55 protein-coding genes, 4 tRNA genes and 1 other RNA gene (1 of these 60 cut by a window edge) are annotated in these 56,395 nt (G+C 68.5%); 26 read left to right on the top strand and 34 right to left on the bottom strand.

Features of this window, described 5'->3' with window-relative positions; translation table 11 throughout:
• The 4 genes from recR to ffs all read right to left on the bottom strand — a co-directional run.
• Positions 1-506, bottom strand: the 5' portion of a protein-coding gene (gene recR, locus OXG79_10805; protein MCY3784265.1) for a recombination mediator RecR. Its footprint begins 121 nt before the window's first position; the window shows 506 of its 627 coding nt (coding positions 1-506); the start codon lies at positions 504-506; the stop codon falls past the left edge of the window.
• 3 nt (positions 507-509) lie between these two features.
• Positions 510-797 (bottom strand): YbaB/EbfC family nucleoid-associated protein, encoded by a 288-nt coding sequence (locus tag OXG79_10810; GenBank protein MCY3784266.1) that lies wholly within the window; start codon positions 795-797, stop codon positions 510-512.
• Positions 798-806: 9 nt separating this feature from the next.
• On the bottom strand, positions 807-2,384 hold the full coding sequence (dnaX, locus tag OXG79_10815; GenBank protein MCY3784267.1) for a DNA polymerase III subunit gamma/tau: 1,578 nt from the start codon (positions 2,382-2,384) through the stop codon (positions 807-809).
• A 37-nt stretch (positions 2,385-2,421) separates the two neighbouring features.
• An RNA gene (ffs, locus tag OXG79_10820) (signal recognition particle sRNA large type) lies at positions 2,422-2,682 on the bottom strand.
• A gap of 151 nt (positions 2,683-2,833) precedes the next feature.
• Here ffs and OXG79_10825 point away from each other — a divergent pair.
• Both OXG79_10825 and OXG79_10830 read left to right on the top strand, forming a co-directional pair.
• Entirely contained in the window at positions 2,834-3,901 is a 1,068-nt protein-coding gene (locus OXG79_10825) for an aminotransferase class I/II-fold pyridoxal phosphate-dependent enzyme (protein ID MCY3784268.1), read from the top strand.
• Positions 3,898-4,737 carry an alpha/beta fold hydrolase gene (locus OXG79_10830; GenBank protein MCY3784269.1) on the top strand — a complete coding sequence of 280 codons (840 nt, stop codon included), beginning with the start codon at positions 3,898-3,900 and terminating at the stop codon, positions 4,735-4,737. Before OXG79_10825 ends, OXG79_10830 begins: the two co-directional genes overlap by 4 nt.
• Here the strand turns inward: OXG79_10830 and OXG79_10835 are convergent.
• The 5 genes from OXG79_10835 to cysK all read right to left on the bottom strand — a co-directional run bounded on the left by OXG79_10835 (position 4,706) and on the right by cysK (position 10,376).
• A complete protein-coding gene (locus tag OXG79_10835; GenBank protein ID MCY3784270.1) occupies positions 4,706-6,025 on the bottom strand; it encodes a DegT/DnrJ/EryC1/StrS family aminotransferase in 1,320 nt (439 codons plus the stop codon). The two genes, OXG79_10830 and OXG79_10835, sit on opposite strands and share 32 nt — an antisense overlap.
• Before the next feature lie 44 nt (positions 6,026-6,069).
• The gene (locus OXG79_10840; protein ID MCY3784271.1) at positions 6,070-7,731 is read right to left on the bottom strand and encodes an iron ABC transporter permease; all 1,662 of its coding nucleotides are present in this window, start codon (positions 7,729-7,731) and stop codon (positions 6,070-6,072) included.
• A gap of 3 nt (positions 7,732-7,734) precedes the next feature.
• Positions 7,735-8,919: an iron ABC transporter substrate-binding protein gene (locus tag OXG79_10845; GenBank protein ID MCY3784272.1), complete on the bottom strand. Its 1,185-nt coding sequence runs from the start codon at positions 8,917-8,919 to the stop codon at positions 7,735-7,737.
• A 413-nt stretch (positions 8,920-9,332) separates the two neighbouring features.
• Positions 9,333-9,416, bottom strand: a tRNA-Ser gene (locus tag OXG79_10850).
• Between the two features lie 30 nt (positions 9,417-9,446).
• Entirely contained in the window at positions 9,447-10,376 is a 930-nt protein-coding gene (gene cysK, locus OXG79_10855; protein MCY3784273.1) for a cysteine synthase A, read from the bottom strand.
• A 145-nt stretch (positions 10,377-10,521) separates the two neighbouring features.
• Here cysK and OXG79_10860 point away from each other — a divergent pair, with 145 nt between their 5' ends.
• Together OXG79_10860 and selA are read left to right on the top strand one after the other, a co-directional pair.
• Entirely contained in the window at positions 10,522-11,700 is a 1,179-nt protein-coding gene (locus OXG79_10860) for a 2,3-bisphosphoglycerate-independent phosphoglycerate mutase (GenBank protein ID MCY3784274.1), read from the top strand.
• Positions 11,690-13,045 (top strand): L-seryl-tRNA(Sec) selenium transferase, encoded by a 1,356-nt coding sequence (gene selA, locus OXG79_10865; protein MCY3784275.1) that lies wholly within the window; start codon positions 11,690-11,692, stop codon positions 13,043-13,045. Before OXG79_10860 ends, selA begins: the two co-directional genes overlap by 11 nt.
• A 155-nt stretch (positions 13,046-13,200) precedes the next feature.
• Here selA and OXG79_10870 read toward each other — a convergent pair whose 3' ends face one another.
• A complete protein-coding gene (locus OXG79_10870) occupies positions 13,201-14,013 on the bottom strand; it encodes a sugar phosphate isomerase/epimerase (protein MCY3784276.1) in 813 nt (270 codons plus the stop codon).
• Between the two features lie 158 nt (positions 14,014-14,171).
• Here OXG79_10870 and OXG79_10875 point away from each other — a divergent pair, with 158 nt between their 5' ends.
• Both OXG79_10875 and OXG79_10880 read left to right on the top strand, forming a co-directional pair.
• Positions 14,172-14,894 (top strand): glycosyltransferase family 2 protein, encoded by a 723-nt coding sequence (locus OXG79_10875; GenBank protein ID MCY3784277.1) that lies wholly within the window; start codon positions 14,172-14,174, stop codon positions 14,892-14,894.
• A complete protein-coding gene (locus OXG79_10880; protein MCY3784278.1) occupies positions 14,891-15,553 on the top strand; it encodes a glycosyltransferase family 2 protein in 663 nt (220 codons plus the stop codon). Before OXG79_10875 ends, OXG79_10880 begins: the two co-directional genes overlap by 4 nt.
• Here OXG79_10880 and OXG79_10885 read toward each other — a convergent pair.
• The 4 genes from OXG79_10885 to OXG79_10900 form a co-directional block, all read right to left on the bottom strand.
• Positions 15,519-15,776 carry a hypothetical protein gene (locus OXG79_10885; protein MCY3784279.1) on the bottom strand — a complete coding sequence of 86 codons (258 nt, stop codon included), beginning with the start codon at positions 15,774-15,776 and terminating at the stop codon, positions 15,519-15,521. The two genes, OXG79_10880 and OXG79_10885, sit on opposite strands and share 35 nt — an antisense overlap.
• Positions 15,776-16,849, bottom strand: a complete 1,074-nt coding sequence (mnmA, locus tag OXG79_10890; GenBank protein ID MCY3784280.1) for a tRNA 2-thiouridine(34) synthase MnmA — start codon at positions 16,847-16,849, stop codon at positions 15,776-15,778. The genes OXG79_10885 and mnmA overlap by 1 nt, the downstream gene beginning before the upstream one ends.
• A gap of 69 nt (positions 16,850-16,918) precedes the next feature.
• On the bottom strand, positions 16,919-18,073 hold the full coding sequence (locus OXG79_10895; GenBank protein MCY3784281.1) for an amidohydrolase family protein: 1,155 nt from the start codon (positions 18,071-18,073) through the stop codon (positions 16,919-16,921).
• A gap of 25 nt (positions 18,074-18,098) precedes the next feature.
• Positions 18,099-18,186, bottom strand: a tRNA-Ser gene (locus OXG79_10900).
• Between the two features lie 192 nt (positions 18,187-18,378).
• Here OXG79_10900 and OXG79_10905 point away from each other — a divergent pair.
• From OXG79_10905 to secG, 11 genes are all read left to right on the top strand, one after another.
• Entirely contained in the window at positions 18,379-19,662 is a 1,284-nt protein-coding gene (locus OXG79_10905) for a DUF58 domain-containing protein (protein ID MCY3784282.1), read from the top strand.
• A gap of 4 nt (positions 19,663-19,666) precedes the next feature.
• Positions 19,667-22,081, top strand: coding sequence for a transglutaminaseTgpA domain-containing protein (locus tag OXG79_10910; protein MCY3784283.1), 2,415 nt, complete (start codon positions 19,667-19,669; stop codon positions 22,079-22,081).
• 15 nt (positions 22,082-22,096) lie between these two features.
• A complete protein-coding gene (locus OXG79_10915) occupies positions 22,097-22,384 on the top strand; it encodes a hypothetical protein (protein MCY3784284.1) in 288 nt (95 codons plus the stop codon).
• A 3-nt stretch (positions 22,385-22,387) separates the two neighbouring features.
• The gene (locus OXG79_10920) at positions 22,388-22,633 is read left to right on the top strand and encodes a YtxH domain-containing protein (protein MCY3784285.1); all 246 of its coding nucleotides are present in this window, start codon (positions 22,388-22,390) and stop codon (positions 22,631-22,633) included.
• Positions 22,633-22,959 (top strand): hypothetical protein, encoded by a 327-nt coding sequence (locus OXG79_10925; protein ID MCY3784286.1) that lies wholly within the window; start codon positions 22,633-22,635, stop codon positions 22,957-22,959. The genes OXG79_10920 and OXG79_10925 overlap by 1 nt, the downstream gene beginning before the upstream one ends.
• Positions 22,960-23,056: 97 nt before the next feature.
• Positions 23,057-23,836 carry an alpha/beta hydrolase gene (locus OXG79_10930; GenBank protein ID MCY3784287.1) on the top strand — a complete coding sequence of 260 codons (780 nt, stop codon included), beginning with the start codon at positions 23,057-23,059 and terminating at the stop codon, positions 23,834-23,836.
• A 72-nt stretch (positions 23,837-23,908) separates the two neighbouring features.
• Entirely contained in the window at positions 23,909-24,733 is an 825-nt protein-coding gene (locus tag OXG79_10935) for a fumarylacetoacetate hydrolase family protein (protein MCY3784288.1), read from the top strand.
• Positions 24,734-24,756: 23 nt separating this feature from the next.
• Positions 24,757-26,028 (top strand): nickel-dependent lactate racemase, encoded by a 1,272-nt coding sequence (gene larA, locus OXG79_10940; GenBank protein ID MCY3784289.1) that lies wholly within the window; start codon positions 24,757-24,759, stop codon positions 26,026-26,028.
• A 3-nt stretch (positions 26,029-26,031) separates the two neighbouring features.
• Positions 26,032-27,246: a hypothetical protein gene (locus tag OXG79_10945; GenBank protein MCY3784290.1), complete on the top strand. Its 1,215-nt coding sequence runs from the start codon at positions 26,032-26,034 to the stop codon at positions 27,244-27,246.
• A 142-nt stretch (positions 27,247-27,388) separates the two neighbouring features.
• Positions 27,389-28,369 carry a 4-hydroxythreonine-4-phosphate dehydrogenase PdxA gene (gene pdxA / locus OXG79_10950; protein MCY3784291.1) on the top strand — a complete coding sequence of 327 codons (981 nt, stop codon included), beginning with the start codon at positions 27,389-27,391 and terminating at the stop codon, positions 28,367-28,369.
• A 230-nt stretch (positions 28,370-28,599) separates the two neighbouring features.
• Positions 28,600-28,821 carry a preprotein translocase subunit SecG gene (secG, locus tag OXG79_10955; GenBank protein ID MCY3784292.1) on the top strand — a complete coding sequence of 74 codons (222 nt, stop codon included), beginning with the start codon at positions 28,600-28,602 and terminating at the stop codon, positions 28,819-28,821.
• Here secG and OXG79_10960 read toward each other — a convergent pair.
• Positions 28,780-29,682 carry a PD-(D/E)XK nuclease family protein gene (locus OXG79_10960; protein MCY3784293.1) on the bottom strand — a complete coding sequence of 301 codons (903 nt, stop codon included), beginning with the start codon at positions 29,680-29,682 and terminating at the stop codon, positions 28,780-28,782. The two genes, secG and OXG79_10960, sit on opposite strands and share 42 nt — an antisense overlap.
• A 33-nt stretch (positions 29,683-29,715) precedes the next feature.
• Here OXG79_10960 and OXG79_10965 point away from each other — a divergent pair, with 33 nt between their 5' ends.
• The 3 genes from OXG79_10965 to OXG79_10975 all read left to right on the top strand — a co-directional run bounded on the left by OXG79_10965 (position 29,716) and on the right by OXG79_10975 (position 32,036).
• Positions 29,716-30,726: a glycosyltransferase family 2 protein gene (locus OXG79_10965; protein MCY3784294.1), complete on the top strand. Its 1,011-nt coding sequence runs from the start codon at positions 29,716-29,718 to the stop codon at positions 30,724-30,726.
• A 56-nt stretch (positions 30,727-30,782) separates the two neighbouring features.
• Positions 30,783-30,859, top strand: a tRNA-Pro gene (locus tag OXG79_10970).
• A gap of 70 nt (positions 30,860-30,929) precedes the next feature.
• Entirely contained in the window at positions 30,930-32,036 is a 1,107-nt protein-coding gene (locus OXG79_10975) for a Gfo/Idh/MocA family oxidoreductase (protein ID MCY3784295.1), read from the top strand.
• A 180-nt stretch (positions 32,037-32,216) separates the two neighbouring features.
• On the opposite strand, the gene OXG79_10980 is transcribed toward OXG79_10975, so the two are convergent.
• From OXG79_10980 to OXG79_11005, 6 genes are all read right to left on the bottom strand, one after another.
• On the bottom strand, positions 32,217-32,594 hold the full coding sequence (locus tag OXG79_10980; protein MCY3784296.1) for a Rieske (2Fe-2S) protein: 378 nt from the start codon (positions 32,592-32,594) through the stop codon (positions 32,217-32,219).
• Positions 32,575-33,684 carry an amidohydrolase family protein gene (locus OXG79_10985; GenBank protein ID MCY3784297.1) on the bottom strand — a complete coding sequence of 370 codons (1,110 nt, stop codon included), beginning with the start codon at positions 33,682-33,684 and terminating at the stop codon, positions 32,575-32,577. The genes OXG79_10980 and OXG79_10985 overlap by 20 nt, the downstream gene beginning before the upstream one ends.
• Before the next feature lie 300 nt (positions 33,685-33,984).
• Positions 33,985-34,929, bottom strand: coding sequence for an aldo/keto reductase (locus OXG79_10990; protein MCY3784298.1), 945 nt, complete (start codon positions 34,927-34,929; stop codon positions 33,985-33,987).
• Positions 34,930-35,007: 78 nt separating this feature from the next.
• The gene (locus OXG79_10995) at positions 35,008-36,348 is read right to left on the bottom strand and encodes a nicotinate phosphoribosyltransferase (GenBank protein ID MCY3784299.1); all 1,341 of its coding nucleotides are present in this window, start codon (positions 36,346-36,348) and stop codon (positions 35,008-35,010) included.
• A 12-nt stretch (positions 36,349-36,360) separates the two neighbouring features.
• Positions 36,361-36,939, bottom strand: coding sequence for an isochorismatase family protein (locus OXG79_11000; protein MCY3784300.1), 579 nt, complete (start codon positions 36,937-36,939; stop codon positions 36,361-36,363).
• 18 nt (positions 36,940-36,957) lie between these two features.
• Positions 36,958-37,031, bottom strand: a tRNA-Gln gene (locus OXG79_11005).
• Positions 37,032-37,096: 65 nt separating this feature from the next.
• Here OXG79_11005 and OXG79_11010 point away from each other — a divergent pair.
• The 5 genes from OXG79_11010 to OXG79_11030 all read left to right on the top strand — a co-directional run bounded on the left by OXG79_11010 (position 37,097) and on the right by OXG79_11030 (position 41,525).
• Positions 37,097-37,828, top strand: a complete 732-nt coding sequence (locus OXG79_11010; protein MCY3784301.1) for an HAD-IA family hydrolase — start codon at positions 37,097-37,099, stop codon at positions 37,826-37,828.
• Entirely contained in the window at positions 37,825-38,370 is a 546-nt protein-coding gene (locus OXG79_11015) for an NUDIX hydrolase (protein ID MCY3784302.1), read from the top strand. The genes OXG79_11010 and OXG79_11015 overlap by 4 nt, the downstream gene beginning before the upstream one ends.
• Before the next feature lie 167 nt (positions 38,371-38,537).
• Positions 38,538-39,995, top strand: a complete 1,458-nt coding sequence (gene gltX, locus OXG79_11020) for a glutamate--tRNA ligase (protein ID MCY3784303.1) — start codon at positions 38,538-38,540, stop codon at positions 39,993-39,995.
• A 7-nt stretch (positions 39,996-40,002) separates the two neighbouring features.
• Positions 40,003-41,100, top strand: a complete 1,098-nt coding sequence (locus OXG79_11025) for a GNAT family N-acetyltransferase (GenBank protein MCY3784304.1) — start codon at positions 40,003-40,005, stop codon at positions 41,098-41,100.
• A gap of 110 nt (positions 41,101-41,210) precedes the next feature.
• Positions 41,211-41,525 carry a hypothetical protein gene (locus OXG79_11030; protein ID MCY3784305.1) on the top strand — a complete coding sequence of 105 codons (315 nt, stop codon included), beginning with the start codon at positions 41,211-41,213 and terminating at the stop codon, positions 41,523-41,525.
• A 167-nt stretch (positions 41,526-41,692) separates the two neighbouring features.
• On the opposite strand, the gene OXG79_11035 is transcribed toward OXG79_11030, so the two are convergent.
• From OXG79_11035 to OXG79_11090, 12 genes are all read right to left on the bottom strand, one after another.
• The gene (locus tag OXG79_11035) at positions 41,693-42,196 is read right to left on the bottom strand and encodes a hypothetical protein (protein MCY3784306.1); all 504 of its coding nucleotides are present in this window, start codon (positions 42,194-42,196) and stop codon (positions 41,693-41,695) included.
• A 247-nt stretch (positions 42,197-42,443) separates the two neighbouring features.
• Positions 42,444-43,427, bottom strand: coding sequence for a zinc-binding dehydrogenase (locus tag OXG79_11040; protein ID MCY3784307.1), 984 nt, complete (start codon positions 43,425-43,427; stop codon positions 42,444-42,446).
• Between the two features lie 68 nt (positions 43,428-43,495).
• The gene (locus tag OXG79_11045; GenBank protein ID MCY3784308.1) at positions 43,496-44,098 is read right to left on the bottom strand and encodes a hypothetical protein; all 603 of its coding nucleotides are present in this window, start codon (positions 44,096-44,098) and stop codon (positions 43,496-43,498) included.
• 108 nt (positions 44,099-44,206) lie between these two features.
• Entirely contained in the window at positions 44,207-45,007 is an 801-nt protein-coding gene (locus OXG79_11050; GenBank protein ID MCY3784309.1) for a sugar phosphate isomerase/epimerase, read from the bottom strand.
• Between the two features lie 60 nt (positions 45,008-45,067).
• Positions 45,068-46,321, bottom strand: coding sequence for a glycosyltransferase (locus OXG79_11055; GenBank protein MCY3784310.1), 1,254 nt, complete (start codon positions 46,319-46,321; stop codon positions 45,068-45,070).
• Between the two features lie 229 nt (positions 46,322-46,550).
• Positions 46,551-47,273: a phosphate signaling complex protein PhoU gene (gene phoU / locus OXG79_11060; protein ID MCY3784311.1), complete on the bottom strand. Its 723-nt coding sequence runs from the start codon at positions 47,271-47,273 to the stop codon at positions 46,551-46,553.
• A gap of 14 nt (positions 47,274-47,287) precedes the next feature.
• Positions 47,288-48,139, bottom strand: a complete 852-nt coding sequence (gene pstB, locus OXG79_11065; protein MCY3784312.1) for a phosphate ABC transporter ATP-binding protein PstB — start codon at positions 48,137-48,139, stop codon at positions 47,288-47,290.
• A complete protein-coding gene (gene pstA, locus OXG79_11070; GenBank protein ID MCY3784313.1) occupies positions 48,139-49,020 on the bottom strand; it encodes a phosphate ABC transporter permease PstA in 882 nt (293 codons plus the stop codon). Before pstA ends, pstB begins: the two co-directional genes overlap by 1 nt.
• Positions 49,017-49,883 (bottom strand): phosphate ABC transporter permease subunit PstC, encoded by an 867-nt coding sequence (pstC, locus tag OXG79_11075; protein ID MCY3784314.1) that lies wholly within the window; start codon positions 49,881-49,883, stop codon positions 49,017-49,019. Before pstC ends, pstA begins: the two co-directional genes overlap by 4 nt.
• Before the next feature lie 238 nt (positions 49,884-50,121).
• A complete protein-coding gene (locus tag OXG79_11080) occupies positions 50,122-51,213 on the bottom strand; it encodes a PstS family phosphate ABC transporter substrate-binding protein (protein MCY3784315.1) in 1,092 nt (363 codons plus the stop codon).
• Between the two features lie 124 nt (positions 51,214-51,337).
• On the bottom strand, positions 51,338-52,711 hold the full coding sequence (locus tag OXG79_11085) for an ATP-binding protein (protein ID MCY3784316.1): 1,374 nt from the start codon (positions 52,709-52,711) through the stop codon (positions 51,338-51,340).
• An 11-nt stretch (positions 52,712-52,722) separates the two neighbouring features.
• Entirely contained in the window at positions 52,723-53,412 is a 690-nt protein-coding gene (locus OXG79_11090) for a response regulator transcription factor (GenBank protein MCY3784317.1), read from the bottom strand.
• Between the two features lie 143 nt (positions 53,413-53,555).
• Between OXG79_11090 and OXG79_11095 the strand changes: the two genes are divergently transcribed.
• Positions 53,556-54,632, top strand: coding sequence for a zinc-binding dehydrogenase (locus tag OXG79_11095; GenBank protein MCY3784318.1), 1,077 nt, complete (start codon positions 53,556-53,558; stop codon positions 54,630-54,632).
• On the opposite strand, the gene OXG79_11100 is transcribed toward OXG79_11095, so the two are convergent.
• Complete coding sequence (locus OXG79_11100) at positions 54,613-56,271, bottom strand: thiamine pyrophosphate-binding protein (GenBank protein MCY3784319.1); 1,659 nt, start codon at positions 56,269-56,271, stop codon at positions 54,613-54,615. The genes OXG79_11095 and OXG79_11100 overlap by 20 nt on opposite strands.
• Positions 56,272-56,395: the final 124 nt, after the last annotated feature.

Genomic DNA, 56,395 nt, shown 5'->3' on the forward strand with positions numbered 1-56,395 from the left:
ACGACCAGCGAATCCGATTCCAGGATGCCGTTGATGTAGGCCGCGGTGGCGTCCCCTTCGATGCTGGCGTTCGTCGCCACGATCACCTCACGCAGCCCCTCGCGCCGGACGCGCTCGGCCAGGACGGAGAGGTTGAGCTCGTCAGGCCCCACGCCGTCCAGCGGCGCGATTACCCCGTGCAGCACGTGATACACGCCGTTGAACCCGCCCGAGCGCTCGATGGCGAGCAGATCCAGAGGGTCCTCCACCACGCAGAGGAGCTGCTGATCGCGCGCGGGGTCGCAGCAGATCGAGCAGGGGTCCTGGTCGGCATAGTTCCCGCAGCGCGTGCAGCTGACCACGTGCTCGCGCAGGCCGGTCACGGCGGCGCCCAGCGCCGCCACCTGCGCCGCGGGCGCGCGCAGCAGAAAGAAGGCCAGGCGCTGCGCCGTCTTCGGCCCGATGGTGGGCAGCCGGCCGAACTCTTCGATCAGGCGCGTGATCGGCCGTGGGATCGGGTCCGGCACGCGCTACAGCCCGGGAATGCCGAGCCCGCCGGTCAAGCCGCCCAGCTTTTGCTTGGCAAGGTCCTGGGACTGGTCAATAGCCTCGTTCACCGCGGCGGTCACCAGGTCCCCAAGCAGTTCGGGATCGTCCGGGTCGATGGCCGCCGGATCGATGGCGATCGACTCGATGTGCTGGTCGCCCGTGATGACGATCGTCACCGCGCCGCCGCCGGACGTGACTTCCAGCGTGGCGGCGCGCAACTCCTCTTGCGCCTTCTCCATCTGTCGCTGCAGCTGCCGCATCATCTTCATGGACACCGGCTAGGCTCCTTCGGTGCGCTCGACGTCAATCGGCTGAGCCCCATAGTCCCTTATCGCGACCCGGACGACCGGATCGCTGCTGGCCGGCGACCTGGGGGATGTCGGTCGCGGAGCGGAGGCTTCACGCTCGAGACGATTGCGCACGCGCAGCGGCGCGCCGAAGGTCCGCGTGAGCGCCTCGGACATCAGCTGCCGGGCCTGCGGCCGATCCACCTGGTCCAAGAGCAGCTGGCTCCGGTAGCCGATGGTGACCACCTCACCCGTCAGGGCCAGCACCTCGCCCTGCTCGACATATGGCGCCAGCATGCGCGAGGCCTCGCGCACGGCTCCAATCCAGTCCGACGCGCGCGCCTTGATGGTCTCGACCGTCAGCTCGTCCGAGCTAACGGCAGCCGTGGGGGTAACCGCGGCCTGGGCCTCCTTGGGCGGCGACGCAGGTCGAGCCGGCGCGGGCGGCGGCTGGGCGGTCGCCACGGCGTCGCCGTGCACCCGCAGGACGGCGCGAGCAAACGCCAGCTCGAGATCGAGGATGGGATCGCCGACCTCTCGCGAGGGCGGCTCGGGCTCCGCGAAGACCTCGAGCGCCTGGACCACCTGGCCGATGGAGATGCGGCGGGCGAGCGCCGCGATTTCCGGATCGTCGCGCACGTGGCCGGCCTCGGCCGCGCCCGCGCTGAGCAGGAGCACGTCGCGCAGCAGATCGACGACCTGCGCCCGCAGCGTGCCCGGGCTGTTGCCGTCGGCCATGGCCTGCTCGATGGCGCCGAGGCCCGCCGCCGCATCACCCGCGGCAATGGCCTCCACCAGCGCCAGCACCGCCGCCCGACCGGTGAGCCCGAGCATGCCGTTCACGTCGTCCAGCGTCACGGTCTCCTGGGCAAAGGCCAGCGCCTGGTCGAGCAGCGAGATCGCGTCGCGCAAGCTGCCGCCGGCGCTGCGGGCCAGAACCGCGAGCGCCAACTCGTCGACCGTCGTTCCCTCGGCGGCGGCCACGCTGCGGAGCTGATCGATGAGCTCCACGGAGCCGATGCGGCGAAACGTCAAGTGCTGGCAGCGCGAACGAATGGTGAGGGGAACTCGATGCGGCTCGGTGGTCGCCAGCACGAACAGCGTGCGCGTCGGCGGTTCTTCCAGCGTCTTCAGCAAGGCGTCTTTCGCCGAGGCCGACAGCTGGTGGATCTCGTCGATGATGTAGACCTTGTAGCGCCCCCCGGCGGGCGCGAACTGCGTCTGCTCGCGCAGCAACCGCACGTCGTCGACGCTGCTGTGCGACGCCGCGTCCATCTCCAGCAGATCGACGAACGTGCCGGCGGCGATGTCGCGGCAGTGGTCGCAGGCGGCGCAGGGCTCGGGCTGCACGCCTTCGCGACAATTGACCGCCTTCGCCAGCAGGCGCGCGGCCGTGGTCTTGCCGGTGCCGCGCTCGCCCGAAAACAGATAGGCGTGGCTCAGCCGGTTGTGCGCCAGCGCGTTTTGCAGGATTCGCACGACGTGCGACTGCCCCACAAGCTCGCCGAACCGCTGCGGCCGATAGCGGTTGTAGAGCGCTTGAAAGGCGGGCGTCGCCGAATCGGTCATAGGGTCTATCGTGTCACGAAATCGGCTATGAGTGAGGCCGCGCCCTGCCGTTGAGCACCGGCCGCCGCCTTACCGACGCCGCCGGCTCGAGCCAGGTGATCCCGCGGCACCCAAAGATGGCTCCGTACCGCTGCTTCCTCTCGGACCTGACGGGGTTAGGAGGTCTTCGTCGCACGAGGCCCAGCCGTCAGCACCGATCAACGGCGGCAGACACGACGGTGGCAACCCTCAGGCAGGTATTCAGCCCGCTGTAGCGGATTGCGGTTCCAGGGCACCGCTAGCTCCCCACCTAGCGCGGCCTCGCGTCGATAGTAGGCGCAGCGGTACCGAGGGTCAACGCGCGAGGCGGGTCGTCGCGGACGCGCTTCCCGAAGCGTCCGCACGCGCCGTCGGCACCGGCCAGGAAGCAACCGCCTACAATCGCAGACCCGCCGCCAGGAGTCCCGCCCGTGGCGCCTTACCGCATCGAGCTCCGCAGCGATACGCAAACCGTTCCCACGCCCGACATGCGCGAGGCTATGGCCATGGCCGAGGTGGCGGATGAACAGTGGGGCGAAGACCCCACCGTGCTGGAATTGGAGCGCACCTCCGCCGACATGTTCGGCCGCGAGGCCGCGGTCTTCGTGCCCAGCGGCACGATGGGAAATTTGACCAGCATGCTCGCGCTGACCGAGCGCGGCGACACCGTGATCGTGGACGGGCTGTCGCACATGGTGGGTGAGAACGGCAACTACGCGGTGGTTGCGGGCTGCACCCTGCTGCCGGTCGAAACCGAAGGCGTGCTCGACGCGGACATGGTGCGCGAGCGGCTGGACTCCGCGACTATTCCGCCCGCCCGGCCCGCGCTGATTTGGACCGAGAACACCCACAACGTGCGCGGCGGCGTGTCCTGGGGCCCTGAAGTCATGCAGGGCATCGTCGAGCTTGCTGCCGAACGAGGCATGCGCGTCCACCTGGACGGCGCGCGCATCTTCAACGCCGCCGTCGATCAGGGCGTCTCGGTGCGCGAGCTGACCGCCGGCGCCGACACCGTGCAGTTTTGTCTCTCCAAGGGCCTCGGGGCGCCGTTCGGCTCGATGGTGGTGGGGTCCGGCGAGACGATCGAGCGCGTGTCCCGCTACAAGAAGATGTTGGGCGGCGCCATGCGGCAGGCCGGTGTGATGGCGGCAGCCGGTCTGATCGCCCTGCGCGACGGTCCCGCGCGGCTCGCCGCCGACCACGCCAACGCGCAGCGATTGGGCGAGTTGCTGGCTGATGTCCCCGGATTGGATCTGATTTACCCGGCCGCGACCAACATGGTGTTCGTGCGGGTGGACCCGGAGACGCTCGATCAGCAGCGCTTCGTGGAGGCGGCGCGAGCGCAGGGGCTGGGCGTCGCCGACATCCGACCGGGGCATCGGCTGCGGTTCGTCACGCACCACCAGGTCGACGCCCAGGCAATCGAGGAGGCCGGCCAGATCTTGCGCGACGCGGCCGAGGCCACCTCCCTGCGCGCTCCAGCCGGCGCTATCGGTTGACGACCGGCGCGGCGGACCTCTTTCAGCCCACGCCCGGCGAGGAAGTGGTCCGCGTTGGACCGCTGCGGGCCCTGCGCTGGCTGCCGACGGACCTTCGCGCGCCCTCGCGGTTTCTGCTGGTCCACGGTCTATGGGGCGGGGCGCACATGTGGCGGCGCATGGGGCCGTACCTGGCGGCGCACGGCTACGCCACCTATGCCGTGTGGCTGCGGCATCACCACCCAGGCGCCGACCACCGGTCACTCCACGGCGTGGGCGTCCGGGACTTGGCCGACGACGTAATCGAGGCGGCGCGCGAAATTGGCGCCCCCATCCTGGTGGGGCATAGCGTCGGCGGTCTCGTCGCGCAGGTGGCCGCCGCTGGGTGGGAAGCGCCGGGGCTGATTCTTATGTCAAGCGCTGGGCCGCTCGGCATCCTCACGCTGCATCGGGGCTGGGAAACGCTGCGCGCGCTGCCCAGGTTTGCCGGGCATCCATTTCGCAGCGAGCCGCTGCGACCCGACGCCGCCTATATGCACCGGATGTTTTTCAACCGCCTGGAGGCCGGCGAAGCCGCCGCGCTGAGCGAGCACCTGGTTCCCGAGCCGCGGCGGTTCGTGCGCCAGATCGCCTTCTGGCCGCCGCACGTGCCGCGGTCGGCCATTCGTTGCCCGGTCCTCGTCACGGCCGGATCGGAGGACCTGGGCGTGATTCCGTGGGTGGCCCGGCGGCTGGGGGCGCGCTACCGCGTGCTGCCGATGATCTATCCGGGACGCGCCCACATGCTCCAGCTCGAACGCGGTTGGGAAGACGTGGCCGACGACCTTACGCGCTGGGCGGATCGCTTCGTGGCGTAGCGGCGTCGTCGGCCGCCATGAGCGCCTCCGCGTGCTCGCGGACCTTCTCGATGGCGTCGGCGATCTGCACCATGCCGACCTCGTCATCGAGCAAGACGCTCTGCGTCAGGAACAGCGTCTCGTCGGCGCAGAGACGCTCGGCGTGCGGGCATGAGACGTCGGCGTAGTCGATGTCAGGCGCGCCGTCGCCACGCGGCCAGGCCCGCGCCAGGGCGCCGTCGACGTCGCCGAAGAGCGCGGTGCGATGCAGGGGCTGCCGATAGCCCTTGGTCACCGGAATTCCCTCCGCGTTCATGGCCTCGATGAAGCGCTCGCGGCTCAAACCCTTGAAGGCTGCGGCCTGATATCGGAATACATACACGTGATGCGCCGGACGCGTGGCGAAGGCGTCGATGCGCCGCACGCCGATGCCTTCAAGATCTTCGAGCAGATCGTTGAGGTAGGCGCCGTTGGCCGCGCGCCGCTGCGCCTGGTCTTCCAGCCGTCCGAGTTGCGCCTGGAGCAGCGTGGCCTGAAACGGCGTGATGCGGCGGTCGCCCGCCGATACGGTGAAGTCCCAGCCTTCCCCGGTGGCCAGGCTGCCGCGTCCGAGCTGTCCGCCGCGCTGCTCGACGCCTCCGCCCCAGAGGTCGTGCTGGGCGATGGCACGCGAGAAGATGTCGATGTCATCGGTGAGCACCGCGCCGCCCTCGCCCGAATTGAGGTTCTTGCTGGCCTGAAAGCTGAAGCACCCCACGTCGCCAATGGTCCCCAGGCCCTGATCGCACCAGGTGCCGGCATGGGAGTGCGCCGCGTCCTCGATGACGCGCAAGTCGTTCGCCGAGGCGATGTCGAGGATGGCCTGCATGTCGCAGGCCAACCCGCCGAAGTGCACCGCCATAATGGCTGACGTGCGCGGGGTGATCGCCGCCGCGACGCAGGCAGGGTCCAGGTTGTAGGTCTCCGGGTCGATATCGGCAAATACGGGAACCAGGCCGGCGTTGAGAATGGACGTGGCGCTGGCCATGAACGTGAACGGCGCCAGGATGACTTCGGAGCCGCGCGGCAGCCGCAACGCTTCGAGGCCCATTTCGAGGGCGCTGGTCCCGCTGTTGACCGCCAGGCCGTAGGCCGCGCCCTGGAATTCCGCGAATGCGCGTTCGAACGCGATCACGCGGTGGCTGCCGAGGCGACCCCACTCGCCGGTACGGACGACGTCGGCCACGGCGTCGACCTCGGTCTCGTCGAAGACCGGCCACGCCGGATACGGGTCCGAGCGAACCGGGTTTCCGCCTAGCAGGGCAAGCATGGCCGCATGGTACGACCGTCCCCACCCCGAAACAACGGTCGGGGCTATTGCCGGGCGGGCGGTGGACCCTGCCCGGGCGCCTGCCCCAGGCGCAGCCGCAGCAGCAGCAACGGCACGCCGGAGGCGAACACGATGACGAGCGCCGTCAGCGCCGCGCGGGCAAAGAAGGCCTCCGACGCCGCCGACCAGGTGGCCGTGGCCAGCGTCTTGAAGCCGATCGGCCCGAGGATGAGGGTAGCGGGCAGCTCCTTCATCGTGAGCAGGAACACCAGGCCAGTTCCCGAGGCGATGCCCGGCCAGATCAGCGGCAGCGTCACCTGGAGGAGCGTGGCAATAGGCGACCGTCCGAGCGTTCGCGCGGCGTCTTCCAGACTGGGTCGCACCTGCGCCAGCGCCGCGCGCACGGCCGCGAGCATGGCCGGAAAGAACAGCACGACATAGGCCAAGATCAACAACAGCAGCGTCTGATACAGCGGTCGCGCAAGATTGACGGCGAAAAAGACCAGCGCGATGGCCACCACGATTCCGGGCAAGGCAAAGCCCGTATAGGTGGCACGCTCGATTGCCCAGGCGAAGCGGCTTGGATAGCGCACGACCAGCGCGGCGACCGGCAGCGACGCCGCGGCCGCGGCCAGCGCCGCCAGCGCCGCCACGAGCAGCGAGTTCAGCAGGAGATCGCCGACGCCAACCAGCGTTTCGCCGGCCGCCACGCCTCGCCCGACCCAGTACGCCAGCACGCCCATGGGCCCGACCAGGGCAAGCGCCGCAAGCGCGGCCATGAAGCCGACGGCCGGGATCATCCAACGGCCGAGGGGAATGCGCGTGGTCTCACCCGTCGTCCCCGGACCGACGCCGTGAAAGCGGGCGCGTCCACGCGCCAGCGCCTCCGCGGCGAGAATCACCGCGGCAAACCCAACCAACACCAGCGAAAGCGCGGCGGCCAGCCCGCGATTGAAGGCCGACTCGAACTGCACGAAGATCGCCCAGGTAAAGGTCTCGTAGCGAAGCAGGGAGACAGCGCCAAAGTCGGTGAGCGTGTAAAGCGCCACCAGCAGCGACCCGGCGCCCACGGCCGGCGCAAGCAAAGGCAGCGTGACGCGGCGGAAGGTCGCGCGGCGGCCATGCCCGAGGGATCTGCTCGCGTCTTCGAACGACGGATCGTGCCGCCGCAAGCTCGATTGCACGGGCAGGAGGACGTACGGATAGCTGAGCAGCGTCAGCGTGAGCGCGGCGCCGGGAAATCCGTAGATCGGCGGGAGCTCGGTCACACCGAAGATCGGCTCGAGCGCCTGCTGCAGCATTCCGCGCGGGCCGAGCGCCACTTGGACCACCAGCCCGGCGACGAAGCTGGGAATCACGAGAGGCAAGGCGGCGACGACGCTCCAGAAGCGCGGCCAGGGCAGGTTGCTGCGAACGGTGAGCCAGGCGACCGGCACCGCGATCAGGACCGACGCCGCCGTCACCGTGACCACCAGCGCGACGGTGCGCAGCAGAATCATGACCGTGCGCCAACGGAACAGCAGCGCCCACGCATCGTCGCCCGCGCCCACCGTGCGAATGACGAGATAGACGAGCGGCAGCGCCAGCACCAATGCAACCGCCAGCGCCGGGACCCAGATCACGGCAGGCGCCCGCGTCCAGCGGCCCATCCGCCCAATGGGTCCGCCGGGCGCGGAAACGCGAATCACCCGCGCGATCGACACCATGCCTTAGGGCAGTATTCCAGCCTCCCGCAGCATGGCCTGTGTCCCTTCCAAGTCCGCCAGGTCCGCCAGCGCGATCGCCGGCTTGTTGATGTCCGCCAGCGGCGTCAGGATCCGCGACGCTTTCACGCCCTCGACCAAGGGGTATTCGAACGTGCTGCTGGCGAAGTATTGCTGCCCCACCGTCGAGAGCAGAAAGTTGACAAACTGCTCCGCCGCCGGTCGGTTGGCCGCGGTGCCGAGAATCCCCGCGCCCGCCACCATCACCAGCGATCCCGGGCCGCCGCCCGGCAGATGGTAGTTGCGTGCGGCGAACGTCTCGCCCTCCGCCGCCAGGAACCGGTGCAGGTAGTAGTGGTTCACGAAGCCGCCGTCCAACTCGCCCGCGCCCGTCGCGGCGACGATCGGCGTGTTCTTGGGAAAGATCCCGATCTCGTTGGCATGCATTGCGTCCAGCCACTCGCGCGTCCGGTCGTCGCCCCACACCGTCCGCATGCCGGTGACCATCGTCTGGAACGAGGCGTTGGTCGGCGGCCAGCCCAGCCGTCCGCGCCAGCTCGGATCGGTGAAGCCCCACAGATCGTCCGGCAGGTCGGCAGGGCTGAGTCGGTCGGTGTTGTACACGACCACCCGCGCGCGGCCCGAAATGCCGGCCCACAAGCCCTCCGGCGAGCGCGCCCAGGCCGGCACGCGGTCGAGAAGCTCCTGCGGCAGCGGTGACAGCATCGACTCGACCGCGCCCAAGCCTCCGGGGTCCTGGGCGAAGAACACGTCGGCCGGCGAGGCGTCGCCTTCCTCCAGCAACGTGGCGGCCAGCGCCGGCGTGCCCGCGTACTTCACCTGCACGTCTAAGCCGGACGCGGCGCGAAATTGCTGGATGATCGGGTCGACCAAGGACTCGCTGCGCCCCGAGTAGATCACCAGCGGCTGGGACTCGCTCGGGGGCTGGGGCACGGTGACCGTGACCACGCGCTCGACCTCGACTTCCTTGATGACCTCCTGCGTCACGATCTTCTCGACCGGAACTTCCCGAATGACGTCCCGCGTCACGACCTTCTCAACCGGGACTTCCTTGACGACTTCCTTGGTCACGACCTCGGATTCGCCGCAGGCGGCGAGCACGGGCACCGCGGCAGCGGCGGCCGCGGCAGCGGCGCCGCCACGCAACAGGACACGTCGGGTCAGGGACATGAGAACCTCTCCTGAGGCTGAGGGCCGTACGCAGTAGGCAGCCCTATTGCAGGATGTTAGTATGACCTAAGGTCTGATGCAAGCACATACGAAGTAATGTTTTTGGCGATCTTCCTCGGTCCCAAGGCCACGAATGACGTGGCGTGGCGGACACGCTCGAGTACCGGCGAGATCCAGGCAAATGCGCGCGGCGGTGACAGCACGAGTTCTCGCGCACACGGCGCGTGGGTGACGCGGAGTGCAGCCGCTTCCCTCGCCGTCTCCCGCTGAGGCATGGGGCTAGGACCTCTCCCTGGCCCTATGCCTCAACGGGAGAACAAGGCGGCCCCACGCCTACAGATCCCGCGCCTGACGCATCCGAGACGAACCGCGGCGCCAAGTCCATGTGATTGGCCCGCCGGCCCGGAGATGGGCGGAGAGGGTGGGATTCGAACCCACGAGGGGAGTCCCCTACACGCTTTCCAGGCGTGCGCCCTAAGCCTCTAGGCGACCTCTCCTTGCCGGCATGCTACCAACGGGGGTTGGGGCTAAACGTCCAGTCCGGCAAACAACGGATGGGTCAGATAGCGATCCCCGCCGTCGCACAGCACCGTGACGATGAGCTTGCCCTCGTTTTCGGGCCGCGCGGCGACCTGCAGGGCGACCCACACGTTGGCTCCGGCCGAGGCGCCGACCAGCAGGCCTTCATCCGACGCGAGCCGTCGCGCCGTCTCCTCCGCCACCGCGTCGTCGACGAGCAGGATTTCGTCCACGAGGTCGCGCTCGAAGACCTGCGGCACGAAATTTGCGCCGATGCCTTCGATGCGATGCGGCCCGGCGCGACCGGTGGTGATGACCGGGTTGCCCACGGGCTCGGCACCCACGAATTGCAAGGACGGCTTGCGTTGTTTGAGCGCGCGCGCCGTGCCGGTGATCGTGCCTCCCGTGCCGACGGCGGCAACGAACACGTCCACCGCCCCGTCGGTATCGCGCCAGATCTCCTCGGCCGTGGTCCGCGCGTGGGCGTCCGGATTGCTGGCGTTGCGGAATTGCTGCGGCATCCAGGCGTCGGCGGTGCTATCGACGATCTGCTGCGCGCGGTCGATGGCGCCGACCATGCCCTGCGCCCCCGGCGTCAGGATCACCTCCGCGCCAAAGGCGCGCAGCAGATTGCGGCGCTCGATGGTCATGGTTTCGGGCAGGGTAATGATGACGCGATAGCCGCGGGCGGCGCCCACCATCGCCAGGGCGATGCCCGTGTTGCCGCTGGTCGGCTCCACGATCACCGTGCGGTCGGGGGCAATGCGACCCGCACGCTCCGCATCGTCGATCATCGCCAATCCGATGCGATCCTTGACGCTGCCGCCCGGATTCAGGAATTCGCATTTCGCGGCCACCTGGGCCGCGAGGCCCTCGGTCAGGCGGCTCAGCCGCACCAGCGGCGTATTGCCAACCAGGTCCGCCACGCTGTCCGCAATGCCCGGACCGCGCCCGGGAGCGTTTAAAGTCACCGGCGCCCCTCACAAGTTATCCACAGCTTCCAGCAAGCCGCCCGCGCCCGATGATAAGCTCTGAGACGGGAGGCCCACCGGCGGAGCAGTCACGGGCAACTTACTGTCATCGTTGGCGCAGCCAGCGACGACCAAGTTAGTGCTGATCGTCCTCGACGGCCTTGGTGGACTGCCGCTTGTTCCGGGCGGCCCGACCGAGCTCGAGGCGGCGAACACCCCGAACTTCGACCAGCTGGCGCGCGAGGGCGTCACCGGCCTGCACCAGCCGATGGAAATCGGCGTCACACCCGGCAGCGGTCCCGGGCATCTCGCCCTGTTCGGCTACGACCCGGTCGCCGACAGCATCGGACGCGGCGCGCTGTCGGCCATTGGGCTTGGGATCGAGCTCGGCGACCACGATCTCGCGGTGCGGTTGAACTTCTGCACTCTCGATGGCGACGGCAACGTGACCGATCGGAGGGCCGGTCGCATTTCAACCGAGCTGAACCAGCAGCTCATTGCCAAGCTCAACGGCATTCACGCTCACGACGTCGGCCTCGAGCTCGCCGCCGAGCGGCGGCACCGCGCCGTGCTCGTGCTGCGCGGCGAGGGACTCGACGCGCGGGTGCGCGAAACCGATCCCCAGGCGATTGGCGTGCCGCCGCTGTCGCCGGAAGCGCTGCATCCGGCGGCGGAGCACACCAGCCGGCTCCTAACCGGATTCGTGGACCAGGTCGGCGAAAGCATCGGCAATGAGCAACCGGCCAACTTCGTGCTCATGCGCGGCTACGGCCAGTATCGGGCCCTGCCGTCGCTGGAGTCGCGCCACCAGCTGCGGGCGGCGTGCCTGGCCGTCTATCCGATGTATCGCGGCGTTGCCCGCGCCGTGGGAATGAAGGTGCTCCCGGTCACCGAGGAGCCCGACAACCTGATCGCGGAGCTCGAGCAGGCCTGGGACGCGTTCGACCTCTTCTTTGTGCACATCAAGGAGACCGACACGCTGGGCGAGGATGGCGATTTCAACGGCAAGGTGCGCGCCATCGAGGCGGTCGACCGCTGGCTGCCGCGAGTGCGAGCCCTCAATCCCGACGTGCTCGTCGTCACCGGCGACCACTCGACGCCGGCCAAGCTTCGGGCCCATTCCTGGCACCCGGTGCCGATGATGCTGTGGGGGTCGCTGGCGAGGCCGGACCACGTTGACGCGTTCAACGAGTCCGCCTGCCTCGGCGGGGGCTTGGGACAGATGCCGGCGCGATCGATCCTGCCGCTCATGCTGGCGCACGGGCAGCGGCTCGCGAAGTATGGCGCCTAGCGCGGACGGCCCGTCCCTGCGGGACCTGCCGTCGGTGGACCGGATTGCGCAGACGGCAGCCGCGCACGGCGAGATGCCACCGGCCCTGCTGGTCTCGGCCGCACGCGCGGAGATCGCCACCGCCCGCGATGCCATGGGGCGGGGCGGCGCCGCCCCGAGCTTGGACGCACTGGCCGAGGCCGCCGCGCTGCGGGCGGCGTTGCTGGTGCGCGATGCCCCGCGACGCGTCATCAATGCCACCGGCGTGATCGTTCACACCAATCTGGGACGCGCGCCGCTGAGCGACCGGGCGCTTGTCGCGGTTCAAGAGGCGGCGGCGGGATACGCCGCGCTGGAAATGGACCTCGACACGGGTCGGCGAGGCGGGCGCGGCGCGGCGGTGGCCGCGAGCCTGCGCGAGATCACCGGCGCGCCGGCGGCTCTGGCGCTCAACAACAACGCCGGGGCCACATTCCTGGCGCTCGAGGCGCTGGCCGCGGGCGGCGAGGTGCTGGTGAGCCGCGGCGAGGCGATCGAGATTGGCGGCGGCTTCCGGGTGCCGGACATCCTCGCCGCCAGCGGCGCGGTGCTGCGGGACGTTGGCACGACCAATCGCACCCGGCTCGAGGATTACGCGGAGGCGCTGAGCGATCGCACCACGGCGATCCTCCACGTGCACCGCAGCAACTTTGCGCAGATCGGCTTCACCGAGTCGCCGGATCTTGCGGCGCTGGCGCATCTTGCCCACGAGCACGCCGTGCCGCTGATCGGCGATCTCGGCTCGGGGACCTTGCTGGACCCGGCGCCGTACGGACTGGTCAACGAGCCGCGCGTGCAGGACGCGCTGGCCGCGGGCTGCGACATCGTGACCTTTTCGGGCGACAAGCTGCTGGGAGGTCCGCAAGCCGGCATCGCGGCCGGCAATGCCGCCCATGTGGAGCGGATCGCCCGGCGCCCGCTGGCACGCGCGCTGCGCTGCGACGCGCTCACGCTGGCGGCACTCCAGGCCACGCTCGCCCACTACCTGCTGGGCGAAGCCGAGACTGTCATTCCCGTCTGGCAGATGATCGCCGCGCAGCCCGAAGACCTCCGCGCCCGCGCCCGCCGGCTGGCGCACGGCGTTGCCGGCGCCGGCGTCGAGGACTCGGAGTCGGCGGTCGGTGGCGGTTCGCTGCCAGGCCAGGTGCTTCCCAGCTTCGCCGTACGGCTCGGGGGCGGCGGACAGGCCCTGGCCGGGCGGCTGCGCCGCGCGGACCCGCCGGTGATTGCCCGCGTCCGGGACGATGACGTGTGGCTCGACGTGCGCACGGTGCTGCCGCGCGACGAACGCGCGCTGCGGCGCACCCTGCTCGACCTGGCCCGCTAGGCAGACGCTGGCGAATCCGTCGGTCATTCCGGCGAAGAGGCTGCCCCGTACTTGATACGGGGCCGGAATCCAGTCCGGTCGAACTTGGAAGCGCACCGGATGCTTGGGGTCGGGCGGGTCTGAGACCCGCCCCTACCGCCCCATGCCAAGGCCTCCTAGCCGGCGTCCAGGATCGCGCGCAGATAGGCGGCGTGCTGCGCCAGCGCGGCCTTGCGCCCGCCGCCCGCTCGGGCGTCGCGCGGCTCCCACTCGGTCGAAAGGTACCCGCCGTAGCCGGCGCGGCGAAGGACACCAAGCATCTCGGCAATCGGCACTTCACCCCGGCCGGCAACGACGCTTTCCCACTCGCGCTCGTCGTCGGTGCGAACGATGTCCTTGACGTGGACATGAACCACGAACGGACCGATGGCGTCCCAGGCCTCCGCGACACTCTCACCGGCGCGGTGCGGATGTCCCAGGTCCCACACCGCGGCGGCGTTGGGATGCGCCGCGGCGCGCACGATGCCGCCGACGCGCACGGCGGAGTTGAAGAGGTCGTGAGTTTCCAAAGCCACGCGAACGCCGTGCGGCGCGGCATGCGCGGCGGCCGCGCGCAGACCCTCCACCACCCAGGAGTCCGCCTCGGCGGGCGGCGCGTCGGCACTCTGCGCGCCCCCAAACACCCGGACCACCGGAGCCCCCCACTCGCGGGCCAACTCGATGAATCCAGCCGCCCGATCGACCTCAGACGCGCGCGGCGTTGCCGGCTGCGCCAAGCGGCAGTCGCTGCCGACCACGCAGATCGCGAGACCCGCGTCCGCGACCACCTCGGCGATGCGTCGTCGCTCCGCGGCGGGGAGATCGGGCGCGAGCGGCTGCCCGGCGAGCATCCGGATCTCCAGGCCGTCACAGCCGATCTCGCGGGCGACCCGCGCATGCTCGTCGATGGTCCACTGGGGCGCGGAGTAAGTCGTGACGGCCAGCCGCATGTGAGGCAACCCCGGAATCGGCACCGCGGCAATCCTAGCGAACTGGTCGGGCGCGGGGGTGTGGTAGGTTTCGGCGCCCTGGAGCGTGGCGGTAGACGGCGGGCGTCGATCACCAAGCGCCGCGCGTGCCGCGCGCCGACGCTCACACACCAACGCAAATGTCGACCGCCTCCTCAACAGCCGGGCAACCCATGCCGCAAATCTCGGTAGTTTTTCCGTGTCACAACGAGGCGGAGAATGTCGCCGCGGTCATCGCCGACGCCCAGCAGCACGTTGGCGCGCTTAGTGACGACTACGAGCTCCTCATCGTCGACGACGGCTCGAGCGACGGCACGGCCGAGCGAGCCCACGAGGCGGCCGCGGGTGACGACCGCGTACGCGTGGTGCAGCACCCGACGAATCTGGGCTATGGCCATGCGCTGCGCTCCGGCTTTGCCGCCGCGCGCGCGCCGCTGATCTGCTACGTCGACGGCGACGGCCAGTTCTCGCTCGCCGACCTGCCGGGATTGGTGAACGCGCTCGGCACACACGGCTTCGTGCTGGGCTATCGCATCCAGCGGGCCGATCCGGCACACCGGTCGCTGAATGCGCGCCTTTGGGGGCTGGTCGTGCGGCTGGTGATGGGCTTCAAGGTGCGGGACATCGACTGTGGCTTCAAGCTGTTTCGCCGCGAGGTGGTGCAGGACATCGAGTTCATCGCCGGTCGCGGCGCGGTGATCTCGGCCGAACTCGTGGCCCGCGCCACGCATGCAGGGCACACCTACACGGAAGTCGGCGTCCACCACTATCCGCGCACAGCCGGCGAGCAGTCCGGCAACAGCCCGCTGGTGGTGCTGAACTCCTTCGCCGATATCGCTCGGCTGCGGTGGCGCCTGCGGTGACCCTCAGCGTGATCGTGCCGGCGTACAACGAGGCGCCCACGATCGCCGAAGCGCTGCGCCGAGTCGCTGCCGTGGACCTCGACCTCGACATCATCGTCGTCAACGATTGCTCGACCGATGCGACGACGGCGGAAATCGAGTCAGTCGCCATCCCCGGAATCCGCGTCATCAATCACCCGGAGAACCGGGGCAAGGGCGCCGCCGTGCGCTCGGGGCTGCGCGAGGCCCGCGGGGACGTGCTGGTTATTCACGACGGCGACCTCGAGTACAACCCGCAGGACTTCCTGGCCATGATTCAGCCGATCCTGCGCGGCGAAGCCAGGGTCGTCTACGGATACCGACCGTTGGAATCGCAGTCGCCGCTCTATCGGCTCGGGAATCGCTTCCTCACGCTGCTCACGAATCTGCTTTACGGCGCCTCCGTGCGCGACATGGAAACCTGCCACAAGATGTGGCGCCGCGAGGTGCTGGAGGGCGTTGCGCTGACCGCGGATTCATTCGACCTCGAGGTCGAGCTGACGGCGCGGTTTCTCCGGCGCGGCGAACACATCGCGCAACTGCCAATCTCGTACGAAGCGCGATCCGCCAAGAAGCTGCGCTGGTGGGTCGACGGCCCGGCCGCGGTCAGGGCGCTGGTGCGCTACCGCTTTCTTCGGTAGGGGACTCGTCGGTCGGGGCGTCGGGCATGTGCTCGTCCGGCAGGTTGATCACCACGGGCGCTTCGGTCACGGCGGGCGCCACCGGGGACAGATCCGGCGGGCGAGAGTCCCACTCGCGCGAATCGGCCGGCGCATGCTCGTGGATGAACTGGCCGCAGTTTTCGCAGAAAACGCGCGCATCTTCGACAAGGTCGAAGCACCTCGGGCAGTAGACGTCGGGCATCAGCGCACCTCCGACCGGTCGATCACCCCGCCGCCCAGCACCTCGTCTCCGCGATAGAACACCGCGGCCTGGCCGGGAGCCGGCGCCCAGGCGGGCTCGTCGAACACGACCGACAGCATCGAGACGGATTGCGGCTCGAGTCGGGCGCGGACGGCACGGGCGTGGGAGCGAGTCTGCACTTCGGCGTGCGCCGGCGGGGTTGCCTCGGGTCCGTTGATCCAACGCACATCGCGCACGGAAATCGAATCCACCATCGCCGCCTCGCGCGGACCGACCACCAGCGTATTCAGCTCGGCGTCGATCGCCGTCACATAGCGGCGTCCGCCACCGCCGCCAAGGGCAAGTCCCCGGCGCTGCCCGATGGTCGCGGTTTCGATGCCGTCATGACGCCCGACCACTCGTCCATCGGACTCGACGATCGGGCCTTCGCCGCTGGTTCCCCGGCGCCGCACGACGGCTGCGTAGTCGCCCTCGGGAACGAAGCAAATCTCCTGGCTGTCCGGCTTGGCGGCCACGGGCAACTCAAACTCGGCGGCCATCCGGCGGACATCCGGCTTACGCAGGTCGCCCAGCGGCAGGCGGACGCGGCGCAACTGGTCCTGCTGCAGCATATGCAGCACGTACGACTGGTCCTTGGCCGAATCACGGGCGCGGAGCAGTCGCCACGACGTTCCGTTCGCGACACGCGCGTAGTGGCCGGTGGCGACGAATTCGGCGCCCACTTCATCGGCCTTGCGAATCAGCTCCGGGAACCGCACGCGGTCGTTGCACGTCACGCAGGGATTCGGCGTCTCGCCGTGGAGGTAGGCGCGGGACCACGGATCGATCACAGCCGCCTCGAACTCGGCGCGGAAGTTCAGCACGTAGTGCGGCGCGTCGAGGATCTGGCAGACGTGCCGTGCATCGTCGATAGTCCGCGGTGTGCAGCATCCGCTGCGGGAGTTGCGAAGGGTCTGGCTCGCCGGCCATTGGTTGAACGTCACGCCGATCACCTCGTGGCCCGCGCGGGCAAGCAACGCGGCGGCGACGGAGCTGTCCACGCCCCCGCTCATCGCCACAAGCACCCGCGCCATCGCATCCGACCTCACGCGCCACGTTCTTTCGAGGCTAGCAGCGCCGCGCGGGGCGCGCGAAGCGTGGGCCTAGGGGGAGGTCGTCTCCACGACGGTCCCGCCACGCACCACGAGCCGGGCGTGCCACCGCCCTCCGGCGCGTGTAACGCCTTTGCAATCCGCCAGGAGCTCGGGAGACGGCGCCCAATCGAGGACCACAAGATCCGCGCAAGCGTCAGGCGCCAGACGGCCAATCTCATCGGCCATGCCCAGGATCTGCGCCGGTCGCTCAGTCACGCGGGGCCAGATCTCGGCTTCCGGCATCCCTGCGGCACGAAGCTTGGACATGACGAGCGGAAGGTCGTGCGGCGGATTCGACCCGACGTGCCGCCGCTGAATGTCCGTTGAGATTGCGTCGGGCGGGAATCCATCGGCGAGCGCGGCCTCGGCGACGTCGTAGACGAACGAGTTCATCCCGTGCCCAGTGTCGAACAGGACCCCGCGGGCGCGCGCCTCGTGGACGCAGTCGAGGACTCGACCGTCGCCCACGATGCGGTCCGGTCCATCGTGGTAGCAGTAGGTGACCATATCGCCGGGACGCAAGCGCTTGAGCTGGTCGTCGAGCGGCCAATCGGTGTGGTAGCGCGAGCCGTAGATGATGGGGCAGCCCACGGCCTCCGCCGCCGCAAGGCCGCGAGCCAGAATCTCGCGCGGGTCGATGTCGCCGGTGCCGAGGACGTTCGTGGTGACGGCAATGCCCCAAATGTGATCGCCGCCGTCGCGGACGGCGCGCGCGCATGCGTCCGCGTCCAGGTCGTCGAGCTTTGAGTGGCTCGGGTGCGGCGCCGATTCGCCGGGCAATGCGAGGTGCATGGCGAGCTTGATCCGCAACCCGGCCGCGTCGATGACGGTGTCGCGATAGAGGGGCCAGTTGGCCGCGCCCGCATCGCCCTGTGACATGGCCGTCGTGGTACCGCGAGCGAGCAGGCAGCGATCGGGGTCCAGATCATGCTTGGAGTCGCCCAACCCCGGATGCGCATGGAGGTCGATCAGCCCGGGCAGCAGGATGCCGTCGGGGTATTCAAGCACTTGGGCGCCGGGCGGCGACGGCGCATCCGAGTGGCCGCGCTCGACGCCGACGATGCGGTCGCCGGCGACCGTCACGGCGCCCGGACCGTCGACTCCGCTTGCCGGGCACACGAGCCGCCCGGCGCGAATCACAAGCGATGGGGTCGGAGTGCTCAAGAAATCGTCACGCTTGGAAGGCCGGCGGAGAGGGTGGGATTCGAACCCACGTGACGCTCAACACGCCAAACCGTTTTCGAGACGGTCCCCTTCAACCACTCGGGCACCCCTCCGCTGGAGTCTATCCCAGACACATCGCGCTTCCTCGGGTGATTCGTGAGCCATGTGTGGACGCGCCGAATGCGCCGCTCCAGCCACGCGGTGTCGGCGTCGCTTAGCTTACCGCCGGCCGGTCGGGCGCATGCTAGAGTCGGCCTCGAATCCGGGCGGAATTTGCTTGCATCCCACGTCCGGTGGAGGGCCCCGTGTCCGTCGCGGCCAGCCAGCCTAAACCTGCGGTCACCCTGCAACGACCGGTCATCATCGTACTGCTGGGTCTGCTCGTCGTCGTGGCGCTGGTGACCACGTCGCCCATCGCGTATTGGTTGATGTACGCGTTGCTCAGCATTGTGCTGCTGTCCTATCTCTGGACGCGCCTGGCATCGCGCGGGCTCACCATCCAGCGTCACATCCGCACCCAGTGGGCGACGGTTGGCGACACCATCGAGGAAGAGTTCGAGCTGCGCAGCGGCAGCCGGCTGCCGATCCTCATGCTCGAGATCGAGGACTATTCGGAGCTCCCCGGGTATCGGGCGTCCATTGCCGTCAGCCTTGGCGGCCGCTCGACGCGACGCTGGCGCACGCACGGGGAAGCCGGTCGACGCGGCCTCTACAAGCTCGGGCCGGCGGACGTGACGGTTGGCGATCCATTTGGCCTCTTCACGGCCGAACGCCGGCTCGCCCAGGAGAACACCATCGTGGTCTACCCGCCGATCTCGGTGATGCACGACGTCGCCGTGCCCGCCGGAACGCTGGTGGGCGCGGCCCGCTCCTCGCTGCGGACCCAGCAGGTGACGACCGACGCCGGCGGCCTGCGCGAGTTTCAGCCCGGCGACCCGCTCAAACGCATCCACTGGCCGACCTCGGTGCGCCGCGAAACGCTGCTGGTCAAGGAGTTCGACCTCGAGCCGACCGCCAGCCTGTGGGTGGCGCTTGATTTGGACGCCGCGGTGCAGGCGGGTCACGGCGACGAGTCCACCGAGGAATATGGCGTCAAGATCGTCTCGTCGCTCGCCTACCAATTCGTGCGCGACGGCAAATCCGTCGGCCTGCTGGCCGAGGGGCGCGGCACCCGCTACATCATCGAGCCGCAACGGGGCCTGCGGCAGCTCTGGCGAATCCTGGAGTCGCTGGCCATCGTGCAGGCGCGCGGCACGCAACCCTTCGCCGACGTGCTCGCGAGCGCCGCGCCGATCCTCGGCCGTGGGGTCAGCCTGGTCGCCATCTCGCCGTCCGCGGACCCGAGCTGGATCGGAAGCCTGACCCACCTGGCGCAGCGCGCCGTGTATCCGATCGCCATCGGCGTGGATGCCGCGACGTTCGACGACGCGCCGTCCAACGCCGGGCTCAAGGAGGGGGCCGAAACCGCCGGCGTTTCGTTCACCACGGTCTCCCAGGGCGCGACCTTCTCAACGGTGCAGCCCAGCCGACACGGCGGGCCCGCAGCGGAGGGGCAGCGGCGACCGACGGTGTCGCTCGCCTACCAATAGCCGCATGAGCGTGGCCGCCGCGACCGCCAGCCGTATCCGGTTCCCGACCCTGCCGGCCGGCTCGTTGCTGACCCTTGGGTTGTTGCTCGCGGCCACCCTGGCGCCGCTCGCCAGCATTCACCTGGTTGGTTGGGCGCCCGGAACGGGCGTTCTGTTTGCCGTGGCCATCGTGGCCATTCTGGCCGCCTGGTGGCTGTCCGCCCGGCGCATGTCGTCGGTCTGGATCGTGGCGATCGGCGTCATCAGCGACCTGGCCGTGGCGTATGTCGTCGCGTCGGAGGCCTTCCCCGGTCCCATTGACGGCGTGCGGAATTTCGCCGCGCTGTTTGGCGAAACCGTGGAGTGGGTGCAACTCCGCCAGTCGGGAGCCCTGGGCGGCGAGCCGCCTCTCAACGCCGCGGCCAACGAAACCTGGGAGCTGTTGCGGGACCTGTATTTCCGGCTCGAGGGCTGGTTCCAATCGGCCTTCGCGTTCCAAGTCAGCCGCGACAACGTGGTGTTCCTCTTTTGGATGACCATGGCCGCCTGGGGCATGGGCTATTTCGCGGGGTGGATGGCATTTCGACGTCGAAGCGCCCTGTGGGCATTGACCCCGGGGATGCTGGCGCTCGGAATCAACGTGACCTACATCGGTCCCGACTGGATCCCGTTCGTCGTGTTCCTCTCGGCGGCCCTGGCGCTGATCGTGCATCTGCGCACGACGTCGTTGGAGTCGAAGTGGGCGACGACGGGCACCTCCTACACACGCGGCCTCGGCAACACGGTGTTCGCGTGGGCCCTGGTCGTCATTGCCTTGGTGGTGGTGCTGTCCGTGGCCTTGCCGCGGGCGGCCGGCAATCCCGTGGCGGAGGCGTTTTGGACCTACCTGGGCGACGGCTGGGGCAACGTGGAGACGGGCATTCAGCGCTTGTTTGGCGGGGTCTCGAACCCCGCCGGCGCGGCGCTTGCCGGACGCGAGTCGATGGGGCTCAGCGGTCCCCAGCCGTTTCAGCCGCGCGGCAGCATGATCATCGAGTCGACATCGCCGAACTACTGGAAGGGGCAGACGTTCGACGTCTATACCGGACAGGGCTGGCGCAGCACCTATCGCGAGCTGGCCGAGCGCGAGCCGAGCGCGCCGCTGGCGGAGTCGTTTGGACTCGAAGCGCGCGTTCCCGTGCGGACCAACGTGGAAATGCTCGACTTCACCACGTCGGTCCTGTATTCGCCCGGCGACGTCATTCGCGTCAACCGTCGCTACCTCGCGCAGGTGGACGACTCCGGTGCGCCGATCGAGGACTACGCCTCGATCCGCGCCACCCGTCGCGTTGGGCAGCGGCTGGTCTATTCGGTGGATTCGACGTTCTCGGGGGCGACGATTGCGCAGCTTCGCGCGGCGTCAACGGAATATCCGGAATGGATCGCGCCCTATCTGGAATTGCCCGAGATGCCGGATCGCGTGCTCGCGCTGGCCCAGCGATTCGCGGAGGCCGGGGAAACGGCGTTTGACCGCGTACTCGCCATCGAATTCTTCATGCGGCGTTTCCCGTTTGCGGTCGATGCTCCGCCGCTCCCCGGCGACCGCGACGCGACCGACTTTTTCCTCACGGAATCGCGGCGCGGTTCAGCGGTGAACATCGCGTCCACGATGGCCGTCCTGGTGCGCGCCCTCGACATTCCGTCACGTCTCGTGAATGGCTTTGTGGCCGGCGACTATGACGCGGCGACGAACCGCTTCTTCGTGAACCCCGAGCACGCCCATACCTGGGTTGAGGTCTACTTTCCGGGGTATGGCTGGGTGGCCTTCGAGCCGTCGGGCTTCCGCCTGCCGGTGGAACGCCAAACCGACGACGCCGGTGACGGCATCGCCGCAAGCAATGTTGTTGGAGGACTCGGACCGACCTTCGACGACTTGCTCGAAGATCTCGAGCTGATGAGTGGCTCCGCCGGTGGAGCATTCTCGGCGGTCGAGCCCGACGAGGAGGACGCCTTTGGCGAAGTGCTCGGCAATGTCGCCGGCGCCCTGGTCGGCATCGCCATCGCGCTGGGCGCGTTTGCCCTGGTCGTGTTGATCATCATGGGGGCCGCATTCGCGCGCAACCGCCTGCAGCAGCCAAGCACGGGCGTGCAGCGGGTCTACGCGCGGATGGTGAGCTACGCGCGCCGCGCTGGCTACAATGCCGGGGCATCCGAGACGCCGCAAGAGGTGTCGCGGCGCTTGGGCGCGTGGCTGTTCCCCGACACCATGGCCGCTGGCGCTGACGGGGCAAGTCCTCCCGAGACGGTGGCCGTGGCGTACATGCGGGCCACCTACAGTCAGCACCGTGTGACACGGGCAGAAAGGCGAGCCGTTGACGAAGCGTGGCGAGTCATCCGGCAGCGACTCATCCGGCGCATCGTGCAACCCGCGCGCTTCCTGGAGCGCTTTCAGCGCGCCTAGCCGCAGGGCAGGATCGTGGAAGCGCTAGAAGTCGTCCGCGACATTGCCGTCATCGTGCTCGCGTCGGTCGGCCTGCTGGCCGCGCTGATGCTGGCAATCACCGGCCTGCTGCTGTGGCGCATGCTGGCGGCGATTCGCGCCGAAGTCACGCCGATCATCGACTCCGCCCGTGACACCGTCGACACCGTTCGCGCCACCGCCGAGAGCGTGCAAGAGACCGTCGCCGCAGGCTCGCGCACGACCTCACGCGGCGTCCGAGTCGCCCGCCGCGCGCTAAGCCTTGTGCGCGGACAGTGGCGCTAGGCCGTGCCGGACATGGCCTGGATCATGCTCGGCGTCGCGCTCGGATTCATCGTCGGCGGCGCAATTGGCACGGTGCTCGCGCCCCAACGCGGCAGCGAGCTGATCGCGCAGGTGGGGGCCAGGTTGCGTAAGGCCCGCGAGGCCGCCCAGCGCGCGGCCGAAGCTGCCGAAGGCGCGACCCAAGAGCGGCATGCCCAGCCGCGGCGACGCCGCAGCCGGTCCCGTCGACGGCGAAGGCGTCGGCGCTGATGGACGGGTGGGACGTCGCGCGCGACATCGCAATCATCATCCTGGTCATCCAGGGCTGCGTGGTGTTCCTGGCGCTGTTCGTGGGCGGCGTGGTCGGATCCATCGCCATCATCGAGACCACCGTGAAGATCAAGCAGGGACTGCGGCGCACCGCGCGCTCGACCGAGCGAGTGCAGGACACCGTCGAGACGACCGCGCGCCAACGCGTGCTGCCGTCCATCGTCCAGATCGAGCGGGTGCGCGCCGCCGTCGAGAGCTACGCGGAAAGCCTGCAAGAGGAGCTGCGCAAAGCGCGGGGCGGCGTCGACACGCCATCCAAGGCGTGATCCGGAGTCACGGCATGCCCACCGACAATCACTGCACGCGCGACGTGAAGCCGCATGACCGAGGGCGTGGCACAAACACCGTGGGCAGCGCTCGCTGATGCCAATGCTCCAGGTGCGAGGACAGCGCATCAATCTGGCAACCAGGGGCGTGCGGGGGTCGGGCATTCTGTTCTTGCACGGCCTGGGGCCCGGCGCGGTCGTTTGGGAGTTGGTGACCCAGGGGCTTCCCGAGGACCGGCGCGCGCTGATGCTCGAGTTTCCCGGCTTCGGCGAGAGTCCGCCCGCGGGCTTCGCGGGCGACATCGACCATGCCGCCACGCTGCTGCATCACTCGCTGCACCAGGCCAATCAGCTCGATCCGATTCCGATCGTGGCCCACGACTACAGCGGACTCGTCGCCCTGTGCTTCGCGGCGCGATATCCCAGCCACGTCCAGCGCCTGGTCCTCCTCGGGTCGGGCGCGTTTGTCCGCGACGTGCACAGCCTCTGGACGGTGCACGAGCGAATCAAAATGCGCGGATGGGATGCCGATGCCGCGAAGCGCTGGCTGACGCGCGGCCTTGTCGAAGAGTTGGCTGACGAGCACCTGTCGTCGATGTGCGAGGCGGCGGCGACCGCCGACGCCGACGTGGTCGCCGGATGCTTGCGCGCCATGATCGGCGCGGAGTATCTGGAGGCGTCCCGCACGATCAGGGCGCCCATTCTGGTCTTGCGCGGTGACGCCGACCCCTTCGTCACCGAAGACGACGCGGCCATCCTGACCGCCCGCGCGAACAATGCCACCCAAGTCAACGTTGCGCATGCGGGCCACTGGCCGCACCTGGAGGCGCCGGATGAGTGTCGCGCGGCGATCCTGGACTTCGTAAACGCCAAATAGCCCGGCCAAACGCACGGGCGATGCTACGCTGCGGACCGCTGCCTGCCCCTCGCTTCTGATCGGTCAACCACCATGCGGATCGTCCGATACGCGCACCCTTCCGGCGCTCGCCACGGCTCACTCGACGATGACGGCACCGTCCACGCGATCGACGGGGACATCTTCGGGGACCACTCGGTTGGCGATCCCGTCGGGTCGGTCGACGACCTCAAGCTGCTGGCGCCCATCGTGCCGGGCAAGGCCATTGGGGTCGGCCTGAACTACATGGAACACATCATGGAAACCGTCGGTGAGAGCGGCGTGCCCAAGATGCCCATGCTCTTCATCAAGCCGACCACGGCCATCAGCGGCCCCGGGGACGACATCGTGCTGCCCCGAGGGGACGGCTTCCGCCACGCCATCAACGATCCCGCGCTCCAGGAGGAGCCGTTCGGCGAGGTCCACTACGAGGCGGAGCTGGTCGTGGTAATGGGCAAGACCTGCCGCAACGTCGACGTCTCCGAGGCGCTCGACTACGTGCTCGGCTACACCTGCGGTAACGACGTGAGCGCCCGCAAACTGCAATTCGCGGAAATGGCCATGGGTTGCATCCTGATGGGCAAGGGCCTGGATACCTTTGCGCCGCTGGGTCCCTGCATCGTGACCGACATCGATCCCACCAACCTGCGCATCCAGGCGCGCGTCAACGGCGAAACGAAGCAGGACAACAACACGTCCGACATGCTCTTCGACGTCGCGTCGCTCGTCACCTACCTGGCGCAAGGCCTCACGCTGGAACCCGGCGACTGCATCTTCACGGGTACGCCCGAAGGCGTCGGTCCGCTCGCCGTCGGCGACACGGTCGAGATCGAGCTGGAGCAAATCGGCGTGCTCCGCAATCCAGTGGTGGCCGCGTAGCGGAGACCGGATCGGGGCGCACCGTGCCAGGCGAGTTCGTCACCATTCCCTACGGCGCGGATGAGTTGCGCTTTCAGGTCAACCACGACGCGGTGTTGGCCGGCGTTTTCACGCCGCACCCGGCCCCGCCGGCGCCCGATCCGGAGCGCGTGATTCGCGAAGCGCTGGCGAACCCTGTCGACAGCCCGCGGCTGCGCGCGGCGGCCGGCGACGCCCGCTCGGCGCTCATCCTGGTCGATGACATCACCCGCGAAACGCCGACCCATTTGCTGGTACCGGCGATCCTGGAGGAGCTGCGCGCCGGCGGACTGCCCGACGACGGCGTGCAGGTGATGATTGCCCTGGGCACGCACCGCCCGATGACGCCGGACGAGGTTCGCGCCAAGCTTGGCGACGAGGTGCTCAGTCGGGTCGAGGTCACCCAGCACGACCACACGGTGGCCCCACTGCGCGACCTGGGCACCACGCCCGACGGCACGCCGGTGCACGTGAACGCAGGGCTGTTCGAGACCGACCTGGTCATCGGCACCGGCGCGGTGGTGCCCCACCACATCGCCGGGTTTTCGGCGGGAGCCAAGATCGTGCAACCGGGCGTGTCGGGCGCGGCCACCACCGCCGCGACCCACATGTTCAGCGCGCGCGCCGTCGAGCCGCTGCTCGGCCAGGTGGTAACGCCGGTGCGCCGCGAGATGGAGCGCATCGCCGAACGGTCCGGCATGCGCCATGTCCTCAACGTCACGCTCAACAGCGACGGCCAACTCGTGACGGCCCGCTTCGGAACCACGCGCGGGGCCTACCGGCGCGCCGTAGCGGACGCCCAAGGCATCTACGGCGTGCCCGCGCCGACGGGACTCGACATCGTCATTGCCGGCTCGCACCCCTGCGACATCGAGTTCTGGCAGGCGCACAAGAGCTTGTATCCGGCGGCGATGCTGGTGCGTCCGGGAGGCACGATCATCGTCGTGACGCCGTGTCCCGAGGGTGTGGCCGTGATGCATCCGGAGATGCTGGACTACGCGGCGTCCCCGGCGGACGCGCTCATCACCCGTTATGAGAAGGGCGAGTTCGACGACCCGGTGGCCGCATCGCTGGCGACCGCTTGGGCGCGCGTTCGCGAGCATGCGCGAGTAATCCTGGTCTCGGACGGCGTGGCGCGCGAGGACGCCCGCGCCCTGGCGTTCGACCGGGCGGACACGGTGGAGGCGGCGCTTCAAATCGCGGCCGCCAATGCTCGCGCCAACCCATCCGTGGGCGTGCTCACGCACGCGCCCGACACGCTTCCGCTGACGAACTAGCCAATGCCGCGGTGGGCGATCATCGCCGACGACTTGACCGGCGCCCTGGACACGGCGCTGCAGTTCCGCAATGCCGGGCGCCGAACGCTCGTCTCCACCCGCGATGGCGCGTGGCCGCCGGACGCCGAGGCGGCGGCCATGAGCACTGCGTCGCGGCATCTGGACGCTTCCGCGGCCTACGACGCCGTGCGCAGCGCCGTCGGCGCGGTCGACCCCTCCGCCCTGATCTACAAGAAGACCGACTCGCTGCTACGCGGGAATATCGCGGCTGAAATCCAGGCGGCGATCGAAGGCGCGGGCGTTTCGACGCTGGTGTACACGCCCGCATTTCCCTCGGGCGGCCGGACCACGGAATCCGGCACGCTGGCGCTCTGGGGCACTCCCGTCTCCGAGGCGGAGCCAGGACGAGACCCCGTGACGCCGGCGCTGGAGTCGCACATTCCGACCCTGATCGAGTCCACGTCTGCGTTGACGTGCCGTGTCATCCCGACGGAGATCATCCGGTCGGACATGACCGCGCTTGCCGACGCCATGCGAAATGCCCGAGACGCGGGCGTGAACGTGATCCTGCCGGATATCGCGGAGGATGCCGATCTCGAGTGCGTGGCGGTCGCCATGGACGCTGCCGATCTCATGCGCGTCAGCGCCGGATCGGCGGGCCTGGCCGCGTCCCTGGCGCGATGCACCGCGACTCTTCCCCAGCCGGTCCCCGAGATGTCGCGCACGACACGCACGCTCGCCATCATCGGGTCGCCGATGGACCACACGCAGCGGCAAGTGTCCGAGGCGCTGGCCGCGTTCGCGATCAAGCCCATTCCACTCCTGCAGCAACCCGGAATCTCGATCATGGTGGCCGCATCCGTGCGCGCCGGTTGGTCGCTGGACCGCCCCGCCCTGATAGATGCCGTGATTCCCGTCCAGGCGCCGTCCCCGGAGGCCCAGGCCGCCCAGCAGGCCCTGGTGAGCCAGTTCACGTCCACCATCTGGCGCGGCAGACACCCGATCGGCCTGGTGCTCTCGGGCGGCGACACGGCGCGAGCCGCGTTTTCCGCGATCCCGGCGGAGGCCATCGAGCTTGCCGGCGAAATCGGGTGGGGCGTGCCCTACGGCGTGTTCACGTCCGGCCCCGGCGCGGGTTGGCCGGTGGTGACCAAGGCCGGCGTGATGGGCGGACCGACGGCGCTAGTTGACGCCCTGCGCACGATCGGAGCTCCCTGACCGGCGGACCGCCGCTTCTTCGCGCACGCGACCGAATCCCTGTCTACACTTGCCGCCGTGCGACTTCTAGGGCGCACGACAAAAGGAGCCCCGCATCCCCACCGCAACCGCCGACGTCGACCGGCCGATCCTCGCCATCACCATGGGCGACCCGACCGGAGTCGGGCCGGAGATCCTCATCAAGTCCCTGGCCAAGCCGGAAACCTACGCCATCTGCCGACCGCTCGCCGTGGGCAGCGTCTCGGCGATCGAACGCATGGCCGGCATCCTGGGTTCCGAACTGCAAGTGGTCGCCGCCGAGCCGGAATCGGCCGCCTACGCGCACGGAACGATCGAGGTCTACGACCCGTGGGGCGAGGACCTGAGCGACCTGCCGTTCAAGCAGGTGACAGTGGAAGGCGGGCGATCCTCCGCCGAGGCCGTGATCGAAGCCGCCAAGCTGGTCATGGACGGTCGTGCGGCCGCCATCGTTACGGGACCGATTCACAAGGAAGCCATCAACCGCGCCGGCTATCACTACGCCGGCCACACCGAGCTGCTGGCGGACCTGACCGAGACGCCCGGCACGCGCATGCTCCTGGTCGCGCCGTCGCTGCGGGTGATCCACAACAGCACGCACGTCTCACTGCGCGAGGCCATCGAGCGCGTGAAGAAGGACAACGTGCTGCACTGCATCCGGCTGCTGCACGAGTCGCTGCAGCTCCTGGGTTTCGAGCATCCGCGCATCGCCGTCAACGGGCTCAACCCCCACGCGGGCGAGGATCGGCTATTCGGTGACGAGGACGCCGACGAGATCCTGCCGGCCATCGAGGCGGCGCGGGCAGAGGGCATGGACGTGACCGGACCCGAGCCGGGCGACACGGTCTACAACAAGGCCATCGACGGGCGCTTCGACGGCATCGTGGCCATGTACCACGACCAGGGCCACGTGGCGGTCAAGACCGCGGGGTTCTTCGACGGCATCAACGTGTCGGTGGGCATGCCGATCATCCGCACCAGCGTGGACCACGGCACGGCTTACGGCCGCGCGGGCGAAGGCCGCGCGCGCGAAGACAGCCTGGACCACGCCATCAAGGTGGCGGCGCAGATGTCGCGCGCCAAGCTGGCGGCGGCCGGCGCCTGAGGCGCACTGCCGTTTGCCGTAGGGGCGGGTCTCAGACCCGCCCGTTCAGGCGATTCCGTGCCTCCCTACCCGGAAATGACGGCGGCCGTGCGCGAGCGCCACGCTCCGATTGCCCCTCCCACGCAGCCACTCCGGTATGCTGAGCAGGCGGCGTGGCGCTTGGCCCCTCGGGTCGTGCCGCGCTGAGCATTAGGTGTTTCCGGGGCCAGTCCCGGTGCAGGAGTGAGTCCGTGGGTTCCGGCTTTCAAGCGGCGCAGGTGGTGCTGGCGGTCATCTTGATCGGCGTCGTGTTGCTTCAAGTGCGCAACGCCGGCGTGGGATCCGCCCTCGGCGGCAGCGACAGCTCCTTCTTCGCGTCGCGGCGCGGCATCGACCGCGTGCTCTTCAACTTCACGATCGGGATCTCGGCCCTATTTTTCCTGGTCTCCGTCCTCGCCGTCCGCTTCCAGTAGCTCGTCGACCGACACCAGCGCGTCCGGGCACCGGTCCACGTAGGAGCACCGCCAGCAGACGCTCGTGTCCTCCGCGGCGTCCGGCGCCCGCCAAAACGCCTCGAACCGTTCGTCCTGGATTCCGGCCGCAATGCTCGCCGCCCGCTCCCCGAATTCCCGCAGGTCCTCCCGGTCGTAGCGCGCCTCCAGCCGCTGCACCGACGGCGGATCGCCGATCACCAGCACGTCCACGCGGACGTCCGGAATGAAATACGGCGAGGGCAGCTCACCGGGCCGGACCCGCGACCCGGCGCGAAACGCGGCGTAGCCGATGGCGTAACACATGAGCTGCAGATCGCTATCGAGATAGGCGGCGTCGTAAGGCCGGCGCGAGGTCTTGAAGTCGATCACCGTGCCGTTTTGATCCACCAAATCGACCGTGCCGACGACCGGCCATGGCACGCTGGGGACCGTGAACCGGAATCGATGCTCGACCAGATGCGGCGCCAAGGCCGCGGCGACTTCGGTCAGGTAGTGCTCCAGTGCGCACCGGCCGGACTCGTAGGCTGTCTCCCACGGATCGTCCGGGTCGGCGGCATCTGCCGGACCCGGTGCGAATCGTTCCCAGACGCGGTCGAAGATTTCCCGGGCCTCGGCCAACGGCAAATCGCGCCGCGTATGCTTCTTCGCCCGGAAGTTCGCTTCCAGGGACTCGTGAATGGCCTGGCCAACCAGTGAGGCCAGGGTGTAAGGAGCGTCGAGACGATCCACGTAGCGATGCCTGTACTGCAGCGGGCAGGTTGCGTAGGTTCGCAACTTGGTAGGCGAGAGAAAACGGAGCGGGGGAGCCACGCGAATCCCGACCGGCGGCGCCGGATGCATCTGCCGCCTGAAGTCTAGCGGTCGCGCCGGACCATGACGCCGAGCACCGGCCTCGAGGCTTCGGTCGTCGTCGTGTCCTGGAACGGGCGCGAGCGGCTGAACGAATCGTTGCCGGCCATCGTCGGGCAGCAGGGCGTCCGGCACGAGGTCATCCTGGTCGACAACGGCTCAACCGACGGCACGGTGGATTGGGTCCGGGACGCCTTCCCGTCGGTGTGCGTGCTGGAGCTTCCGGAGAACGCAGGATTCGCGGCCGGGAACAACCACGGCTTCGAGGCAGCGCGCGCGCCGCTGGTCGCCACCATCAACAACGATGCAATTCCCGACCCAGATTGGCTCGCCAGACTGGTGCGCGCCGCGGCAGCGCACCCCGACGCCGGCATGTTCGCCAGCCGCATGGTCTATCTGCACGACCCCGAGGTCATCGACTCGGCCGGCATCAGCCTGGACCCGCTGGGCATCGCATGGGATCGAAGCGCCGGGACGCCCGTGCAGGACGACGCCGACGGCGAGGTCTTCGGGGCCAGCGCCGGGGCGGCGCTGTATCGGCACGAGTTGCTCCAGGCGACGGGCGGATTCGATGAGCGCTTCTTCGCCTACCTGGAGGACGTCGACCTCGCCTGGCGCGCGCGTTGGCTGGGGTGGACGGCGCGGTACGTGCCCGCCGCCCGGGTTCGTCACATGCACTCGGCCACGTGGGCGGAGGATTCGCCGCTCAAGACCTATCACCTTGGGCGTAACAAGGTTTGGTTGATCGCCAAGAGCTATCCGCTGGGGCCGCTGCTGCGCTGGCTGCCGCTGATCCTGGCCTACGACGCGGCGTCGCTGCCGATCACCGTCTGGCGGCAGCGCAGCCTGTCCGCTGTGCGTGGACGCTTGGCGGGACTCAGGCACCTTCCCGAGATTTGGCGCAGCCGCGAGCACGTCGCACCGGCTCGGCGATCGGTCACCTGGTCCGAGCTTCGCGCCGTGATGGAGCCCCTGCGGTCGCCGCTCGCCATCTGGCGCCGCCACCGTCAACTCCGCCGCGCCCTGGGCCAATAGCCCGAAACTTCCGCCCCGCGCTCAGAAACTGGGCACCGCTGCTAGACTCCTGCCACCGGGGTGTGGCGCAGCCTGGTAGCGCACCTGAATGGGGTTCAGGAGGTCGCGAGTTCGAATCTCGCCGCCCCGACCAACGACCGCCCGACGCTGCGTCGGTGATGCCCGGCTCAAGACCGACGCTCACACCACGGAGGCGCCCGCACATGAGCCATCCCCTACGCGTCGCGATGATCACCGAGCCCACATCCTGGCATCGGCAGAAGTTGATCGACGCGCTCTCTGCCGACGAGATCGGCGAGGTCGCCGTGGCCGACGCCACGGGAGAGACGTTCGACGAGGTGCGCGACGGCGCGGGCCCCAAGCTGCAAGCGACCTATACCGATCTGGACCGAATGTTGCGCCAGTTCAAGCCCGACGCCGCGCTGGTCACCCTGGAGCCCTGGCGCATGCCGGCCGCCATCAAGCAGGCGCTCGAGGCCGGCGTGCACGTCTATCACGAGAAGCCGGGTTACGTGGACATCGAGGACTACCGCGAAATCACCCGGCTCGCGCGCAGCCGCAACCTCCATCTCTGCATCGCCTATTTGTCGCGGATGATCCCGGTGGTTCAGGAAGCCCGCCGCATCGTGTCGGAGGGGTTGCTCGGCGACCTCTTCTCATTCCAGGCCCACTTCATCGCCGACCAAGAGCGGATCCGGCAGGACCCGGCGGATCGCTTCGAGTACGACCACGCGGCCGGCGGCTGGTTCTTCTCCAAGGAGAAGGGCGGCGGCGGGCACCTGACCATCCTGGGCTGCCACTACCTCGACATGCTGCGATACGTCAGCGGCTCGGACTTCACCTCGGTCGTCGCCATGTGCAAGAACGTCGGCGGCGAGCCCATCACGGTGGAGGACGCGGCGGCGTTGACCATTGAGTTCGACAACGGCATGATCGGCAACTTCAACGCGGGCTTCTACACTAGCAAGGCCGAATATGCGTCGCAGCGTCACAGCGACATCACGATCTGGGGTCGCGACGGCTGGCTGAGCTTCAATCCCAGCGCGGAGGTGGCCGGCGTGCCGCTGCAATGGGCGTCGCAGCGGGGCGTTCACGCTAGCGCGCCGCTCAAGACCGTGACCTATGACGCCGCCGATGCCACCGCCGAGGTCTATCCGTTGCTCGTCCAGGCCTTCCTTCGTGCGTGCCAGGGCGAAGGGCCGTCTCCCCTCGCGCCGGAAGACGGCTTGTGGGTGGCGGAGTGCACTCAGGCCGCCTACACGGCCGCCGAGACCGGCCGCATCCAGCAGGTGGCGATCCCGGCGGGTTAGCTACGGGGCCTGCGTGCCCTGTTGTGTGTGTCCGGTCGCAAAGTCTCGATCCGTTCGTGGTGAGCTTGTCGAACCATGAACGGCGCCCTTCGACTCCGCTCAGGGCGAACGGGCGTAGCTGGGAGGACCGGATGCGTGACCCAAGATCGCGGGAGGCGCATCCAGCAAAACAGGGGCCTCCTACCCGAGCGTGAGCACCACGTCGCCGTCTTCCACAGCGACCGGATAGGTCTTGGCGCGCATCGACGGGTCGTAGAGCGCGCAGCCGGTGGCGATGTCGAATTCCCAGTTGTGAAACGGGCATTTCAAGATCTCGGCCTCGCGCTCAAACTCGAAGTGCCCGACGCCGTTCGAGATCACGTGGGGTCGAATCACGCCGCGGCCCAGCGGTCCGCCGGAGTGGGGGCACCGATTGCGCATCGCGTAGAACCGCCCACCCACATTGAAGACCATGACGCCGTTTTCCCCGCCCACGGGGACCTCGCGGCGGCTCCCGGGCGGCAGGTCGTCGACGCGGCATACGACATGCCGCCGCGTCCTAGATGCCGAAGAGCTCACGCGCGGTCTCGCCGAAGATGCGCGGGCGCAAATCGCGCGGAATCATGGCGGCCGCGGCGCGGGGCTCGTCCCAATCCCAGTGGGGGAAGTCGCTGGCATAGACCAGCACCTCCTCGGCGTGCGCCCAGTCGAGGAATGTCCCCATGTCCTCACGCCGCGGCGGCTGCTCCAACGGCTGGGTGCCCACCCGCACGTGCTCGCGGAAGTACTCGCTGGGCAGGCGCTTGACCCAGGGCGTGGTATCGCGCAGGCCCTTCCAGTCAGCGTCGAAATGCCACAGCAACCCGGGAATCCACCAGGTGTCGACCTCGATGAACAGCCAGCGGAGGCTCGGGAACTTCTCGAATACGCCCTCGCATATGAGGCTCACCACGTGCGCCTGGGCGATCTGCGGACGGGCCATTCGCATCTCGAGGTAGTAGGACGGATATCCCGCGGCCGTCGGCGGGTTCGTGACGCCGGCGCCCTCGCCGCCGAAGTGGGTCATCATCACCAGGCCGTGCTCGGCCGCCGCCTCGTAAATCGGGTGATAGAAGCGGTTGCCATAGGGGTGCCGCGCGCCGGCGGGCAGCATCACGGCGACCACGGCCGGGTGGTCGCCCAGGCGCCGGATTTCCTCGGCCGCCTGCGCGGGATCGTTGGGACACACCGCCAGCGTCATGCGATAGCGCGGGTCCACCGACACCCAGGTGTCGAGCGTCCAGTCGTTGAAGGCGCGGGCCAGCGCCGAGGCGTAGTCCACGTTCGAGATCCCAACGACCCCGTAGACGCTGCCTCCAGTGAGGACCGCCACGTCGACCTGGTAGGGGTCCAGGTGCTCCTGCACCGTGAACTCGGCGAAGTTGGTCTCGCGCGTTACCTCGAGGTCGGCGCGATAACCCAAGATGTTCGGCACGTTGGTGTAGCTGAGCCCGGGCAGCATCGGGCCGAAATCCCGAATCTGCTCAACGTACTGCCGCGGGAGATACGGGAACACGTCGTCGATCTGGTGCCAGATGTGGTGCACATCACAATCGACGATGAACGGCGCCAGCTTCGGTCCACGGGTCGGGGTCGGCGGCGCTTCCGGCTTGACGTCAACGGCGCCCATGGCGCCCTCCGGCGAACATGTGCGGTTAGCCGATGGTAGCCGATGGACCCGTCTTCGTCCGGCGTAGGGGCGACCCTAGTGGTCGCCCGTTCGCGAAATCCCGAAATCATGTCCGTCATTCCCGCCGAGCCTGTCCCGTACCCGATTCAGAGGAAACCTGTGCGCAGTTCCCTCAGAGGAGCCCGGAGATCGGGTCCGGTTCCACCTCCCTCGGGGAGAGGGCCAGGGTGAGGGCTCCGGCGGACAAGGCCTCGGCCGGAGGAATGCCGATAGAAGCCGACCGACCCTCGACCGTCGACGCTAGTTCCCCAGCGCCTCCTCCAGGTGGCCGAAGACATCCCGCAGGCGGTGCTGATCCGACGCCGGCAGCGTGCCCCGCAAGAGCGCCGCGACGTTCGCGTCGAGGTGCTCGGGCCGCGACGTGCCCGTGAGCACGGTGTCGACCGCAGCGTGTTCGCGGACGAAGCGATAAGCGGCGTCCACCACCGACGTCACGTCGCCGTGTACCAGCCAGCCCAGCGGGTCCTCCGCCGGCACCGCGTCGCCTGGTAGCTGTCCGCGTTCGACGAGGTCGGCGATCACCTCGCGCAGGCGCTCGGGGATCGACAGCGCGCGACGCACCGCGATCATGATGATGACCCCGATATCTGCCGCCTGCGCCGCGGGAAGCACGTGCCGCTCCGCGCCCTGGTGCAGCAGGCTGTAGCCGACCATCAGCGTGTCGAAATGGTCGTCGGCGATGGCGCGGCGCAGCATGTCGTGCGCGGGGTCGTGGGTAAAGCGCTCGGTCACGCCGACATACCGAATCTTCCCCGCGGCCTGCGCTTCCTCGAGCACCGGCAGATGCCGCTCGATCACCTCGTCGTAGTGCTCGTCCTGCAGGCCGTGGATTTGCATGACATCGATCACGTCCACCTTCAGGCGGGCGAGGGCCCGATCAATGGCGAGCGAAACGTCCGACGCTGCAATGACGCGCTCGTCACCGTCGCGGTAGGTGCACTTGGTGGCGATGAGGTATTCGTCGCGCGGCACGCCGTCCAGCGCCTGTCCCAGCAGCGTTTCGCTGTCGCCGTAGCCCTGGGCCGTGTCGAAGAAGTTGACGCCGTGATCGAGCGCGCGCCGGACCAGGCGCCGAGCCGCCGCGGCGGTGGTCCCGCGATCTTGCCCGAAGCGGCTCGGCCCGCCGGTGCCCAGCGACACCAGCGACACCTCGAGCCCCGTGCGACCAAGCCGTCGGTATTCCATCCGCTTGCGTCCGCCTGCGTTGAATGTTCCAGCCTACGCGCAGCTTCCAAGTCCTGGAAACTACAGTGCCGCGACCGGCTATTGCGCTTCCAACCAGCGCCGCGTGCGCGCGGCGGAATCCCGTAGGGCTGCGCTGATCTCGACCCGGTAGGGCGGCGCGGCCGGATCAAGTGAGCCGATGCGCGCCGGAAGCGCTGCCAGTGAGCGTTGGGCGTGAGTGCGAATCTCATCCAACGAGCGGCGGCCGGCTGGGAGCCGCTTGCCGTCGCGCATCACCGGCTTCAGTAGCGGCTGCCCATCGGCTTGCTCGCCGGCAAGCCCGAGGACATCGTGCGTCGCGCTGCCGCCGTCGAACTGCCGGAAGACCTGCTTAGGATCGGGGAGCGTCGACTTCTCGGCGGCCAGCTTCATGCGTCCGAGTCCGTCGTAGGCCACCAGCTTGTAGACCACGTCCAAGCACGGCGCATCTTCGGAGACTGCCAGCGCGGCGCCGACGCCGAAGCTGTCGATGGGCGCTCCGTCGGCGACGAGGCGGGCGATCTCCTGCTCATCGAGATTGCCGCTGGCGATAATTTGGACGTGGGTCAGTCCGGCTGCATCCAGCTGCCGGCGGGTTCGACGCGCGTGCGCGGCCAGATCTCCCGAGTCCAGCCGAACGGCGGCCGGCGCGGCGCCGTCGGGCTCGCGCACAAGCTCGATGACCGTGGCTATGCCCGTCTCGACGTCGTAGGTATCGACCAGCAGCGCTGCCGTGGGAAACGTCGCCATGAAGCGCCGGAATGCCTCGCGCTCGCGGTCGTGGGCTTGCACGAAGCTGTGCGCCATCGTCCCGGCCACGGGGATGCCGAAAGCCTGCCCCGCCGCAACGTTTGACGTGGCCTCCACGCCAGCGACGTAGGCCGCCCGGGAGGCCGCGAGCGAGGCATCGGCGCCGTGCGCGTGCCGCAAGCCGAAGTCGATGACCGACCGTCCATCGGCCGCCGCCACGACGCGCGCCGCCTTCGAAGCCACCGCGGTGGGCAACTGGACGAGATTGAGCAGCCGGGTCTCGACGAGCTGGGCCTCGGGCAGCGGCGCCTGCACCCGCAGCAGCGGCTCGTTGGCGAAGAATGGCGTGCCCTCGGGCACCGCGTCCACGCTCCCCGAAAACCGGAATCCGCGCAGATAGTCGAGAAACTCAGCCGAGAAGCGCCCCAGGGATTCCAGGTAGTCGATGTCCGAGGCCTCGAATCGAAGGTGCTCCAGGTAGTCGAGGGCCGCGTCCAGGCCGGCGGCGATCAGGAAATTCCGATTCGGCGGCAAGCGCCGCGTGAATAGCTCGAACGTCGCCGGCGCCCGCATGCCGTGCTCCAGGTACGCCTGGAGCATGGTGAGCTGGTAGAGGTCGGTGACGAGTCCCTGGGCGGAAGGCGCGGCCATCGAGAGCCGCGGCTAGCTCACGTCGTCGGTGACGGCGCCCGCCGAGCGCATGTCGTCCAGCGCGCGGGACCCATCGCCCGGCTGCACCTCGACCGCACGGGTGGCGCTCAAGATGAGGTGGACGGGCAGGCCAACAATGCGCCGCGCGTCGAGCACGCTGGCGCGCACGCAGTAATCCAGGGCCAGCCCGCCGACCCACAGTCGTTCGATGCCGGCGGCGCGAAGCTGCGCGTCAAGGTCGGTGCCCTCGAATGCGGAGTAGGCCTCATGTCCCGCATCCGTCCCCTTGTCGATGACGGTGGCCGAATCGGGCAGGGCGAGATTGCGATGAAAGCCTGCGCCGTCCGTCTCCGCCACGCAGTGCGACGGCCACGGTCCGCCCTGCTCCTGGAAGCTCACGTGGTCGGGCGGATGCCAGTCGCGCGAGGCGAAGACGGCCGCGCCGGCAGCGTGGGCCGCGTCGATCCACCGGTTCAGCACCGGCACCACGGCGTCGCCGTCCGGCACCGCCAGGGCGCCGCCGGGACAGAAGTCCCGCTGCACGTCGACGATGAGCAGCGCGTCGGAGGCTCGCAGTTTCGGCGGGTTCATGCGACGCGCCTAACCTGATGGCTGGGGTAGATGGATTCGAACCACCGCTTCACGGTCCAGAGCCGCGCGTCCTACCACTAGACGATACCCCAGGAGCGGGTTTGCCCAGGGCCGAACATAGCACCCGCAATGGAGCCAACGCGGCTAGCATAGGGGAATGAATCGGCCTCTGCGCGGTCCTTACCGCGTCGTGCTCTGCGACGTGGGGGAGACCCTGGTGCACTACAAACGCAGCTTCTCCGCCACCATTTCGGCGGAGGCTGAGCGGCTTGGGGCGCAAGTGGCGATGAGCGAGGTTCGCCGCATTGGCGACGAGGAGTACGACCGCGCCATCCGGAATCCGGCCGCGCGCGGCAGCAGCGCCGACGCCGATCGATCCAAGGCATTCTGGCAGGGCATGTACACCGCCATGGGCCGACGCCTGGGCGTCAGCGATCCCGCGGTGCTGGCCCAGCGGCTGTTCGACGAGTTCACGACCGTGGAGTCGTACGCCGCCATCGACGGCGCCCGCGAAGCCCTGACGCGGATTCGCGCGGCGGGGTTGAAGCTCGTGGCGGCGTCGAACTGGGAGCCCTGGCTGCTGGATCTGCTCGACCATCTCGAGCTGCGCGAGTCCTTCGACGCGCTGGCGGTGTCTGGACTCATCGGCGTCGAGAAGCCGGACGCGGCGTTCTTCGAACGCACGCTGGAGATTGCCGGGGCCACGCCTGACGAGACCGTGCACATCGGCGACAGCTTCTACGCCGACGTGCAGGGCGCGTGGGGCGCCGGCCTGGATGCGATCTGGATCAACTGGCACAACCGGCCGGCACAGGCTTGCCCCACGGTCGAGACCATTGGGGCGGCCGCGGACGCCGTCATCGCGGCCAGCGAAAACGGGGCCGCGTGAACCTCGAGTGGGAAACGATCCGGTCGCAGGTGGCCTGGCGCGGGCGCTTCCCCGTGCTGGTGGACGAAATCCGTTCGCTGGAAGACGCGCGCGAGATGACCTACACCTACCTTGGCATCGGCGTCGGCGCGGTGGTCGTCCTGGCGCTGGACGATGCCGACCGGGCCATCTGCGTCCGTCAATACCGCCACCCGATGCGCCGCGTGGTGCGGGAGCTACCGGCCGGCCACATCGATCGGGGCGAGGACCGGACCCTGGCCGCACATCGCGAATTCGAGGAAGAAACCGGCCTGCGCCTGGGACACCTGGAGCACCTGGGCAGCTACGTCCCCGTCCCGTCGCTGGCCGATTTCTCGATGCACATGTATTTCGGCCACACCCTCACGCCGGGCCGACAACAGCTCGACGAAAACGAGCTGTTGGAGATCGAGCGCGTTCCCATCAAGGACCTCCACCAGGCCATCCTCGAAGGCCGCGAGCCCGTCGTCTCGATGAACTACACCGTGCTGTTCGCCGCTGCGCGGGGTTGGTTGCCGCTTTAGGCGCTGCGACGGCGCCGACCGCCCGACCCTATTTCGAAGACGAAGTTAAACCCCGAACGTGTATAAAAACTCCGGTCGCCAATCCGCAGCGGGCGTCCCTGGCGGCGGCCACTTAGTACGCTGGCGCGCGGATCCGACCACCTTCCACCTCGAGGATTGACCCCACGATGACCTCTGGCATGCGGGTGCGGATGGCGCCGAGTCCGACCGGCGACATCCACATTGGCAACGCGCGCACGGCACTGATGAACTACCTGCTGGCGCGGCAGTCGGGCGGCACCTTCATCCTGCGCGTCGAGGACACGGATCGCGAGCGCAGCGATGCGCAGAAGGAGGCCGGCATCTACGACGGCCTGCGCTGGCTGTCGCTGGACTGGGACGAGGGCCCGAACGTCGGCGGTCCCTACGGACCGTATCGACAGAGCGAGCGCCACGAGGTGCACCGCGAGGCCATCGAGGCGCTGCTGGCGTCGAACGCGGCCTACTACGACTACACGACCGCCGAGGAGCGCGCGGCGGAGCGCGAGGCCCAAATCGCTCGCGGCCAGACGCCACGCTACAGCGGGAGCGGTCGCTCCTTGACCTCTGCCCAGATCGCCGAGCGGCAGGCGGCGGGCGTGGTGCCGGCGGTGCGGTTTGCCTCCGGTTCGGGCGCGGTTGGGTTCGATGACGGAGTGTTCGGACCTCTCACGACCGACGCCTCGGAGATCGAGGACTTCGTGATCGCCCGCGGCGATGGCACGGCCCTCTACAACATGGCCGTGGTGGCCGACGACCGCTCCATGGCGATCACCCACGTCGTGCGGGGCGCCGACCACACCTCCAACACGTTCCGCCAGGTGCTGCTCTATCGAGCCTTGGGATGGGAGCCGCCAAACTTCGCCCACCTGCCGCTGCTGCTCAACAAGCGGCGTCAGAAGCTCTCCAAGCGCGACGGCTCGCAGTGGCTGGGCGAATATCGGGCGCAGGGCTACCTTCCAGAGGCCGTGGTCAACTTCATGGTGTTTCTCGGCTGGTCGCCGGGTGACGAGCGCGAGCTGTTCAGCCTCGACGACCTGGTCGACGAGTTCAGCCTCCAGCGTGTCAATCGGGCCGACGCGGTGTACGACGTGCAGCGGCTGGATCACTTCAACGGCGTTTGGCTGCGGCAGCTGGACATGGACGCGCTGGCTGAGCGCGCGCTGCCGTTTGCCCGGGACGGCGGGCTGCAGGTGGACGAGTCGCAGCGGGACTATTTCCAGCAGGCGCTGGCGCTCGAGCAGGAGCGAATCGGCCACCTGAGTGACGTGCCGGACGTGATGGGGTTCTTCTTCGACGAGGACCTCGATCCCGACGTGGAGCTGATGCGATTCAAGCGCCACGACCGGGCCGAGACCGCTGCGGCACTGACGACCGTTGAAGGCCTGGTCCGCGAGCTGCCGGAGTACACGATCGAGGCGATCGAGACCATGCTGCGCGGACTGGCCGAGCGGCTGGGTTGGAAAACGGGCGACCTGTTCATGCCAATCCGGATCGCCGTGACCGGGCGCCGCGCCACGCCGCCGCTGTTCGAGACGATGGCGGTGCTCGGCCGCGAGCGGTGCCTGGTGCGCCTGCAACGCGCGCGGGACAAGCTCGACGACTAATCCGCCCTTGAGCCGCCTGCGCTTCCACCAGGCGCCGTCGCCGAAGCCGGGGCGCACTGACGTCTGGGCCGAGCGCGACGGCGAGCTGGTGTGCTCGCTGGAAATCATGGCGGCGCCGGTTCGACTGGCCGGCGCGACGCTGCGCACAGCCGGCATCGCAAACGTCTTCACAGAGGAAGGCCACCGCCGCCGCGGCTACGCCAGCGCGTTGATGGCGCACGCCCACGAGATCCTCCCCGACCACGGATACTCGACGGTCGCGCTCTTCGGCATTCCGGGGTTCTACGGGCAGTTCGGCTACGCGACCATCGGCTGCGACTTCGCCATCGAGGTTGCGACTAGCGTTGCCGAGCAGATCATCGGCAGCCACCGCTTGCGTCCCGCGACCGCCGCCGATCTTCCGGCGGTCGCCGAGATCTACAACGCGGTCAACGCCGGCCTGGACGGATCGGTCGTACGCGACCCCGGAGACTGGATCGGCCTGCGCCACGGCTCGACGATCCTCGGCACGGCGGGTCTGTGGATCGCCGAGGGTTCCGACGGCCGCTCCGTTGGTTACGTCGCGCTGCGCGAGGACCCCCGCAAGGCGGAGGTGATAGACGCCGGATTCACGGACTCAGCCGTAGCGCCGTCGCTGGTGGCGCATGCGGCTGTCGAGGCCTTGAAGCGGCAGCCGCCGGCTATCAGGTTCGAGCTGCATCCCGAGGTCGGGCTCGGCTCCTTCGCGCGGCGGATGGACTGCAAGCTGGCGACGGTTCGGCCACACGACTCCGGCTACATGCTGCGCATCCTCGACCAGGATGCGGTGCTGCGGGCGGTGCAGCCGACGCTGCGCGACCGGGCGGCGGCGTGTGAAGACGAGGCCCCATCCCGCCTGCGCTTCAAGACGCCGTTGGGGACGACCACCGTCGAGATTGGCGGCCGTGGACCCGAGCGCACGCTGGCCCTGCCGCACGAACGTCTGACTCAGCTTCTCTTTGGCTACTGGTCGGCTGGCGAGGTCGCGGAGGTCGAGGGCGTGCGCATCGCGCCGATGGACGTGCCGTGGCTGGCGGCGCTGTTCCCGCGCGGCGACTCCTACTGCTACGAGCCGGATAGGTATTGAGTACGGACAGGGGCGCCCCTGCACGTAGACCGAATTCGGTGGCCCGTGCTGCGTGGGGCCCGGCGTGAGTATGCTTTCCAAACTGCCGGGCACTGTGAGGCTGCCGGTCAATGACCTCCGGACTTGCGGACGAGTTCCATCGAGCACTCGAGAACCACGTCTACGCGGATATCAAGTCCCACAACTTTCCGATGTTCCTCCTGCAAGCGATGCGCCGCCATGGCGGGGTGTTTGCAGCCAAGCAACTGCTCGGCATTTCTCCGGTTCGATCGGGGTTGATCGAGCTCTGCGAACAAGGGCGACTCGATATGTCCGTGGAGTCGCTGATGTTGCAAGAGCGATGGAAACCCCTGTTCAGGGCTGAGGAGTTGAAGCTCGCGCGCCGGCGTTTGAACGACCTGGGCTACGAGCCGGACCGATCTTGAGCCGCGCCGCGGGCGCCCACAAGGGGCGCGCCTACACGAACGGTCATTCCCCGTAGGGGCGGCCCTAGTGGCCGCCCGCAGTCATCGGTGGCCCGCGCGGCGCTCAGTGCGGGATCGGTCAAAGAACGGGTTCCCATGCTGCACGCAGCATGGGCCACCGGTCAGAGCTAGGCCTGTGGCATCTCCGTCGCCGCCGCAGGCTCCACTTCGCAGGATGCGCAGTCGGCGCGGAACGTGCGCCAGCGCCTGACGAGCAGCGCGGTGAGGATGAGCATGGTGGCGACGTTGATGAACGGTCGCGCCGGCTCGATGACGTTGAGCACGCCTGCGGTGCCGAAGACGGCCACGAGCAGCCCGTTGCACAGCGGACAGGACACGGCGAATGCCGCCAGGAATCCCCCGCTGTAGATGGCCGTGCCGCTCTGGGTGATGCGGCGCGACCGTGCATAGACGCTGAGCCCCGACAGCGCGCCCAGCAGGGCCGCGTTGACCACCCAGATCGGGTAATCGATCGCCAGCAGCGGCGTTTGGCGCTCGAGGACCGGCGTGTCGATGGCGCCGGTGACCAGCCCGACGACAACGAAGAAGAGCACGGCGACGGCGACACCCGCGCCGATCGCGCGCCAAAGCTCGGGCGACAGGGACTTGGCCTGTGCGCGAAGCGTGAGCATGGCCGACCTCCACATGCCTTGTCGGGGACGTTGGGTTGCCACAGTCTACGAAGACGCGTGAGCGCAGCAGCCGAGTCAAGGGCCCTTCAAGAACGGCGCGTAGATTCTCCTCATTCCCGCGGAGGCGGCAATCCACCGCACCGTCACCTCCAGTTGTGTCGCAAGGTCATTTTCGCCAGCGCGGAGGTGCCGCAGGGGTAGGTTCCCGCCTTCGCGGGAACGACGGAGGGCCCGGCGCGTTTTGGCGTTAGCCCCTGTAGTCGAACTCCAGCACCACGCCCAGGGTCTCGCCGATCCGGTTGTAGAGCAGATCGAACGCGTCGGCGACCTGCTCGAACGGATAGCGGTGGGTGGTCATCCGCTCGGGTGCGACCTGGCCGGATGCGAGCAGATCCATGCCGCGTCGCGCCGACGCCGCGTCGGGACCGCGCCGGTAGTAGCCGCCGATGATTCGCCGACCTTGCGCCGCGCCCGAGGTGAGGGGCAGCGGCTGGTCCTCGTAGAGTCCGACCAGGTGCAGCGTGCCGCCGCGGGCGACCATGTCCATGGCCGGTCCAAACGCCTTAGGACCGGCCGAGCCGCCGACGGCATAGACCACCGTGTCGGCGCCCACGCCGTTGGACAGACGCCGCACCGCCGCCACCGCGTCCTCCTTGGCCGCGTTGATCACGACATCGGCGCCCAGCTTGGCCGCCATATCGCAGCGCAGGTCCAGCGTGTCGATGGCCACGATCGTGCCGGTGCCGTTGAGCTTCTGCACCTGCATGATCAAGCTGCCGACGAGCCCCTGGCCGACCACCACGACGAGGTCGTCGCGGGCCAATTCCTCGATGTCCACCCAGGTCACCCCGCCGGCGAGCAGCGGCCAGTAGGTCGCCTGCTCGAAGCTCACGCCGTCGGCGATCGGGTAGACCTGATTCTGCGCGTCGGGCCTGGCATAGACCGCGTCGCGCACGACGTATTCGGCGTGCGGTGCGAGCGATACCACGCGGTCGCCGGGCCGCAGGTGCGTCACCTCGGCCCCGACCGCGTCGACCACGCCGGCGAGCGAATATCCCATGGATTCCGGATTCACCGCGTGCTCGCGCGTATAGCGGGCCCCAATCTCCGAGCCGCGGCTGATGAGACTGGTGACGGATCGAATCCGCACCTGTTCCGGTCCCGGTTCGGGAATCGGGACCTCTTCGATGACGACGTTGAACTTGCCTTCGGGCTTGGCCGATCGCTTCATTTCCGGGTCTCGCGCGCTGGTTCGTTGCGGTATGAAACCACGGGCGCGCCGTCTGCGCGAGCAGGCGGCTAGGGTCGCGCCGCCAGGTCGTTGCGAAAACGAGAGGCCGTGCGAAACATGGCGGCCAGCTCGGTGTAGGTATCGCCCGTCGGCGCTTGGTCGAAACCATCGGTCAATTGGCGCTCAATCAGCGCGGCCTGGGCGTTCCGGCCCTCGGCCAGCAGGTCACGCAGCCAGCGGTTGTAGAACACCCCGCTGCGCGGCAGCCGGAATTCCATGAAGGTGGTGTTGGCTCGGGAAAACACCTCGCCGGTGGCGCCGGCCGTGGCAATGACTCGCAGCGCGCTGACATCGCCACGGGCCGCGCGGCCCGCCTCGTAGTCCAGGTAGATCACCGCCGGCTCCAAGGCGCTGAGCAGGCCGTCCGCGTCGATCAAATACAGCAGCAAAGCGAACGACACGCCCATGCCGATGGGCGCGCGCTCGATGGCCGGAATTGGCTTGACCGCCGCGATCGGGACGTCGAACTCCGCCTGCGTTTCGGCCTCGTCCGGCGCCTGGGGCGTGATTTGCGGCGGGCTTGCGGGCGGAGCCTGGACTGCGGCCGCTGGGAGCAGCGTGAGCACAGCCACTGCCGCCACCATCAGCACCAGGATCGTGACCGCGGCCATGGGCCCAGCCCTTAGCACCAGACCCTCCGTTTCACACTCGACCGGACCATGCCGTTCCCGCCTGCGCTAGCGCCGCCGCCTCGCGAGGGCAGGAACACTCAAGGGCGGCTAGCCGATGCCAGCCCGACGCGCCGCGTCGGCAAGCGTGTCGTAGGCAAGCTGTGCGTGCGTAAACGGCTCATAGTCAGGGCGGGCCACGACCATCTTCGAGATCTCGACCGTCTCGTAGCCGCGATAGCCGCACTCGTACATCGTCCGCAGATAGGTGGCGTGATCGAAGTCGTCCTCGCCGGGTGTGAGGAAGGCGTGCTCGGGCCAGAGCCCCTCCACTCCCTTGATGTGCGTATGCAGCGTGTGCGGCGCGAGCGGAGGCACGGCCTCGGCCACGCTCATGCCGATGGCCTGGAAGTGGCTGTAGTCGAGATTGAGGCCCACGTTGCGCAGGCCGATCTGCTCGACCAGCCAGAGCGCCTGTTCCGGCCGGCTGAGGGCCGCGCCCACGTGCGGCTCGATGGCCAGCGACACGCCGTGGGGCGCGGCGAATTCCCCGAGCCGCACGTACTCGTCAACCACGCGATGGCGCACGGCATCCCATTCGCCAGGGGCGCCGCCGGGCAGTGTGTTGATTGGCGGCGGATCGTCGGGCGCGAGCGCGACGGCCAGTTCCACAGCCTCGCGCAGGCGCGTGATGCTGGTCATGTACTCCGGGGGGTCCAGGAACCGCGAGTGCGCGGCAAGCGCCGAGAGCGTCATGCCGTGCTCACGCAGCAGGGCGGGGATGCGTTGGCGGGCGGAGGCGTCCAGGAGTTCGAGGGCCGTGGTGTAGCCCGGCAGGATGGTGAGCTCGAGCCCGGTGTAGCCCATCCGCGCCAGTCGCGGCACGGCGACCTCAATGGGGACATCGGCCATGCCCCAGGTGCTGTAGCCGAGCTTGACGATGCGTCCTTCTCCGGTGTCGGTCGCTAGATTCTAGCCTCCGCCCACGCGACGCCCGCGCCACCGACCGCCCTGGCCCGACCAGTGGAGCCGAGCCGAATCCACCGTCATGGCCGTATAGGTGGCAGCGGTGATGGGCAGCGCGAGCGCGAGGATTGCCGGGGATCGATACCAGCGCAGCATCGGGACCAGCGATGCGGTCATGAGCGCCCACGCCGCCAGGCCGGACGCCAGGAGCAGCGCGGACGGGGCGATGGGCATGGCGCCCACGATGGCAATCACGCCGAGGATCGTGGCGACCGGCGGCCACACGAATACCAGCAGCAACCCAACCACCGTTCCGGCCAGGCGCCAGGCGGTGAAGTCCAACTGGGCGTACGCCGAGCGCGTGACCATGGACCAGATTTCGCTGAGGCCCCGGTAGCGGCGCACGCTGCGCACCTCGCGCGAGAGCCCCAACCAGGTCTTTCCGCCACTCGGTCGACCGTGGTCCTTGATGCGGCGAGCCAGGGCGCAGTCGTCGATGACGGCTTCCGCGATCGACTCGATGCCCCCGGCGCGCGCCAGGGCCCCGGCCCGGACCAGCATGCAGCCGCCCGCCGCGGCGACGGTGCCATTTCCTGGATCGTTTGACCAGCGGAAGGGGTAAATCATGCCAAAAAACATGACGAATGCCGGAATGAGCAGGTGGTCCCACGGGGAAGCGACGCGGAGCATCGCCATCTGCGAGACCAGGTCGAGGTCGTGGTAAATCGCCGCGGCCACGAGGGTCCTGGCTGAGTCCGCGGGGTGCCGAATGTCGGCATCGGTGAGGAGGACGAAGTCGGGATTGCCGTTTGAGGCGGTCCTCACCCCCACGTGCATGGCCCAGGTCTTACCCATCCATCCGGGCGGCCGCGGCTCGTTGGGGATGACCGTCAGGCGGTCGGCAGCGCCGACATCCGCGGCGATTGCTCGCGCAGTGTCGGCGGTGGCGTCGTCGCTTTCGTCGTCGACCAGATAGACGTGCAGCTCACTGGGATAGTCCTGCTCAAGCAACGCCGGAAGCGTGCGGGGCAGCACCTCGCTCTCGTTCCGAGCCGGCACGACGACGGCGAGCGCCGGCCATTCGGACGGCAGGGCGGCGGCATCAACGGCCGGCAGGCGAACATCCGTACGCCAGAAGCCGCCGCGCGCCAGGAGGAGCACGAGCCAGGCGCCAAGGGCGGCAAGGCTGAGCGCCGCGCCGAGCCAGAGCGCGGTAGTCATGGCGATCGGCGGGTCCGCCGGCGGCGGATATGCGCGCATGGACGGCCGAGTCTGGATTCCCGCTTCCGGAGACCTTTGCAATATCCGGTCGGACGAAGGACGGTCGGAGGAATCCCACCAGCCCCCAGGTTCAGTGAAGGGTGGATTCCCGCCTTCGCGGGAATGACGGAGGGGTTACGCAAAGGTCTCCCTCCGCGGGAATGGCGGATGGGGATTCCGCCGGCAGACGAACAGCACCCGCGGGGCGGCCATGCCGAGGTGTCGCCCGCTAGACCCCGACCGGCGGAATCCCACCGCCGGCGCCGCTGCCGCGCTCGGTGAGGCGCTTGTCCCACCACTCGTGGCGCGTGGGAATCTCGCCCGTGCTGACGAAGATCACGCGCTCGGCGATATTCGTGGCGCGGTCGGCGATGCGCTCGATGTTGTGCGCGACCCAAATCAGATAGGTCGCACGCTCGATTTTCTTTGGATCAGCGATCATGTAGGTCACGAGCTCGCGGTAGACCTGCTCGTACAGCTCGTCCACTTCGTCGTCCCGCTGCCAGACGGCCGATGCCGCCTCCGTGTCGCGGGCCACCAGCGCGTCGAGGCTGTCGCGCATCATCTCGCGGGCGATATCGGTCATGCGGGGAATGTCGATCAGGGGCTTGATGGGCGCCTGCTCGCCCATGAGCAGCGTGATTTTGGCGATGCCCTCGGCGTAGTCGCCCATGCGCTCAAGCTCGTCGGCCACGTGGATGGCCGTGACGAGCTGGCGCAGGTCGCTGGCCATCGGTTGCTGGGTGGCCATAATGTCGATGGCCTGCTCTTCGAGCTGGATCTGGCGCGCGTCGATCTCGTCGTCGGCGTCAATCACCGCCTGGGCAGTTGCGGCGTCGCGAGTCCGCAGGGCCTCCACGGCGCGTTGGACCGCCTTGTCGACCATGGATCCGACGAGCAGGATCTCGTCTTGGAGTTCATTCAGACGCTGGACGTATTCCTGGCGCGGCATGAGCGCCTTCCTCCCTAGCCGAATCGACCGGTGATGTAGTCCTCGGTGCGCTGATCGGACGGTGTGGTAAAGAGCCGCTGGGTCTCGTCGACCTCAACGAGCGAACCCGCGCCGTGCTCATCGAGCATGAAAAACGCCGTCCGGTCGGAGACGCGAGCAGCCTGCTGCATGTTGTGGGTGACGATCACGATGGTGTAGTTCTCGCGCAGCTCGCGGATGAGGTCCTCGATGCGGGTGGTGGCGATGGGGTCGAGCGCCGAACAGGGTTCATCCATGAGGATCACGTCCGGCTCGACCGCCAGCGCCCGCGCGATGCAGAGCCGCTGCTGCTGTCCCCCGGAAAGCTCGAGACCGCTCCGCTTGAGAATGTCCTTGACCTCGTCCCAGAGCGCCGCCTGCCGCAGCGAGTGCTCGACGAGATCGTCCATCGAGCCGCGGTAGCCGTTGACCTTGGGACCGTAGGCGATGTTGTCGTAGATGGACTTGGGGAAGGGATTCGGCTTCTGGAACACCATGCCGATGCGACGCCGCATCTGCACCGGATCGACGTTGCGGGCGTAGATGTCTTCGCCGTCGAAAATGACCCGGCCCTCGACGCGAGCGCTGGAAATAAGATCGTTCATCCGGTTCAGACAACGCAGATAGGTGCTCTTGCCGCACCCGGACGGGCCGATGATGGCCATCACCTCGTGCTGCGGAATGTTGAGGGAGATGCCCGAAAGCGCCATCGTGTCGCCGTACCAGAACTTCAAGTTCTCGGTGACCAGGGCATCGGACGTTGCGGGGCCGTTCGCCTGGAGGCCATCGTTCGCTGACGGAGCCACCTCGACCTCGGGCCTGCGGGTTCCCGGTGTGCTCGTCCCCATCAGTCAAACCTCCGCTGCAGTCGGAATCGGACGAAGAGCGCGATCGAGTTCGCGAGCAACAACACGATGAGCAGAATCACGATGCCCCCAGCGGCCAGGTCGCTGAAGCCCTCTTGGGGCAACGAGACCCAATTGAAGATCTGAATTGGGAGAACGGTGAAGAGGTCCATCGGGCCGGATGGATCGAACGCGATATAGGTCAGCGCCCCAATCGTAATCAAGGGGGCGGTCTCACCGATCGCGCGCGCGAGCGCCAGGATGGTTCCCGTGAGTATGCCGCCGCCCGCCGCCGGCAACACCGTGCGAAATACCGTCTGCCACTTGGTGGCGCCCAGGGCATACGACGCTTCGCGCTGGCTGTCCGGCACGGCTCGGATGGCCTCGCGTGAGGCGACGATGATGAGCGGCAGGATCAAGAGCGCCATCGTCATGGCTCCCGCCATGAGACTGCGGCCGAGCGCGAACCAGCGAACAAACAGCCCCAAGCCGAGCAGCCCGTAGACGACCGACGGAACCCCCGCAAGGTTGGCGATGTTGAGCTGGATAAACCGCGTCAGCCAATTGTTGGGCGCGTATTCCTCGAGATAGACGGCCGCGCCGACGCCAAGCGGGAAGGCGATGATGGCCGTTAGCACCAGCAGCCACAGCGTGCCCAGGAGAGCAGATCGCAACCCGGCGTCCTCGGGGAATCGCGACGGGTAGCTCGTCAGGAAATGGCCGTCGACCTGCGCGCCGCCGTCGCCAAACACATCAACCAGGAGCGCCACAAGCACGGCGATGCCGAGCAACGTGGACACGATGGTCAGCAGCGCAAAGCCGCGTCCTATCGCGTTGCGCTGCCGGATGCGCGGGCGCCAGCGCGTCGCCGCGTCCTGCGTCATTCATACACCTCGCGATAGCGGCGCACGATCCAGTCGCTCAGGATGTTCATCACGAACGTCATGAGGAACAAGAGCGTGCCCACGGCAAAGAGTGTGCGGTATTCGATGGTGTCCTGCGGCGTGTCGCCCAGGCTGACCTGCACGATATAGGCCGTCATCGTCTCCATCGAGGACAGCAGGTCGAAGCCGACTTTGGGCTGCAGCCCGGCGGCGATCGACACGATCATCGTTTCACCAATGGCCCGCGACACCGACAGGATGATCGCGGCGAGGATTCCGGACAGCGCCGCCGGCACGACTACTCGAGTCGTCACTTGAAACTTCGTGGCGCCGAGGGCGAACGCGCCTTCGCGCAAGGCGCGGGGAACGACGCGCAAGGCGTCCTCGCTGATCGAGGCCATCATCGGCAGGATCATGAACCCCATGACAATGCCCGCGCTGAGCACATTGAAAACCTGCGTCTGCGGAAATATCTCCCGCAAGATCGGTGTGACGAAGAGCAGCGCGAAGTATCCGTAGACGACCGTTGGAATGCCGGCCAAGACTTCTAGAATCGGCTTGATGGCGGCGCGCACGCGCGCGGGCGCGTATTCGCTGAGGAAGATGGCGCTCATCAGCCCGATCGGAACGGCTACGACGATGGCGACCAACGCCACGACAAGCGTGCCGTTGACCAACGGCAGGACGCCAAATGACTGTGAAACGAACAGCGGCGTCCAACGCGTTCCCGTGAGGAAGTCAATGATCGGGACCTCGCGGAAGAACGCCAGCGTCTCGCCCAGCAGCGTGAAGATGATGCCGGCGGTGGTGAGAATCGACGCCGCGGCGCAGAGAAACAGCACGCTATGGATGCCGCGCTCGATGAGCGCGCGGCGGCGCCGAGGCGCGAATTGGGAGCGGACTTGAGGAGCGCCCGTAGAGCTGTTCACGTCTGGTGCGACGGGTGCCCGACCAGTGAGGCGCGCGCCAAGCATACGGGACAGGTTGTTGCTCACCGACGCGCCAAAGCCCCGGTTGGCCGGCTCCCCCACCTTCGCGGGTGGGGGAGCCGGCGCGCTGCGAGCAGAGTGGGGAGGTTCCGCAACGCTCGGGGAATTGGAGTTAGCTCAGCAGGTCTTCGAGCGACACGCCGACCTTGGCGCCTTCGCCCTCGAAGATCGATCCCGTGACGCGATTGTTGAACCGCGCCAGCGCCAGGTCGTAGATGTTCGGCGGCAGCTCCACGTAGCCGACATCGCCGGCCAGCGTGCCCGCGTTCTTCATGTAGAACTCGATGAACGTCTGCACTTCCTGCCGCTCCGCCGCCGGCACCGAGATATAGATGAACAGCGGTCGCGACAGCGGCTGATAGGTGCCCGTGTTCACCGTCTCCGGCGACGGCGCCACGCAGCCGTCGCCGCCGTCCACCGACACCAGCTTCAGCTTGTCCTTGTTGGCCGCGTAGTACGCCAGGCCGAAGAATCCGGTCGCGCTGCGGTCGCCCGCAATCCCTTGCACCAGCACGTTGTCGTCTTCACTCGGCGTGAAGTCGCCCCGGCTCGCGCCTTCCTCTCCCACGACCGCGTCGGTGAAGTAGTCGTAGGTCCCCGAGTCCACGCCCGGCCCGTAGAGGATCAGCGGCTCGTCCGGAAAATCGTCGCGCACCTGCGCCCAGCTGGTGACCGTGTCCTCGGCCGCCGGCTCCCAGATCTTCCGCAGCTCATCGACCGTCAGGCAGTCGACGAAGTCGTTCGATGGGTTCGCCAGCACGGCCAGCCCGTCGAAGGCCACCGGCACTTCCACGAAGTCGATGCCGTTGGATTGGCAGGTCTCGATTTCCGAAGCCTTGATCGGCCGCGAGGCGTTGGTAATGTCAGTTTCACCCGCGCAGAACTTCTTGAAGCCCGCGCCGCTGCCGGACACTCCAACCGGCACCCGAACGTCGGGGAACTGGCTGCGGAACTCTTCCGCCACGGCCTGCGTCACCGGACCCACGGTGCTCGACCCGTCCGCCAAGATCATTCCCGTTATGGGGCTCGCCGGCGCCGGAACCGTGACGATCTTCGTGGCGACGGCCTCTTTGGTTGCGACGCTCTGGACCGCCTCGGTCGCGTCTCCCGACTCGCCGCAGGCGGACAGAAGCGCCGCAGCGCCCGCACCGAGCAGTCCGGCTCCCATGGCCTTGACTACGTGCCGTCTCGCCAGCTTGGCCACTCGTGTCTCCCGCTCCTGGGACTCGCGCGGCTAAGACATGAGCCGCAATGAGCAAAGTAGGAGGCTGGCCTAAAGCGACGCCTTCGATCTCTTAACGGAGATTAATCGCGAGCTAAGAGTTCGATTAATTCTCGTCAGCGACCGGCAGCGCCACGGCGAACACCGAACCCCGGTCCGGACCGTCGGACTCGGCCCAAATGCGGCCGCCGTGCTGCAGGGCCGTGTGCTTGGCAATGGCCAGCCCGAGCCCGGCGCCCTCGCCGGCGCGCGAAGGATCGATCTTGTAGAAGCGCTCGAAGACGCGGGGAAGCTCCTCGGGCTCGATCCCGACGCCGGAGTCCTGCACGCGGACGACCGCGTCGCCGTTCTCGGCCTGGACGCTCACGCGCACGTGCCCGCCCGGCGGCGTGAACTTGATGGCGTTGTGCAAGAGATTGACCACCATGCGGTCGGTTTGCTCCGGGTCGGCGCTGACGGTGAGCCTGCCGCCGGGCGAGTCGACATCGAGCATGACGCCGCTGCGCTCGGCCTGGGGACGCAATCGCTCGGCGGACTGCCTGACCAAGTCGCCCAGGTTGATCCGCTCGAACTGCCGGGACATGCGACCGGCCTCGGCGGCGGCAAGATCGAGCAGCTCCGCGGTCATGGCGGCCAGCCGGTCGATCTCACCATCGATGCGTCGCAGAAAGTCCGTGCGCAGCTCCGGATCGTCCGCCGCGCCGGCCTGCAGCGACTCGACCAGGGCCCGGAGCGACGTGACCGGCGTGCGCAGCTCGTGAGAAACGTTGGCCACAAAGTCGCGCCGCGCCGCCGCCGTGGCCCGAACCTCCGTGAGGTCGTGCAGCACGAGGACGATGTGCCGCATCTCGCCCAGGCGAATGGGGGTGGCGACGACTTGGACGGACCGCCCCTGCGGTCCGACGGCGACCACCGACTCGGCCACGGTGTCGTCGGCGGAGCGGGCACGCTGGCAGACCGCCACAAGCTCGTGGTCGCGCAGGGCGTCGGGCAACGAGCGCCCCGGCGCGTTCTCCGCGTCGACGTCGAGCAGCGAACCGGCCGCCGGATTCATCAGCGCCACGGCCTCCTCCTCGTCGACGATGACGACGCCGTCGGTCATGGCGCTTAGAACCGCCTTGAGCTGGGCGTGGCTTTGCCGAATGGCCCGAAGCCGGATGTCGAGGAGGAGGGCGGCCTCGTTGAACATCCGGGCCAACTCGGCGGTCCCGACCCCTTCCGCAGGAACAATCGGCGCGGCCTCCCCACCGGTCGCTCGGGCGAGACCATCCCGCACGGCGGCAATGGTGCGCATGGGCAGGCGCATGACGTGGACGGTGAGCGCCGCGCCAACGCCCACGCCAACGGCAAGTCCCGCCGCGACCCAGCCCGCGAGGCCGGATGGCATCTCGCCGCCGGCGGCCAGCGCAATCCACACCGTCACCACGCCGGCGAGCACGGCACTCGCGCCGCCGAGCACGAGCCGCGTGCGAAGCCCCATGACGACTTCTCCTAGGGGACGAACCTGTAGCCGACGCCGCGAAGCGTCTGAATCCGACGCGGGTTCGAGGGATCGTCCTCGATGCGGGTGCGCAGGCTGCGAACGTGAACCGCCACGGTGCGCGTGTCGCTGGCCGGCGCGTAGCCCCAGACGCGCTCGATGAGCCGCTCGGCCGAAAAGACGTGGCCGGCGTGGCGCATGAGAAAGGCGAGCAGCTCGAACTCCTTGGGCTTGAGCTGCACCTGACGGCCGTCGACCTCAACGCTGCGATCCGGAATTGAGAGCCGAATGCCGGCCGCCTCGAGCACGTGGGCGTCCTGCTGCGATGCGGCGACTTCCGCGCGCAGCAACTGCCGCCGCCGCAGCATGGCGCGGGTGCGCGCGATGAGCTCGCGCATCGAGAAGGGCTTGGTCAGATAGTCGTCGGCGCCGATCTCCAGACCGACGACCCGATCGATCTCGTCGTCTCTGGCCGTGAGCATGAGGATGGGTACCGAGCTGCGGCGACGAATCTGCCGGCAGACATCGAGTCCATCCATGCCCGGCAGCATGAGGTCCAGGATGATCAGGTCGGGGTCCGAGGTGAGGGCCAGATCCAGCGCTTCCTCCCCGTCGCTGGCCGTCTCGACAGCGTAGTGCTCCCGGCGTAGGTTGTAGGTCAGAGCCGCGCGCAGACTGGCCTCATCGTCAACAACGAGCACGCGCGGCGGGTTGGCATCCGAAGTGTCGATAGCGGTTCACCCTGGAGACCAATGCAACCAATGGTAGGCCCATCGCGCCCCCGCCGACACATTGGACCGAACGGTCGCGCCGCCGACGCGTGGCCAATCCGTAGGTAGTGGCCGTGCCGTTGGCCAACCGGATGCGCGCGGTGGTGCATCACGAGTTCGGTGCACCGGACGTACTCGTGCCCGCCCAACTGCCCGTCCCGCAGCCGGGACCGACCGAGGTGCTGCTGCGCGTGCTGGCGGTGTCGGTCGACTATGTCCAACTGCACATACGGCGGGGCGGCAGCGGGCGCATCGGCTCGGCGCGGGAGCCCGGCTATGGCCTCACGGCCCCGCCCTACGTGCGCGGCGGGACGGTGTGTGGTGAGGCGGTAGCGGTTGGGTCGGAGGCGCAGGACGTGGCGCTCGGGTCACGGCATCTCGTCAGCGGCTTGCGTCCGGGCTCGTACGTCGAGTACGGCCTGGTGGACGCATCGGCCTTGAGACCCAGCGTCGAGGGCGCGGTCGGACCGACGGCGGCGCCCGAGGGGTTCACGCCGGCCGAGGCCGCCGCGTTCAACTACGCGCCAGTGGCCTATCACACGCTGCGCGTGGCCGCCGGTTTGTCAGCCGGTGAGACGGTGCTGATTCATGCCGCGGCAGGTGGAACCGGCGTCCTGGCGGTGCAACTGGCCAAGGCGTTCGGCGCGCGGGTGATCGCCACGGCGGGCGGAGCGGCCAAGGTGGCGCTGGTGTACGAGTTGGGCGCCGATGTGGTGATCGACTACCGCGCGGAGGACTTCGTACGGGCGGTGCTGGCGGCCACGGACGGGCGCGGCGTCGACGTGGTGTGGGAGTCGGTCGGTGGCGACGTGTTCACCCGCAGCCTGGAGTGCCTGGCCGAGGGCGGGCGCATGGTGAGCTTCGGGTCCAACAGCTTCAGCGGCGTGGGGACCGTGGACTTCTATCCCTTCTGGACCAAGAACATTAGGCTGATTGGCTGGGGCGGGGCGAGCAACGCCGAGGCGCACGCTCCCGACATCATGGAAGACCTGCTGCGGCTGGCCGCGGCGGGCGCGCTGCGACCCGTGGTGGCGGCCGTGCTGCCGCTGGAGCAGGCCGCGGAGGCGCACCGCATGATCGAAGCGCGGGAAACCATCGGCAAGGTGGTGCTGGCGCCGGACGTGGAGGCGGCTACAACGCGCCGTCGATGATGACGTCCAGCAGCGCCGGCTTGCCGGAGTCGAGCGCGCGCTGGAATGCCGGGCCGATGCGCTCCGGGTCCTCGATCCGCTCGGACGCCACGCCCATCGCCGAGGCGATGGCGCCCAGGTTGAATTCTTGCGGCAGGTCCATCCCGAGATAGCTCGTCGGGCGGTCCGGCTCGCCCAGCACTTCCTCGAAATAGGCGTGCAGGTTCACCTTGAGCACGCGGTAGCCGCCGTTGTTGCAGATGGCGTAGACCGCGGGGATCTGGTACGCGCTGGCCGTCCAAAGCGCCTGGGCCGAAAGCATGGCGCTGCCGTCGCCGATGATGCCCAGCACCGGCCGGTCCGGCTCGGCGAGCTTGACGCCGAGCGCGGCGCCCATGCCCCAGCCGATGGCGCCGCCGGCGCGCTCAGAGTGCATGCTGCCGCGGCGGCTGAACTCGAAGGCCTCGTGGAGAATCGGACGCGCGCTGATCGAGTCGTCGACGATCACGGTGTCGTCGGGGGCCGCCCGCGCCAGCTCGTGCATCATGCGCAGCGGGGCCATGGGGCGGCTCGAGCGGCACTTCCGCAGGGCCGCTTGCGAGGCGGCGCGCTTGGCCGCCGTCTCGGATCCGATGCCTTCGGCACGGTCGCGGGCGGCATCAACTCGCGCGGAATCAAAGGCCGCGTCAAGCGCCTCGGCCAGCGCCTCCAGGCCCGCGCGCGGATCGCACAGGATGCCCAGGTCGGTGGGCTGGGACCGGTTGATCTCGCTGGCGTTGCAGTCCAGGTGGATGAGGGTGGCGTCGGGCGCGAGCACGTCCGTCGGCAGGTCGAAGAAGTCGTGAAAGACCTTGCAGCCCACCGCGAACACCACGTCCGCCACGCGCAGCGGTTCCGGATAGAGCCGGGCGTAGGGCGGCAGCTGCCCGATCCATTGCGGATGGCCCGTGGGGAACGTCATTTCGGCGTATCCGGCACCGTAGACGCGCGCGCCCAGACGCTCCGCCACGGCGACGGCGGCTTCGACGGCGTCAAACTGGGCCACGCGGTCGCCGACGACCATAAGGGGGCGCTGAGCTTCGGCAAGGGCCGCCGCGGCGGCCTCGACGGCGCGGGGATCGGGACCCGCCCGCACGAAGGTGTCGGTGCGAGGCGCAATTGAAATTTCGGCTTCGCTATCGAGCGACTCCGGCGCGAAGCCGACGAAAGTGGGGCCCGTGGGCGGCGTCCGGGCCTCGGCGAAGGCGCGCCGCATGACCGAAGGAATCTGGTCCGCATGCGTGACCTCGGCGCCCCACTTGGTGAACTGCCCGGTGAGCCCCGCCAGGTCAGTGCGGTAGTCGGCCATCTTGGCCAGACTGGCATTCACCGACGAGAGCACCAGCGGCGTTCCGCCGGCGTAGGCGTTGAAGAGCAGGCTCAGGCCATTGGATAGACCGGTGTCGATGTGCAGGTTGACGAACGGGACCTCCCCCGAGGCCCGGGCATAGCCGTCCGCCATGCCCATGGCGACGCCTTCCTGGGCGGCCAGGATGTACTTGAGGTCGGGCGCGCGTTCCAGCGCATCCATCAGCGGGCTCTCGGTGGTGCCCGGATTGCCGAAGACGTACTTGACGCCCTCGGCGCGCAGCGCCTCGACGACCGCAAACCGCCCGCGCATCACCGCCACGGAGCACTCCTGACCATCGAGGCGTAAGCCAGCCCTCGGAACGGTAGATGGACGGCGCGTGGCGACGCAACTGCGCAGGGGGCCCATTTGAGGACTCGCTGGCGCCTGGGCGCCG

Source organism: Chloroflexota bacterium (assembly GCA_026706485.1).
GTDB lineage: Bacteria > Chloroflexota > UBA11872 > UBA11872 > UBA11872 > JAJECS01.

What these genes read in the sequence shown, in the direction of transcription:
- OXG79_10835 (MCY3784270.1), bottom strand. Translation starts at nt 6,025, where the DNA reads ATGCTTGCCCTGCTAGGCGGAAACCCGGTTCGCTCGGACCCGTATCCG.
- pdxA (MCY3784291.1), top strand. Translation starts at nt 27,389, where the DNA reads ATGGGCGACCCGACCGGAGTCGGGCCGGAGATCCTCATCAAGTCCCTG.
- OXG79_10965 (MCY3784294.1), top strand. Translation starts at nt 29,716, where the DNA reads ATGACGCCGAGCACCGGCCTCGAGGCTTCGGTCGTCGTCGTGTCCTGG.
- OXG79_10930 (MCY3784287.1), top strand. Translation starts at nt 23,057, where the DNA reads ATGCCAATGCTCCAGGTGCGAGGACAGCGCATCAATCTGGCAACCAGG.
- OXG79_10975 (MCY3784295.1), top strand. Translation starts at nt 30,930, where the DNA reads ATGAGCCATCCCCTACGCGTCGCGATGATCACCGAGCCCACATCCTGG.
- gltX (MCY3784303.1), top strand. Translation starts at nt 38,538, where the DNA reads ATGACCTCTGGCATGCGGGTGCGGATGGCGCCGAGTCCGACCGGCGAC.
- OXG79_10870 (MCY3784276.1), bottom strand. Translation starts at nt 14,013, where the DNA reads ATGCGGCTGGCCGTCACGACTTACTCCGCGCCCCAGTGGACCATCGAC.
- dnaX (MCY3784267.1), bottom strand. Translation starts at nt 2,384, where the DNA reads ATGACCGATTCGGCGACGCCCGCCTTTCAAGCGCTCTACAACCGCTAT.
- OXG79_11055 (MCY3784310.1), bottom strand. Translation starts at nt 46,321, where the DNA reads ATGCGCGCATATCCGCCGCCGGCGGACCCGCCGATCGCCATGACTACC.
- OXG79_11010 (MCY3784301.1), top strand. Translation starts at nt 37,097, where the DNA reads ATGAATCGGCCTCTGCGCGGTCCTTACCGCGTCGTGCTCTGCGACGTG.
- OXG79_10990 (MCY3784298.1), bottom strand. Translation starts at nt 34,929, where the DNA reads ATGGAATACCGACGGCTTGGTCGCACGGGGCTCGAGGTGTCGCTGGTG.
- mnmA (MCY3784280.1), bottom strand. Translation starts at nt 16,849, where the DNA reads ATGGCGCGGGTGCTTGTGGCGATGAGCGGGGGCGTGGACAGCTCCGTC.
- OXG79_11050 (MCY3784309.1), bottom strand. Translation starts at nt 45,007, where the DNA reads ATGGCCGATGTCCCCATTGAGGTCGCCGTGCCGCGACTGGCGCGGATG.
- OXG79_11030 (MCY3784305.1), top strand. Translation starts at nt 41,211, where the DNA reads ATGACCTCCGGACTTGCGGACGAGTTCCATCGAGCACTCGAGAACCAC.
- OXG79_10845 (MCY3784272.1), bottom strand. Translation starts at nt 8,919, where the DNA reads ATGTCCCTGACCCGACGTGTCCTGTTGCGTGGCGGCGCCGCTGCCGCG.
- OXG79_10885 (MCY3784279.1), bottom strand. Translation starts at nt 15,776, where the DNA reads ATGCCCGACGTCTACTGCCCGAGGTGCTTCGACCTTGTCGAAGATGCG.
- pstB (MCY3784312.1), bottom strand. Translation starts at nt 48,139, where the DNA reads ATGGGGACGAGCACACCGGGAACCCGCAGGCCCGAGGTCGAGGTGGCT.
- phoU (MCY3784311.1), bottom strand. Translation starts at nt 47,273, where the DNA reads ATGCCGCGCCAGGAATACGTCCAGCGTCTGAATGAACTCCAAGACGAG.
- selA (MCY3784275.1), top strand. Translation starts at nt 11,690, where the DNA reads ATGGCGCCTAGCGCGGACGGCCCGTCCCTGCGGGACCTGCCGTCGGTG.
- OXG79_10995 (MCY3784299.1), bottom strand. Translation starts at nt 36,348, where the DNA reads ATGGCCGCGCCTTCCGCCCAGGGACTCGTCACCGACCTCTACCAGCTC.
- pstA (MCY3784313.1), bottom strand. Translation starts at nt 49,020, where the DNA reads ATGACGCAGGACGCGGCGACGCGCTGGCGCCCGCGCATCCGGCAGCGC.
- OXG79_10925 (MCY3784286.1), top strand. Translation starts at nt 22,633, where the DNA reads ATGGACGGGTGGGACGTCGCGCGCGACATCGCAATCATCATCCTGGTC.
- OXG79_10875 (MCY3784277.1), top strand. Translation starts at nt 14,172, where the DNA reads ATGTCGACCGCCTCCTCAACAGCCGGGCAACCCATGCCGCAAATCTCG.
- OXG79_11000 (MCY3784300.1), bottom strand. Translation starts at nt 36,939, where the DNA reads ATGAACCCGCCGAAACTGCGAGCCTCCGACGCGCTGCTCATCGTCGAC.
- OXG79_10960 (MCY3784293.1), bottom strand. Translation starts at nt 29,682, where the DNA reads ATGCATCCGGCGCCGCCGGTCGGGATTCGCGTGGCTCCCCCGCTCCGT.
- OXG79_11040 (MCY3784307.1), bottom strand. Translation starts at nt 43,427, where the DNA reads ATGAAGCGATCGGCCAAGCCCGAAGGCAAGTTCAACGTCGTCATCGAA.
- OXG79_10985 (MCY3784297.1), bottom strand. Translation starts at nt 33,684, where the DNA reads ATGGGCGCCGTTGACGTCAAGCCGGAAGCGCCGCCGACCCCGACCCGT.
- OXG79_10810 (MCY3784266.1), bottom strand. Translation starts at nt 797, where the DNA reads ATGAAGATGATGCGGCAGCTGCAGCGACAGATGGAGAAGGCGCAAGAG.
- OXG79_10935 (MCY3784288.1), top strand. Translation starts at nt 23,909, where the DNA reads ATGCGGATCGTCCGATACGCGCACCCTTCCGGCGCTCGCCACGGCTCA.
- OXG79_10910 (MCY3784283.1), top strand. Translation starts at nt 19,667, where the DNA reads ATGAGCGTGGCCGCCGCGACCGCCAGCCGTATCCGGTTCCCGACCCTG.
- OXG79_11085 (MCY3784316.1), bottom strand. Translation starts at nt 52,711, where the DNA reads ATGGGGCTTCGCACGCGGCTCGTGCTCGGCGGCGCGAGTGCCGTGCTC.
- OXG79_11045 (MCY3784308.1), bottom strand. Translation starts at nt 44,098, where the DNA reads ATGGCCGCGGTCACGATCCTGGTGCTGATGGTGGCGGCAGTGGCTGTG.
- OXG79_10840 (MCY3784271.1), bottom strand. Translation starts at nt 7,731, where the DNA reads ATGGTGTCGATCGCGCGGGTGATTCGCGTTTCCGCGCCCGGCGGACCC.
- OXG79_10945 (MCY3784290.1), top strand. Translation starts at nt 26,032, where the DNA reads ATGCCGCGGTGGGCGATCATCGCCGACGACTTGACCGGCGCCCTGGAC.
- OXG79_11100 (MCY3784319.1), bottom strand. Translation starts at nt 56,271, where the DNA reads ATGCGCGGGCGGTTTGCGGTCGTCGAGGCGCTGCGCGCCGAGGGCGTC.
- OXG79_11035 (MCY3784306.1), bottom strand. Translation starts at nt 42,196, where the DNA reads ATGCTCACGCTTCGCGCACAGGCCAAGTCCCTGTCGCCCGAGCTTTGG.